The sequence below is a fragment of the Mesorhizobium sanjuanii genome (genome assembly GCF_002529485.1).
Classification (GTDB): Bacteria; Pseudomonadota; Alphaproteobacteria; order Rhizobiales; family Rhizobiaceae; genus Mesorhizobium; species Mesorhizobium sanjuanii.
Genome location: NZ_NWQG01000022.1, coordinates 1 through 57085, shown reverse-complemented (window position 1 = coordinate 57085; position 57085 = coordinate 1). Strand labels below are relative to the sequence as shown.

Annotated in this window: 48 protein-coding genes and 2 pseudogenes (1 of these 50 cut by a window edge); 20 read left to right on the top strand and 30 right to left on the bottom strand. The window is 64.1% G+C overall.

Annotated features, from left to right (window positions below):
* Positions 1 to 1614: the 3' portion of an ABC transporter ATP-binding protein gene (locus CN311_RS04770; RefSeq protein WP_097572238.1), read on the top strand. Its footprint begins 42 nt before the window's first position; the window shows 1614 of its 1656 coding nt (coding positions 43-1656); its start codon lies beyond the left edge, outside the window; it ends in the stop codon at positions 1612 to 1614.
* Here CN311_RS04770 and CN311_RS04765 read toward each other — a convergent pair.
* Positions 1615 to 2088 (bottom strand): annotated as a pseudogene (locus tag CN311_RS04765) (Lrp/AsnC family transcriptional regulator).
* 8 nt (positions 2089 to 2096) lie between these two features.
* Positions 2097 to 4190 carry an oxidoreductase gene (locus CN311_RS04760; RefSeq protein ID WP_165779584.1) on the bottom strand — a complete coding sequence of 698 codons (2094 nt, stop codon included), beginning with the start codon at positions 4188 to 4190 and terminating at the stop codon, positions 2097 to 2099.
* A 53-nt stretch (positions 4191 to 4243) separates the two neighbouring features.
* On the opposite strand from CN311_RS04760, the gene CN311_RS04755 reads away from it, so the two are divergent.
* Positions 4244 to 5185 (top strand): LysR substrate-binding domain-containing protein, encoded by a 942-nt coding sequence (locus CN311_RS04755; protein ID WP_097572237.1) that lies wholly within the window; start codon positions 4244 to 4246, stop codon positions 5183 to 5185.
* Positions 5186 to 5228: 43 nt separating this feature from the next.
* Here the strand turns inward: CN311_RS04755 and CN311_RS04750 are convergent, their stop codons facing one another.
* Entirely contained in the window at positions 5229 to 5705 is a 477-nt protein-coding gene (locus CN311_RS04750) for an Lrp/AsnC family transcriptional regulator (RefSeq protein WP_027167818.1), read from the bottom strand.
* A 221-nt stretch (positions 5706 to 5926) separates the two neighbouring features.
* On the opposite strand from CN311_RS04750, the gene CN311_RS04745 reads away from it, so the two are divergent.
* Complete coding sequence (locus CN311_RS04745; RefSeq protein WP_097572236.1) at positions 5927 to 7252, top strand: NAD(P)/FAD-dependent oxidoreductase; 1326 nt, start codon at positions 5927 to 5929, stop codon at positions 7250 to 7252.
* Between the two features lie 38 nt (positions 7253 to 7290).
* Here CN311_RS04745 and CN311_RS04740 read toward each other — a convergent pair whose 3' ends face one another.
* From CN311_RS04740 to CN311_RS04720, 5 genes are all read right to left on the bottom strand, one after another.
* On the bottom strand, positions 7291 to 8658 hold the full coding sequence (locus tag CN311_RS04740) for an NAD(P)/FAD-dependent oxidoreductase (RefSeq protein WP_097572235.1): 1368 nt from the start codon (positions 8656 to 8658) through the stop codon (positions 7291 to 7293).
* Positions 8655 to 8957, bottom strand: coding sequence for a (2Fe-2S)-binding protein (locus CN311_RS04735; protein ID WP_097572234.1), 303 nt, complete (start codon positions 8955 to 8957; stop codon positions 8655 to 8657). The genes CN311_RS04740 and CN311_RS04735 overlap by 4 nt, the downstream gene beginning before the upstream one ends.
* On the bottom strand, positions 8954 to 10939 hold the full coding sequence (locus CN311_RS04730; protein WP_097572233.1) for a hydantoinase B/oxoprolinase family protein: 1986 nt from the start codon (positions 10937 to 10939) through the stop codon (positions 8954 to 8956). Before CN311_RS04730 ends, CN311_RS04735 begins: the two co-directional genes overlap by 4 nt.
* A gap of 4 nt (positions 10940 to 10943) precedes the next feature.
* Positions 10944 to 13028 carry a hydantoinase/oxoprolinase family protein gene (locus tag CN311_RS04725; protein WP_097572232.1) on the bottom strand — a complete coding sequence of 695 codons (2085 nt, stop codon included), beginning with the start codon at positions 13026 to 13028 and terminating at the stop codon, positions 10944 to 10946.
* Positions 13029 to 13118: 90 nt separating this feature from the next.
* Positions 13119 to 14024, bottom strand: a complete 906-nt coding sequence (locus tag CN311_RS04720; RefSeq protein WP_097572231.1) for a LysR family transcriptional regulator — start codon at positions 14022 to 14024, stop codon at positions 13119 to 13121.
* 116 nt (positions 14025 to 14140) lie between these two features.
* Here CN311_RS04720 and CN311_RS04715 point away from each other — a divergent pair, with 116 nt between their 5' ends.
* Positions 14141 to 15259, top strand: coding sequence for an NAD(P)/FAD-dependent oxidoreductase (locus tag CN311_RS04715; protein ID WP_097572230.1), 1119 nt, complete (start codon positions 14141 to 14143; stop codon positions 15257 to 15259).
* A gap of 464 nt (positions 15260 to 15723) precedes the next feature.
* Here the strand turns inward: CN311_RS04715 and guaA are convergent, their stop codons facing one another.
* The 5 genes from guaA to CN311_RS04690 all read right to left on the bottom strand — a co-directional run bounded on the left by guaA (position 15724) and on the right by CN311_RS04690 (position 20386).
* Complete coding sequence (guaA, locus tag CN311_RS04710; protein WP_097572229.1) at positions 15724 to 17301, bottom strand: glutamine-hydrolyzing GMP synthase; 1578 nt, start codon at positions 17299 to 17301, stop codon at positions 15724 to 15726.
* Between the two features lie 55 nt (positions 17302 to 17356).
* The gene (locus tag CN311_RS04705; protein WP_097572228.1) at positions 17357 to 18022 is read right to left on the bottom strand and encodes a 5'-methylthioadenosine/S-adenosylhomocysteine nucleosidase; all 666 of its coding nucleotides are present in this window, start codon (positions 18020 to 18022) and stop codon (positions 17357 to 17359) included.
* A 4-nt stretch (positions 18023 to 18026) separates the two neighbouring features.
* Positions 18027 to 18485, bottom strand: a complete 459-nt coding sequence (locus CN311_RS04700; RefSeq protein WP_097572288.1) for a PaaI family thioesterase — start codon at positions 18483 to 18485, stop codon at positions 18027 to 18029.
* A gap of 86 nt (positions 18486 to 18571) precedes the next feature.
* A complete protein-coding gene (locus CN311_RS04695) occupies positions 18572 to 19024 on the bottom strand; it encodes a TspO/MBR family protein (RefSeq protein WP_097572227.1) in 453 nt (150 codons plus the stop codon).
* Between the two features lie 72 nt (positions 19025 to 19096).
* A complete protein-coding gene (locus CN311_RS04690; RefSeq protein WP_097572226.1) occupies positions 19097 to 20386 on the bottom strand; it encodes an RsmB/NOP family class I SAM-dependent RNA methyltransferase in 1290 nt (429 codons plus the stop codon).
* A 267-nt stretch (positions 20387 to 20653) separates the two neighbouring features.
* Between CN311_RS04690 and CN311_RS04685 the strand changes: the two genes are divergently transcribed.
* On the top strand, positions 20654 to 21331 hold the full coding sequence (locus tag CN311_RS04685) for an MIP family channel protein (RefSeq protein WP_097572225.1): 678 nt from the start codon (positions 20654 to 20656) through the stop codon (positions 21329 to 21331).
* A 70-nt stretch (positions 21332 to 21401) separates the two neighbouring features.
* On the opposite strand, the gene katG is transcribed toward CN311_RS04685, so the two are convergent.
* Positions 21402 to 23600: a catalase/peroxidase HPI gene (gene katG, locus CN311_RS04680; RefSeq protein WP_097572287.1), complete on the bottom strand. Its 2199-nt coding sequence runs from the start codon at positions 23598 to 23600 to the stop codon at positions 21402 to 21404.
* A gap of 129 nt (positions 23601 to 23729) precedes the next feature.
* Here katG and CN311_RS04675 point away from each other — a divergent pair, with 129 nt between their 5' ends.
* Positions 23730 to 24638 carry a hydrogen peroxide-inducible genes activator gene (locus tag CN311_RS04675; RefSeq protein ID WP_097572224.1) on the top strand — a complete coding sequence of 303 codons (909 nt, stop codon included), beginning with the start codon at positions 23730 to 23732 and terminating at the stop codon, positions 24636 to 24638.
* A gap of 27 nt (positions 24639 to 24665) precedes the next feature.
* Here the strand turns inward: CN311_RS04675 and CN311_RS04670 are convergent, their stop codons facing one another.
* Positions 24666 to 25106, bottom strand: coding sequence for a lipid-binding SYLF domain-containing protein (locus CN311_RS04670; RefSeq protein WP_097572223.1), 441 nt, complete (start codon positions 25104 to 25106; stop codon positions 24666 to 24668).
* Between the two features lie 463 nt (positions 25107 to 25569).
* Here CN311_RS04670 and CN311_RS04665 point away from each other — a divergent pair, with 463 nt between their 5' ends.
* On the top strand, positions 25570 to 26868 hold the full coding sequence (locus CN311_RS04665) for a coiled-coil domain-containing protein (protein ID WP_097572222.1): 1299 nt from the start codon (positions 25570 to 25572) through the stop codon (positions 26866 to 26868).
* A 58-nt stretch (positions 26869 to 26926) separates the two neighbouring features.
* Positions 26927 to 27739, top strand: coding sequence for a hypothetical protein (locus tag CN311_RS04660; RefSeq protein WP_097572221.1), 813 nt, complete (start codon positions 26927 to 26929; stop codon positions 27737 to 27739).
* Between the two features lie 96 nt (positions 27740 to 27835).
* On the opposite strand, the gene CN311_RS04655 is transcribed toward CN311_RS04660, so the two are convergent.
* On the bottom strand, positions 27836 to 28939 hold the full coding sequence (locus CN311_RS04655) for a calcium:cation antiporter (RefSeq protein ID WP_097572220.1): 1104 nt from the start codon (positions 28937 to 28939) through the stop codon (positions 27836 to 27838).
* Between the two features lie 159 nt (positions 28940 to 29098).
* Complete coding sequence (locus tag CN311_RS04650; RefSeq protein WP_097572219.1) at positions 29099 to 29320, bottom strand: cysteine rich repeat-containing protein; 222 nt, start codon at positions 29318 to 29320, stop codon at positions 29099 to 29101.
* Between the two features lie 79 nt (positions 29321 to 29399).
* On the opposite strand from CN311_RS04650, the gene CN311_RS04645 reads away from it, so the two are divergent.
* The 3 genes from CN311_RS04645 (at position 29400) to CN311_RS04635 (ending at position 34280) form a co-directional block, all read left to right on the top strand.
* Positions 29400 to 30566 (top strand): efflux RND transporter periplasmic adaptor subunit, encoded by a 1167-nt coding sequence (locus tag CN311_RS04645; protein ID WP_097572218.1) that lies wholly within the window; start codon positions 29400 to 29402, stop codon positions 30564 to 30566.
* Positions 30563 to 33712, top strand: a complete 3150-nt coding sequence (locus tag CN311_RS04640; RefSeq protein WP_097572217.1) for an efflux RND transporter permease subunit — start codon at positions 30563 to 30565, stop codon at positions 33710 to 33712. The genes CN311_RS04645 and CN311_RS04640 overlap by 4 nt, the downstream gene beginning before the upstream one ends.
* A gap of 85 nt (positions 33713 to 33797) precedes the next feature.
* Positions 33798 to 34280, top strand: a complete 483-nt coding sequence (locus CN311_RS04635; protein ID WP_097572216.1) for a DUF992 domain-containing protein — start codon at positions 33798 to 33800, stop codon at positions 34278 to 34280.
* A gap of 51 nt (positions 34281 to 34331) precedes the next feature.
* Here the strand turns inward: CN311_RS04635 and CN311_RS04630 are convergent, their stop codons facing one another.
* Positions 34332 to 35294: a LysR family transcriptional regulator gene (locus tag CN311_RS04630; RefSeq protein WP_097572286.1), complete on the bottom strand. Its 963-nt coding sequence runs from the start codon at positions 35292 to 35294 to the stop codon at positions 34332 to 34334.
* Between the two features lie 112 nt (positions 35295 to 35406).
* Between CN311_RS04630 and CN311_RS04625 the strand changes: the two genes are divergently transcribed.
* Both CN311_RS04625 and CN311_RS04620 read left to right on the top strand, forming a co-directional pair.
* Positions 35407 to 36318 (top strand): SDR family oxidoreductase, encoded by a 912-nt coding sequence (locus tag CN311_RS04625; RefSeq protein WP_097572215.1) that lies wholly within the window; start codon positions 35407 to 35409, stop codon positions 36316 to 36318.
* A gap of 2 nt (positions 36319 to 36320) precedes the next feature.
* Positions 36321 to 36911 (top strand): DUF924 family protein, encoded by a 591-nt coding sequence (locus CN311_RS04620; protein ID WP_165779583.1) that lies wholly within the window; start codon positions 36321 to 36323, stop codon positions 36909 to 36911.
* Positions 36912 to 36940: 29 nt separating this feature from the next.
* On the opposite strand, the gene CN311_RS04615 is transcribed toward CN311_RS04620, so the two are convergent.
* The gene (locus tag CN311_RS04615) at positions 36941 to 37591 is read right to left on the bottom strand and encodes a glutathione S-transferase family protein (RefSeq protein WP_097572213.1); all 651 of its coding nucleotides are present in this window, start codon (positions 37589 to 37591) and stop codon (positions 36941 to 36943) included.
* A 249-nt stretch (positions 37592 to 37840) separates the two neighbouring features.
* On the opposite strand from CN311_RS04615, the gene CN311_RS04610 reads away from it, so the two are divergent.
* Positions 37841 to 38131, top strand: coding sequence for an ArsR/SmtB family transcription factor (locus tag CN311_RS04610; RefSeq protein WP_165779582.1), 291 nt, complete (start codon positions 37841 to 37843; stop codon positions 38129 to 38131).
* Between the two features lie 44 nt (positions 38132 to 38175).
* Positions 38176 to 39291: an alkene reductase gene (locus CN311_RS04605; protein WP_097572211.1), complete on the top strand. Its 1116-nt coding sequence runs from the start codon at positions 38176 to 38178 to the stop codon at positions 39289 to 39291.
* A 134-nt stretch (positions 39292 to 39425) separates the two neighbouring features.
* Here the strand turns inward: CN311_RS04605 and CN311_RS04600 are convergent, their stop codons facing one another.
* The 4 genes from CN311_RS04600 to hisS all read right to left on the bottom strand — a co-directional run bounded on the left by CN311_RS04600 (position 39426) and on the right by hisS (position 45125).
* Positions 39426 to 41186, bottom strand: a complete 1761-nt coding sequence (locus tag CN311_RS04600) for an AMP-binding protein (RefSeq protein ID WP_097572210.1) — start codon at positions 41184 to 41186, stop codon at positions 39426 to 39428.
* Positions 41187 to 41427: 241 nt separating this feature from the next.
* The gene (hisG, locus tag CN311_RS04595; RefSeq protein WP_097572209.1) at positions 41428 to 42126 is read right to left on the bottom strand and encodes an ATP phosphoribosyltransferase; all 699 of its coding nucleotides are present in this window, start codon (positions 42124 to 42126) and stop codon (positions 41428 to 41430) included.
* Positions 42123 to 43244, bottom strand: a complete 1122-nt coding sequence (locus CN311_RS04590; RefSeq protein ID WP_097572208.1) for an ATP phosphoribosyltransferase regulatory subunit — start codon at positions 43242 to 43244, stop codon at positions 42123 to 42125. Before CN311_RS04590 ends, hisG begins: the two co-directional genes overlap by 4 nt.
* A 279-nt stretch (positions 43245 to 43523) precedes the next feature.
* Positions 43524 to 45125: a histidine--tRNA ligase gene (gene hisS / locus CN311_RS04580; protein WP_097572207.1), complete on the bottom strand. Its 1602-nt coding sequence runs from the start codon at positions 45123 to 45125 to the stop codon at positions 43524 to 43526.
* Positions 45126 to 45407: 282 nt separating this feature from the next.
* Here hisS and CN311_RS04575 point away from each other — a divergent pair, with 282 nt between their 5' ends.
* A complete protein-coding gene (locus tag CN311_RS04575; RefSeq protein ID WP_097572206.1) occupies positions 45408 to 45608 on the top strand; it encodes a hypothetical protein in 201 nt (66 codons plus the stop codon).
* Between the two features lie 22 nt (positions 45609 to 45630).
* Here CN311_RS04575 and CN311_RS04570 read toward each other — a convergent pair whose 3' ends face one another.
* Positions 45631 to 46269 carry a DNA-3-methyladenine glycosylase I gene (locus CN311_RS04570; protein ID WP_097572205.1) on the bottom strand — a complete coding sequence of 213 codons (639 nt, stop codon included), beginning with the start codon at positions 46267 to 46269 and terminating at the stop codon, positions 45631 to 45633.
* A gap of 207 nt (positions 46270 to 46476) precedes the next feature.
* Here CN311_RS04570 and CN311_RS04565 point away from each other — a divergent pair, with 207 nt between their 5' ends.
* Both CN311_RS04565 and CN311_RS04560 read left to right on the top strand, forming a co-directional pair.
* On the top strand, positions 46477 to 47220 hold the full coding sequence (locus CN311_RS04565; protein WP_097572204.1) for a L,D-transpeptidase: 744 nt from the start codon (positions 46477 to 46479) through the stop codon (positions 47218 to 47220).
* 269 nt (positions 47221 to 47489) lie between these two features.
* Positions 47490 to 48410, top strand: coding sequence for a bifunctional 5,10-methylenetetrahydrofolate dehydrogenase/5,10-methenyltetrahydrofolate cyclohydrolase (locus tag CN311_RS04560; RefSeq protein WP_097572285.1), 921 nt, complete (start codon positions 47490 to 47492; stop codon positions 48408 to 48410).
* Between the two features lie 22 nt (positions 48411 to 48432).
* On the opposite strand, the gene glcF is transcribed toward CN311_RS04560, so the two are convergent.
* The 5 genes from glcF to CN311_RS04530 form a co-directional block, all read right to left on the bottom strand.
* Positions 48433 to 49761, bottom strand: a complete 1329-nt coding sequence (gene glcF / locus CN311_RS04555; RefSeq protein WP_097572203.1) for a glycolate oxidase subunit GlcF — start codon at positions 49759 to 49761, stop codon at positions 48433 to 48435.
* A gap of 12 nt (positions 49762 to 49773) precedes the next feature.
* Positions 49774 to 50169, bottom strand: coding sequence for a DUF4870 family protein (locus CN311_RS04550; protein WP_097572202.1), 396 nt, complete (start codon positions 50167 to 50169; stop codon positions 49774 to 49776).
* On the bottom strand, positions 50166 to 51422 hold the full coding sequence (locus CN311_RS04545; protein ID WP_097572201.1) for an FAD-binding protein: 1257 nt from the start codon (positions 51420 to 51422) through the stop codon (positions 50166 to 50168). Before CN311_RS04545 ends, CN311_RS04550 begins: the two co-directional genes overlap by 4 nt.
* A 258-nt stretch (positions 51423 to 51680) precedes the next feature.
* Complete coding sequence (locus CN311_RS04535) at positions 51681 to 53177, bottom strand: FAD-linked oxidase C-terminal domain-containing protein (RefSeq protein ID WP_097572199.1); 1497 nt, start codon at positions 53175 to 53177, stop codon at positions 51681 to 51683.
* Between the two features lie 292 nt (positions 53178 to 53469).
* Positions 53470 to 54792: a DUF3422 family protein gene (locus tag CN311_RS04530; RefSeq protein WP_097572198.1), complete on the bottom strand. Its 1323-nt coding sequence runs from the start codon at positions 54790 to 54792 to the stop codon at positions 53470 to 53472.
* Between the two features lie 205 nt (positions 54793 to 54997).
* Here CN311_RS04530 and CN311_RS04525 point away from each other — a divergent pair, with 205 nt between their 5' ends.
* The gene (locus CN311_RS04525; RefSeq protein WP_097572197.1) at positions 54998 to 55801 is read left to right on the top strand and encodes a FadR/GntR family transcriptional regulator; all 804 of its coding nucleotides are present in this window, start codon (positions 54998 to 55000) and stop codon (positions 55799 to 55801) included.
* Positions 55802 to 55819: 18 nt separating this feature from the next.
* A complete protein-coding gene (locus CN311_RS04520) occupies positions 55820 to 56956 on the top strand; it encodes an alpha-hydroxy acid oxidase (protein ID WP_097572196.1) in 1137 nt (378 codons plus the stop codon).
* A gap of 14 nt (positions 56957 to 56970) precedes the next feature.
* Here CN311_RS04520 and CN311_RS04515 read toward each other — a convergent pair.
* Positions 56971 to 57085, bottom strand: a pseudogene (locus CN311_RS04515) (IS110 family transposase); the annotation flags it as partial.

The following is a 57085-nucleotide window of genomic DNA, read 5'->3' as shown; positions in this document are numbered from 1 at the left end:
ACGACCGACGCCGGTCGCGTCGTCGAAATCATCAAGGGCGTCAGCCTCGACATCGCCGATGGCGAGATCGTCGCCCTGATCGGCGAGAGCGGCTCCGGCAAGACGACGATCGCGCTTTCGCTTATGGGCTATGCGCGGCCTGGCTGCCGGATCACCGGCGGCGAGATCAATGTGAACGGCAAGAACATGGCGGCACTTTCCGAAAAGCAGCGCGCCAGGTTGCGCGGCACCGACATAGCCTATGTTCCGCAAAGTGCCGCCGCCTCCTTCAACCCCTCGTCCACCATCATGGAGCAGGTGATCGAGGTTACGCGCATCCATGGCCTGATGTCGCCCGAGCAGGCGCGCAAGCGAGCGATCGAGCTGTTCAGGGCCTTGTCGCTGCCGGACCCGGAAGGGATCGGCGCGCGCTATCCGCACCAGGTTTCTGGCGGGCAGTTGCAGCGGCTGTCGGCGGCGATGGCACTCATCGGCGATCCCAAGCTGATGATCTTCGACGAGCCGACCACGGCACTCGACGTGACGACGCAGATCGACGTGCTGAAGGCATTCAAGTCGGTCATGCGGGCCGGCGGGATAGCGGGTGTCTATGTCTCCCACGACCTCGCCGTCGTCGCTCAGATCGCCGACCGCATCGTGGTGCTGAAGGGCGGCGAAGTGCAGGAGACCGGCACCACGGCTCAGATCCTTTCGGCTGCTCAGCATCCCTACACGCGCGAACTGCTGGCTGCCTTCGAGCCGAAGCCGCGGCAAGCACACGCGGACGCGGATGCCGGGAGGAAAGATCTGCTGCGTATCGACAATGTGACCGCCGGCTATGGTGCGGTGCGAGCTGACGGACTGCCGCTTATCCGCGCTGTCGATTCCGTCAGCCTGGTCGTGGAGAAGGGGCGCAATCTCGGCGTCATCGGCGAATCCGGCTGCGGAAAATCAACGCTGGCGCGCGTCATCGCCGGCATCCATCCGGCAGCGGCCGGCGACATCGTCTTCGACGGCAAAGAACTGCAGCGCGCCGCAGGCAAACGCAGCCAGGACCAGCTGCGCGAGATGCAGATCGTGTTCCAGTATGCCGACACCGCGCTCAATCCGGCCAAGCCAGTGGAGGACATCATCTCCCGTCCGCTGGCCTTCTATCACGGGCTCGACAGGCAGGCGCGATCGAAGCGCGTCGACGAACTGCTCGACATGGTTCGCCTGCCGAGGACGCTGCGCTACCGTCGCCCGTCGGAGCTCTCCGGCGGCCAAAAGCAGCGCGTGAACTTCGCGCGCGCCCTGGCGGCCGACCCCAAGCTGATCATCTGCGACGAAATCACTTCGGCGCTCGACACGGTGGTGGCGGCCGCGGTGATCGAGCTGCTCAAGGAACTGCAGCGCGAGCTGGGGCTTTCCTACATTTTCATCAGCCACGACCTCTCCGTCGTCGAAGCGATCTGCGACGAGATCATGGTTATGTACAATGGCGAGCGTGTGGAGCAGATCACTCCCGAAAGGCTGCAGGCGCCCACCCACCCCTACTCCAAACTTCTGTTCTCCTCCGTGCCGAAACTTGACCCGACGTGGCTTGATGGCCTCGTCCGCGACCCCGAACTGATCAGCCAGTACGGCCACCGCTGACTACAAGGGGAACAGGCTGGGCAGCGGCATGTGCGCCTTGACGATGGGAGACTTCAGCACCACGAAGCTGAAATACTTGTCGATGCCGATATCCGTCGCTCAGCCGCTCCATGATCTCCTGGTACTCGCCGATGCCGGCGGCGACGAATTTCATCAAATAATCGTAACGGGCGGAGACGCGGTGACATTCGACGGCCGCATCGACCTTGTCGATGGCGGCAAGGAAGCATGCGAAGTCGATCTGGCGATGGTTCTTGAGCGTAATTTCGGTGAAGACGGTGAGCGTCCGCCCCAGCTTGGCGATGTCGATCTGCGCCCGAATAGCGCACGATATAGCCTTCGCATGCAGCTTCTTTACCCGCATCAGGCAGGGGCTGGGGGAGGAATTGACCCGTTCCGCCAGCTCCACATTGGTGATGCTCCGTTCTTCTGTAGCTCGTAGAGAATCTTGATATCAATCCGATCGAGTTTCACGGCCTCGCCTACAATTGCGAGCAGAGCCGGTAGGCCTCATAGATCGATGAGTAGATGTCGCGGCTGGCAATCGCGTCGCCAATGCGGTGCAGGACGAACGATCCGGCAGCTCGTGGACCATTGTCCCGCTTCGTTTCCGTTCCCGTCATCAGCGCTATGTCGGTGACGCCGTTATTGGCTGAGTGCGCACGCAATTCCTGGTAGGTGTCTTCCATGGGCGCCGTGCCGCGCTCGACAATGAGCTGGGCGGCGGTCATTTCCGTTTCCGCACCGGTGAGTTCATGCCGGAACGTGGCGGTGATGCCGTTGCCTTGGCGCGCTGCCTTGACCAGGCGCACATCGCTGACGACGCGGATGCCGCGTTCCGAGGCGCGTTTGCGGAAACTTACCCTGTCCGGATAGGGCGTCTCGATCGCCAGCGTGTCGTCCGATATGGCCAGGCTGACCACGCGCCCGTGTTGGGCGAGATGCAGGGCGCACGAAATCGCGGCCTGGCGTCCGGTCTCGTCGTAGATAAGCACATCGTCCTTCGCCTGCACCACTCCGGTCAGGACGTCCCAGACGCTGTCGCAATATTCAGCACCCTCCAGCCGTTCCATATCCGGAATGCCGCCGGTGGCGACGATGACCGCGTCCGGCTTTACCGAAAGGACGATCTCTGCATCCGCATAGGTGTTGAGACGGACTTCCACGCCAAGCCGCGCGAGTTCATCGACGCGCCAGTCGACTATGCCGATGAGATCCTTGCGATCGGACGCCGAGGCCGCGACGAGCACCTGCCCACCAAGTCGCGCCCCGGCTTCGAGCAAGCTCACTCTGTGGCCGCGCTCGGCGGCGACCCTTGCCGCTTCCATCCCGCCCGGACCACCGCCGACCACGACCACTCGTTTCGGCGTTTCAGCCCGCACGATGGTATGGCTGATGATCGTTTCATGGCCACTGGCCGGGTTGTGAATGCACTGCACCTTCTTGTACAGGCAGTAGGACGCCCCGACACACGGGCGAATGCGTTCTTCTTCTCCGCGCATCACCTTGTTGACGATATCGGGGTCGGCAATATGCGCCCGGGTCATGCCGACCAGATCGACAAGGTTTTCGCGGATGGCATGCCGCGCCGTGGCTATGTCCCGAATACCTGCGGCGTGGATCACGGGCAGACTGGTTTGCTGTTTGAACTGTCCGACCAGCGGCAAAAACGGCGCGCTGGGGCTAAATATGCCGGGCATGTTCTGCTCAGCCAACGACAGGTCGGTGTCCATGCGGCCAAAGATACAGTTAAAGAAGTCGATATGGCCTTCCCGCTCGAACAGCTGGGCGAAGGCAAGGCATTCCTCGAAATCCGACCCGTCCTCGACGGCCTCGTCGACCACGAACCGGATGCCGACGGCGAAGTCGTCGCCCACCGCGCGGCGGATTGCCTCGTGAACCATCAGGCCGAAGCGCGCGCGGTTTTCCAGTGAGCCGCCGAAGCCATCCGTACGCCTGTTGGTTCTGAGCGAGAGGAATTGGCCGATTAGATGGCCGCCGGTGACGGTTTCGACGCCATCCAGACCGCCGTCCAGGCAGCGCCTGGAGGCACTGGCATAATCCTTGATGATCCTGTCGATGTCCGCGGCGTCCATCTCCTTCGGAAAATTCCGGTTTCGCGTCTCGCGAACGCGTGATGGCGCCACCGGCGGCAGCCAGTTTCCGGCATAGGCGGTGGCGCGCCGGCCAAGGTGTGAGACCTGGCACATGACGGCAGCGCCGTGGCGGTGGATGCGCTCCGACAGCGATTGGAGATGAGGCACGATGCGGTCGGTCGAAAGGTCCAGCTGACCGCCGCCCCAACTCGAGTCGGGCGACGTCATCGCCGAGCCGCCCACCATGGTCATCGCCAGGCCGCCGCGCGCCTTCTCCTCATGGTAGCGTTGGTAGCGCTCGAGCGGCAGGCCGCCATCGTCCAGCATCGAAGCATGGCTGGTGCTGACGACACGGTTGCGCAGCGTCAGACCCCTGAGCCGAAATGGCTGCAGCAGAGGATCGCTGGATGTGCTGCCTGCTTGAGATGCCACCACCTTCACGTCCTGCTCCGCCCATTCATTGGGGTTATACTTCGCCATTTTCGGGGTCATAGAAAGCTTGTAAATTGTTGGGGCAGCTATACGCTGGGCGTATGGCTGGTTTCGCAAAACTCGTTCCTTCCGCACGTGGACTGCTTGTCTTTGAAGCTGCCGTCCGCTCGGGTAGCTTCACCGCCGCCGCGCGCGAGTTCAACGTCACGCAACCATCGATCAGCCGCAGCATTGCCCAGCTCGAGGCCGATTTTGGTGTTCCTCTTCTCACACGAGGCCCAACGGGGTTGACCCCGACCCCGGACGGACGTGCCCTCTATTCGGCTGTGCGGGAAGGATTTGACGGCATCGCGGAGGTGATCCGGAGAATAAAGCGGAACAGCGCCGCAAAGCCCGTGGTCACCCTTTCCCTTTCGAGTTCTCTGGCAACCTATTGGTTCGTGCCGCGGTTAGGGGCTTTCAACACGCGATTTCCTGATGTGGACCTGAGGTTCGAACTGATCGCGGGCGTTCTGCGGGGACCCGCCGAGAATGTCGACCTTGCCACGAGAATCCTGGGCGATGAGGACACCCACTATCACCACTGGGCATTCTCGCCTGAGATCATCGTACCGGTATGCAGCCCATCCTATCTGTCGGCCCATGGCCGGTTGATCCATGCCGGAACCGGAGAGGGTCATGCCCTGCTTCAGCTGACCGACGCCAAGGAGCAGTGGCTGGACGCCTGGGGCAGCGTGGCGGACCGCAAGACCAGCAGGGCGAAGTGGCTCGAATTCTCGGACTACGCGGTCGTGCTTCAGGCCGCGATGAACGGGGAAGGCGTCGCGCTCGGCTGGCTCAGCAACGTTTCAAGGGCGTTGCTTCAGGGAACCCTTGTCCCGGCCTCGGACAGGCAGATCAAGACGGGCCGGATCCATCAGCTGATTGCACCGCGCTCACGGCCGGTACGGCCTGTCGTCTCCGATATCCGCGCCTGGATGATTGCCGAGATGCAAGCCGAATTGAAAGCACTGCAGCCGGTCTTGCGGCCCGACATCCTGTAGGGGGCTGCGGCGACAAGTGCAGCGGCGCCGCGGTTGCCGCCGACTACCTTGGAAACAGGCTGGGCAGCGGCATGTGCGCCTTGACGATCGGGGACTTCAGCACCACGAAGGAGAAATATTTGTCGATGCCGATATCCATGTCGGTCAGCCGTTCCATGATGGTCTGGTACTCGGCGATGCCGGCGGTCACGAATTTCATCAGATAGTCGTAACCGCCCGACACGAGATGGCATTCGATGACCTGGTCGATCTTCTCCACTACGGCGAGAAAGCGGGCGAAGTCCACCTGGCGATGGTTCTTCAAGGTGATCTCGGTGAACACGGTCAGCGTCTGTCCAAGCTTGCCGATGTTGACCTGCGCGGAATAACCTTCGATGTAGCCCTCCGACTGGAGCTTCTTGACCCGCATCAGGCATGGGCTTGGCGACAAGTGCACCAGATCGGCCAGTTCCACATTGGTGATACGGCCGTTCTTCTGCAACTCGTACAGAATCTTGATATCTATCCGATCCAGTTTCATGGCGGTCTCCGCAGAACGCGCCGCAGCACAAAATGCTGCCTTGCTCATAGAGATTGACACTACCACAGCCCGTTGGCCTGTCCATCCAAGCGGATAGCGCTTTGAAACGCAGCGGCTCCCGATTTCGGCCGCCCTGCCGCAATAAAATTCTGCTTCTGCTTCAACTGCGGCAGCGGCTGCCTGCGCAACGCGTTAAATTGGCGCGTCAAGGCAGAGAGACCATGCGCGCACCACTGCAGCAAATCGAGACATCCGGCGACCTGCCACAGACCGCGGACGCTGTGGTGATCGGCGGCGGCATCGTCGGCATCTTTGCGGCCTATTACCTGGCACGGCGTGGCATGAAGGTCGCGCTTGTCGAAAAGGGGCGCGTCGGCGCCGAGCAGTCCTCGAGAAACTGGGGGTGGTGCCGCCAGCAGAACCGCGACGCCCGCGAGCTGCCGATGGCAACACGAAGCATCGACCTGTGGGGCAGTTTTGCGGCAGAGACCGGCGAAGACGCCGGCTTTCGCCGCTGCGGCCTTCTCTATCTCAGCAATGACGATGCGGAACTGGCCGGCTGGGCACGCTGGCGTGACTTCGCCAGGACGGCCGGCGTCACCACCCATATGCTCGACAGCGCCGAGGCCAGCGAGCGGGGCCGCGCCACGGGGCGGACTTGGAAGGGCGGCGTCTTCTCGCCGACCGACGGCACCGCCGATCCGTCGCGGGCAGCACCGACGGTCGCCCGCGCCATCCTCAAGCTTGGCGGCTCCGTGCACCAGAATTGCGCCGCGCGCGGTATCGAGACCGAGGGCGGACGCCTGAGCGGTGTGGTCACCGAGAGCGGAACGATCCGGACCACAATGGCGGTGCTGGCCGGCGGCGCCTGGGCCTCCTCCTTTTGCCGGCAGTTCGGTTTCCGTTTTCCGCAGGCGTCGATCCGCTCCTCCATTCTGTCCGTCTCGCCAGGCGCGGAAGGTCTGCCGGATACGCTGCACACGAAAGGGATCTCGGTCACGCGGCGCGGCGACGGCGGCTACACGCTGGCCATAAGCGGACGCGGCCGTGTGGACGTGACGCCGCAGCAGTTGCGCTTCTCCTCGCAGTTCCTGCCGATGTTCCTGAAGCGGTGGCGAAGCCTCGCACCCGGCGGCCTGCAGGGCATGCGCTCGGGCCACGAAACGCTGCGACACTGGCGGCTCGACCAGCCGACACCGATGGAACGGATGCGCATCCTCGATCCGGTCCCGGACCAGGCGACCATCCGGCTGACCCACGCGCGGGCGCTCGAACTGCTGCCGGCACTGCGCCAGACCAGGATCAGCGCGACCTGGGCCGGCTACATCGACAGCACGCCGGATGGCGTGCCCGCTATCGGCGAGATTGATACCGTTCCGGGCTTCTTCCTGGCTGCCGGGTTTTCGGGACACGGCTTCGGCATCGGACCCGGTGCCGGGCACCTCGTCGCCGACCTGATGACTGGCTCCAAACCGATCGTCGATCCGACATCGTACGATCCACGGCGCTTCGATGCTTCCGTGTGGGGGAAGGTCGCCGATTTCTAAGACGCGACAGATGCCGAGGCGCGGTTTCCGCGATCGCATCAGCCTTCCCGGAGAAAAGCGCCAATAGGCGCAGGGCGGACAGGCGCTTGCCCGCGGAACCGGCCGACAGCGCCAGGCGTGGAGCCGATCCGCGCCGCGATAAGTTCGACGGCGGCCAGCTGGCAATAGCGCCCCTGGCATCGCCCCATGCCGATGCGCGACAGCGATTTCACCCTGTTGGCTTCGCTGCCGCCGAAACCAGTGCTCTCGCGCAGGGCCGCGGCAGTCACGTTCTCGCAGCGGCAGACGACCGCGTCGTCGGGGAGCGCCCGCGCCATCGCCGCTGGCCAGGGAAAGGCGCGAGCCAGACCGCGGGCAAAGCGTTCGAGCCGCGCGAGTTTGCGCAGATCGGCACTGAGGGAAGGCGTCGGCAATCCGAGATCGGCAAGGCACGCCGCCGCGGCCAGGCGTCCCGTGATCTCCGCGCCATCTGCTCCCAGAAGACGAACTCCATCGCCCGCGAGATAGAGTCCGTTGCCGGCGCGCCCCATCCGGTCGATCTTTGGCAGCCATTGCCGGCACTGCTCGTCATAGATGAAGGCACATCCCGCGAGGTCGGCCAGATGCGTCTCCGCCCGTAAGTGCCAGCCCATGCCAATCATGTCGCATGGGGTGAGGTGCTGCCTGCCGCCGGTGTCATGCCAGCGCATCGCTGAGACACCTATCCCGTCGGTCTCGATCCGCTCGAGCGTAACGCCCGCATGGTAGCGGCGGCCGAGCCTCGCCCGCAGGGTCAGGCCGCGCAGCGCGACCAATGGCCGAGCGGCAAGGTCCCAGAGCCCCGGCATCTGCCGGTGCCAGGAAGAGGTATCGAGCACCGCCGCCACATCCGCTCCAGCCTTGACGAGCTGGGCGCCGACCAGCGTCAGCAGAGGCCCCGATCCGACCAGGACGATCCGCCGCCCCAGCGCCACGCCCTGCGCCTTGAGCGCGATCTGCGCCGCGCCAAGGCTGTAGACGCCGGCACTCTGCCAGCCCGGGACCGGAGTGACACGGTCGGATGCGCCGGTCGCAAGGATCAGGCGGTCATAGCTGACCAGTTGCACGCCGCCCTCCCCCAACACGTGCAGCCGACCTTCATGCACGGCAATGACCGAGCTTCCCGCGCAATGGGTGAGGCGCGCCTCTTTGGCCAGGCGGTCGAAGAGCGCATGCAGCGCGCGCGCCTTCGCCGCTTCCGACCCGTAGAGCTGCTCCGGTGTACGGACGAACCCGTCAGGCGGGCGACGATAGATCTGGCCGCCTGCGCGATTGCCTTCGTCGATCACAACCGGATGGAACCCGGCCTCAACCAGCGCCGCCGCCGCCCTTATGCCGGCGGGACCGGCACCGACAATCACGATCTTCGGCGATGAGGCGTCGCTCATAGCCAGCTCTCCGGCGGCGTCGTGAGCAACCGCATACCTTCGGTAATCAGGGCCGAACATGCCCGGATGCGCGGTCCCTCCTGCTGCCACACCCAGCAATCCTGGCAGGCTCCCATCAGGCAGAACCCGGCACGCGGCTCGGGTGCGAACTCGGAGCTTCGCAAGACATGCCCTGATGCCAGCATGGCGGTCAGCACGGTATCGCCCGCCAATGCACTGCACATCTGCCCGTCGAGAGTGAAATGCAGCTGCGCCCGCCCGAACTCGGCCAGCCGGACGATGCGGCCGGCGGTGATCATTCCGCGGCCTCTCGCACCGGGCCAGGGCGAGGCAGTTCGGGGAAGCGTTCGCAGACCGCATCGAAGGCCGCCTGGACGCCCTCCGATCCCGAGCGCCCCTTCATGCGGCGGAAGATCTCGGTCTTGGTGAAGAACCGCCAGTAGATCGGCAAATCCCCCAATATGGCAGTGAGCCGGTCATAGGCGGCCGGCGTCCACTGCGCCTCGTAACCGTCCCGCTCCGGACCGAAATGGAAATGGGCGGTAGACGGCTTGTGTCGTGCACGCAATTGCGCCGTCGCCTGCTCGTCGACCTCGCCCTCGCGGAGGACGACGCCATAGTCGCGCTCAGCCGCCGCCTGCGAGAGATAGCCGCGCCGAACATCCTGAGCCACCCGCCAGGGCTCGCGCTGAAACGGATCGCCGCGCCCACCGCCTCCGGCGGAACGTATCTCGAGCACGTCGCCGGGCTGCAGCACCGCCGTGTCGATGTTGCCCAGCCGCCGCTCGTGCTCGGTTCCCGGATTGACGACCATGTCCGACAGGCCGGACGCCCTGCCACCCAGCACGCCCCAGGGGCGGAAGAAGCTGCGGTCGCGGTTGCGCGCCGTGATCCTGGAATCGGGGGCGAAGACACGGAACGCCATTTCGGTCGCCAGGCCGCCGCGCCAACGCCCCGCACCGCCGCTGTCCCTGGCGAGCCCATATTTCAGGAATTCGACCGGGGTCTCGGTCTCGGTGATTTCGATCGGCGTGTTCTTGAGGTAGGCGGCATCCGCGCCCGATCCATTGGTTCCGTCGCGATGCGGCATCGCCCCACCGCCGCCGACCACGGGGTTCACCGCCGTGATGACGGTCCGGCTGGTGCGCTCGTCCGTGGTCATGACGTTGACGATGCAGTTGTTGCCGGCCGGCGCCGCGGGCAGGCGCTCCGGCACCGCCTGCGAGAAGGCGCCGAAGATGACCGACCGCAGCCGGGCGCAGGTGAGCGAGCGCATGCCGACGGCAGCGGGGTGTACCGGGTTCAGCACGGAACCCCGGGGCGTGATGCAGGTAAACGGCCGGGTCAGACCGGTGTTGAGCAGGATCTTCGGGTTGAGCGTGTAGAGCACGTAGTAGACACCCACCAGCAGCATGGTGTGTCGCGGGTCGCCGCCCGAAGGCACGTTGAGCGAGGAGCCGAGCTGCGGATCGGAGCCGGTGAAGTCGAGCACCGCCTCATCGCCCCTGATCGTCAGCGTCAGCTTCAGCCGGCACGGATTGGCCTCGACGGAATCCTCGTCGGCATAGTCGCAGAATTCCCATGTGCCGTCGGGCATGGAAAGCAGCACGTCGCGCGCCTGCGCTTCCGCCTGGTCGAGAAGCGCGGAAACGCCTTCGATGAAACCGGCCTTGCCGAACTTCCTCACCATTGCCTGGATCTTGCGCTCGCCGGTGTTGAGTGCGCCGACCAGTGCCTTGATGTCGCCGATGTTGAGGTCGGGCTTGCGCACATTGGTGCTCATGATGCGCAGGATCATCTCGTCGAAGACGCCTTCCCGCACCAGCTTCATCGGCGGAAAGCGGATGCCCTCCTGGTGGATTTCCGTCAGTGCCCGGCTGAGCGAAGCCGGCACAGCCCCGCCCATGTCGGTGTTGTGGATATGCCCGCCGGTCCAGGCGACGATCTCGTCGTCGACGAAGACCGGCTTCCACAAATGCGTGTCGGGCGCGTGCGTGGCGACATGGCCGGAATAGGGATCGTTGGTGAAGGCAACATCTCCCGGCCGGTAATCGTCGACCATGGCGATCGCGCGGTGATACGAAAGCCCCGGATACCAGGTGGCGCCGAGTTCCATCGGCACAGCGAAGGTCGCGCCTGAACGGTCCATCAGCATCACGGTAAAGTCCTGCGTCTCCTTGACGAAGGCGGAGTGCGCGGTGCGGTGCAGCGTGTGCGCCATGTTCTCGGCAGCCGCACGGGCATGGTTCGCCAGAACCTGAAGGTTTGTGCGGTCAAACATGGCGTCACTCCGCGAAGGTGAGCAGAAGGTTGAGATGGCGGTCGACCCTTGCCTGCGCGCCAGCGGGAATGGCGAAGGTGGTGTCTTCCTGAACGACCACGGCAGGCCCGTGGAGCGCACTGCCCGGCACGAGGGCTTGCCGGTCGTGGAGGTCGACGGTCTCGACGCTCACGCCCGTGTAGACGGGGAGCCGGCGCGCCGGAATGGCCGGAGCATCGACCTCGTCGATCTCCGGAAAGGAGAGTTTCGGCCCTGCGCCTATGGCCGATAGCCGGACATTCACAAGTTCGATCTCGCCCTCCGGGTCGTGGAAATCGTAGAGCCGCTCATGGGTGAGGTGGAAGGCCTGCTCGATGGCAGCCACATTGCCGTCCGCCAGCCATTCCGGCAGAAGAACGACCTCGATCTCATAACTCTGCCCGACATAGCGCATGTCGCAGGTGAGACTGAGCTCCGCCGCCGCATCGTGCCCCTGCGCCGCAAGCCAGTCGCGACCCTCACGCGCCAGCGCCTCAAAAGCCTCGCGAATTCCGGCAAGCGACGCGCCCGACAGCGGGCTGAAGATGGTGCGGATGAAGTCGCCGCGCAGGTCCGCCACCAGCCCGCCCAGCGCCGACACCACGCCGGGCCGGCGCGGCGCCATGACACGCTTCATGCCGAGTTCGCGGGCAAGGAAGGCGCCCAGCATCGGGCCGCCGCCGCCGAAAGGCATCAGCGTGAAATCGCGCAAGTCGACGCCGGCACGCGAGGCAAGCTTCTCGACCTCGACGAACATCTCCGACACCGTGATGTCGAGGATCGCCTGCGCGGTCTGCTCGATCGGGCGGACGAGCCGGGCGGCAAGCTCGCCGACCGCACGATGCGCCAGACCGGTATCGATGCTGAGCTGGCCATAGGCCATCTGGCTGTGACCGAGCCATCCGCACACCACCATGGCGTCCGTCACCGTCGGCCTCTCGCCGCCACGGCCGTAGCAGGCCGGTCCTGGCGTCGAACCGGCCGATTCCGGTCCCACCCGCAGCACACCCTGCGCATCGACACTGGCAATCGAGCCGCCGCCGACACCGATCGAGCTCACCGACACGGAAGGGATATGGAGCGGAAATTCGCCGATCAGTTCGCCGGTGCCGAACTGCGCCTCGCCGCCGATGATAAGCGCGAAGTCGGCCGAGGTGCCGCCGATATCGAGGGTAAGAACCTTGTGTTCGCCTGCCTGCCGCGCCAGCCACGACGCGCCGATGACGCCGGAGGCCGTTCCCGACAAAAGCATGTTGACGCAGGCGCGCTTGCCTTCGGCGGCGTTCATCAGCCCACCGTTCGACTTCGTCAGCATGGGGCGTGCCGGCACGCCGTGCTCCTTCAGGCGCTCTTCCAGCGCCGTCAGATAGCCTGAGACGCGCGGATGGACATAGCCATTGAGGATGGCGGTCGAGCTGCGCTCATATTCGCGGATGACCGGCCACACCTCGGCCGAGGAGAAGACGAACACGTCGGGCGCAAAACGCGTGATCGTCGCCTTCACCTTGGCTTCCTGGGCGGCATTGCGCCAGGAATGCAGAAAGGACACGATGATGCCTTGCGCCCCGTTGGCTTTCGCCGCTGCCACCGCCCTTTCCACCGCCGCCATGTCCGGCGCCCGGGATTCGCTGCCATCGGCACGCATGCGGGCCGGAATGCCGAAAACCATGTCGCGCGAGATCAGCGGGTCCGGCCGCGAGCAGAACAGCGAATACATGTCCGGCATGCGAAGCCGCGCCAGTTCGATGACGTCCTCGAAACCGGCATTGGTGAACAGCGCCAGCGGTGCGCCCTTGCGTTGGATGATGGTGTTGATGCCGACGGTCGTACCATGCACGAAGCGCGTCATACGGGCAGGATCAAAGCCTTCGCGTTCGGCCAGGAGGGCGAGGCCCGTCATCAGTTCGGCACCCGGATCTTCCGGCGTCGTCAGCACTTTCAGCGAAGCGACGCGACCGGAGCGGGCTTCAAGCGCGCAGAAATCTATGAATGTGCCGCCAATGTCGACGCCGACCTTCCAGTCGGCTTCGTTTTGAGCCTCATCCGCCGTGCAAGCGATGGCACCGTCCATGCCGCGTCCCTTCCTGTCTGCATGCGGGAAGCTGGCATGGCCGGGTGGGAGAGGTCCAAGACGTATGATGGAGGAGGATATAAGTCTTGCTTATGCCTTTGCCTTGTCACCGCCCAGCACGGCGGAACAGGCCGCGCGGATCTGGTCGCGCATCATCTCATCGGCCCGCGAAAGAGCCCGTGCGCGCGAGGTCAGCAGCGCGATCGGAAATTCCGGCCCCGCCGCGAGCAGCCTGACGGCAAGCCCGGCAAACTGGTGCCATGGCAGCAGCGCGTCGACGAGCGCGACACCCAGGCCGGCCTGGACGAAGCCGACTGCCGAGATGGAGACGTCGATCTCGAGCGATGGCGAAAGCACCACACCTTGCGCGCGGGCAGCGTGGGCCAGTTCGTCGGCGGGGCGGGTGTTTGCGCGATAGGATATCAACTCTTCGCCGGCGAGATCGGCGAGCGTCAGTTCGGTCTTCCCGGCCAATGCATGCCCGGCGGGCAGCAGGCAAGCAAAGCCGACGCTGCCGATCACCTCCGCCTCTATATCGAGAGGCAGCCGGTCGTCCAAGGCAACGCCGAGGCTGACATCGCCGGCGCGCAGCATGTCGACGATCGCGGCGATCGGCGCCATGTGGGAGCGCAGCAAAATGTCGGGATGCTGCGCCCGGAATTCGGTGAAGGCGCGCGCCAAGATGGCCATGGAAGGCGGCGGCGAGGCCGCGACCCGCACCAGACCCGTCCGGCCAAGCCGCAAGTCTGTGGTCCTGCGGCGAAGGCCCTCCAGCCCCGCTGACAACCGCTCGGCATCGGCGAAGATCTCGAGCGCCTCCGGGGTCGGCCGCAGCCGGCCCTTCACCCGCTCGAACAGCGTGAAGCCGAGTTCGTCCTCGGTGTGGATCACGAGCTGGCTCAAAGCGGGCTGGGAGATGTTCAGCATCCGCGCCGCGGCGGTCACGGTGCCCGCGCGCATGACGGCGATGAACACTTCGAGCTGACGAGCCCGCATTGCCACTCCATAGGTTAAGCTTATGGCTGTTGTCCAAACCCATCTTTGACGCAATGCCGTGGCGCCGACAAGATGGGTGCATCCAAGGATCAGCCGCTCTGCGCTAGGGAACGACTATGAATGTGATCGTGCTTGGCGGCGGGCTGATGGGGACGGCTTCGGCCTATTTCCTCGCCCGGCGCGGCGCACGCGTGACGCTGATCGATCGCAACCGGATCGGTACCGGGGCAACCGTCGCGTCCTTCGGCAACATCCGGCGCACCGGGCGCCATCTGTCGCAGCTTCCGCTGGCCCATCGCTCGCTCCGGCTGTGGGGCGAAGCTGAAAAGATGCTTGGCCGCGACGTCGAATTCCGCGCCACCGGTCATGTCAGGCTGATCTTCGATGAAGGAAGCCTTGCCGACATGCGGGCCTATGCCCAAGCCGCGCGGCCGTGGAAGCTCGAGCTGGAAGAACTCGGCACGCGTGAGATCCGTTCCCGGTTTCCCGGCCTCGGCCCTGACGCGATCGCCGCGTCATTCTCTCCGCAGGACGGCAGCGGCAATCCGCGACTGATCGCACCCGCCTTTGCCGGGGCGGCTCGCAAACTGGGGGCGCAAATCATCGAGGGAGCCGAGGTCGAAAAGATCACTTACACGGGTTCCGGTTTCCTTGTCGCCAGTTCGAAAGGTGCGTTCGCTGCCGACTGCTTACTCAACACCGCCGGAGCCTGGGGCGCGCGCATTGCTGCACAGTTCGGCGAAGAGGTACCGCTCGACGCCCGGGGTCCGCAGATGGGGGTGACCGAGCCGCTGCCGCATCGGATTCTGCCGGTGGTCGGCATCTGGACGCGCAATAAGGACCATGGCGCCTATCTGCGTCAGGTCGAGCGGGGCAACATCGTTTTCGGCGGCGCCGCCGAAAGGGTATCGGTGAACCTCGATCCAGGCCATGCGGTCGCCGACCCCATGCGTCTTCCCCTGCAATTGCGCGCCGTCGCGCGGCTGCTGCCGGCGATCGCGCGGGTCACGGTGATCCGCACGTGGTCCGGCTGCGAGGGCTATATCAGGGACATGCTGCCGGTGATGGGGCGCTCGGCAACGACGCCAGGCCTGTTCCACGCCTTCGGCTTCAGCGGACATGGCTTCCAGCTTGGTCCGGGCGTGGGCGACGCCATGGCCGAGCTCATCACGACCGACCGTTGCGAAACGCCGCTCGATGATTTCAGGATCGATCGCTTCGGCAGCGCCGCCTGAACGAGCGGAAAAGAACAGAGGCGTAGTGAGATTTGGGCGCGTCGTCGGAGCTCGGTCCCGGCCACCCGCACACTCGCTGCGAGTTCCTTCCAACGGGAGACAGGAACTATTCCGACTGAGTATCCGAACTCAAAAAAGTGCCAGTGGTCGTGACAAAGAGAGGACTGTCAGGTGCACGTGGTTCGCCATCAAGGCATCATGCCCAAATGCCGACGTCGGCAACACGGAAATGCTCTCGCCGTAGTTCGCGTCTCCCGTTCGGTCCTTTCTGACCCGCCGATTTGCAAGCCTTGGTACGCCAAAGCTCCTTGCGAAGCTGGGCGGGATTTACTTCAGAAGCGGCGACGTATCAGATCCACCAAATGGTTAGGGAGGAGCGCAGGATACACTCGAAGACATGACTCACAGTGAAAAACGGAGAGCGAAGCGGGCTGCCATTCCTGCACTGTCGTACCGATTGCCCCTCATTCCCACTCGATGGTGCCGGGCGGCTTGCTCGTCACGTCGTAGACCACGCGGTTGATGCCGCGCACTTCGTTGATGATGCGCGTAGCGGCAGCACCCAGGAACGCCATGTCATAGTGGTAGAAATCCGCGGTCATACCGTCGACTGAGGTGACGGCGCGCAGCGCGCAGACGAATTCATAGGTGCGGCCGTCACCCATGACGCCTACGGTCTGCACCGGCAGCAGCACGGCGAAGGCCTGCCAGATGGCGTCGTAGAGGCCGGCCTTGCGGATCTCATCAAGATAGATGGCGTCGGCCTCGCGCAGGATCTCCAGCTTTTCGCGCGTAATGCCGCCGGGGCAGCGGATGGCGAGACCTGGACCCGGGAACGGGTGCCTGCCGATGAAACTGTCGGGCAGGCCGAGCTCCTTGCCGAGCGCCCTGACCTCGTCCTTGAACAGTTCGCGCAACGGCTCGACCAACTTCATGTTCATGCGCTCGGGCAGGCCGCCGACATTGTGATGCGACTTGATGGTCACCGACGGGCCGCCGGTGAAGGAGACGCTTTCGATGACATCGGGATAGAGCGTGCCCTGGGCCAGAAAATCGGCGCCACCGATTTTTTTCGCCTCTTCCTCGAACACCTCGATGAACAGCCGGCCGATGGTTTTGCGTTTCTTCTCGGGGTCGGCCTCGCCCTCCAGCGCCGAGATGAACCGATCCGAGGCGTCGACCAGGGTCAGCGGCAGATTGTAGTGCTGGCGGAACATCGCCACCACGCCCGCCGCCTCGTCCTTGCGCATCAGTCCGTGGTCGACGAGGATGCAGGTGAGCTGGTCGCCGACCGCCTCGTGGATCAGCAGTGCCGCCACCGAAGAATCGACGCCGCCCGACAGCGCGCAGATCACCTTGCCCTTGCCGACCTGCTTGCGGATCGTCTCGACGGCGTGCTCGCGGTAGGCGCGCATCGTCCAGTCGCCCTCGATGCCGGCGATGTTGTGGACGAAGTTGCGCAGCAGTCTTGCTCCGTCGGGTGTGTGCACCACCTCAGGGTGGAACATGATGCCGTACATTTTGCGCTCGACATTGCCGAAGATGGCGAAGGGCGAGCCTTCCGATTTGCCGAGCACCTCGAAGCCCTTGGGCAAGGAGATGACGCGGTCGCCATGGCTCATCCACACCTGATGGCGCTGGCCGGGCGCCCACAGGCCCTCGAACAGTGGGCTGTCCTTCTCGATCTCGACGAAAGCGCGGCCGAATTCGCGATGGTCGGAGCTTTCGGCGACACCGCCCATCTGCACGCACATGGCCATCTGGCCATAGCAGATGCCGAGCACCGGCACGCCGGCGTCGAAGACGATCTGCGGCGCGCGCGGGCTGCCAATGTCCGACGTCGAGGCCGGGCCGCCCGACAGGATTACCGCTTTCGGATTGATGCGCTTGAAGGCCGCTTCGGCCGACTGGAAGGGCACGATCTCTGAAAAGACGCCGGCTTCGCGGATGCGGCGGGCGATGAGCTGCGTAAACTGGCTGCCGAAATCGACAATCAGGACGGTATTGGGCAGGACGGTGTCGGGGTGATTGGCTGTCTTCATGGCGAGCGTTTAGAGAAAGAAATGAGTCGGCGCAATGGGTTGCGAGACGTCTCTCTCAATCCGATTCCGCATCTTCACGCGATGAATCAAACTGAAGTGCGCCCGATCCGATCGCATGGTCGAGCCGCATGACGGCATCGGCCAGCTTCTCGTCGATGACGTGGAGATATTCCTTCCAGTCGCCGACATGCCTCAGGTCGGCAGCGCCGTCGGAAATGCCGCGCAGCCCGACAAGCGGCACGCCGAACAATTGACAGGCGCGCAAGCAGGCAAAGGTCTCCATGTCGACCATGTCCGCGGCGATCGCATCATAAGCGCCACCGGAAATGATCGCACCACCGGTCGACAGCGTCGCCTCCCGAATGCCTGGAATCCTGAACGGCAGCGGCACCGTCACCGGCAGGTCGAGAAACGGCGTCGCGCCCTTCTCGAAGCCCAAGGGCGAGGCATCGATATCGCGATAGGCGACCGATGCGGCCTGGTAGATTTCCGTCTGTTCGAGCGTGCGGCTGCCAGCCGAACCGAGCGATACGACGAGGTCCGGCAGCGCCTTCCCGGACTTCAGCCAGGACAGTTCGGCGCCGAGCCTGACTGCCGCCTCGACCGGTCCCACCCCTGTCATCACAGGCGTGAACAGTCGCTTGAGATGCGGACCGTATTCGGCTTCGGCGGCCATGACGAAGAGGACGTCCCTGCCCGCGATCCGGACGGCGTTGCCCATCGGCTCACCCTTCAATGCCATCACGCCCGACCACCGTCATCATCGTTCCGGTCATGGTGGCGATCAGCTTGGCCTCGCCGTCGGCGGCGAAGGCATACGCCTGGCCGTCGGCGACGATGATGGTGCGGCCGGGCTTGGTCACCGAGCCGCGAAACAGGAAACGCTCGCCGCGGCCCGGCGCCAGCAGGTTGACCTTGAACTCGATGGTCAGCACGCTGGAATTCTCCGGCATCAGCGAGAACGCCGCGTAGCCGCAGGCCGAATCCAGCGCCGTCGAAATGACGCCGGCATGGAGGAAGCCGTGCTGCTGGGTCAGCGCCGCCGAATAGGGCATCTCGATCTCGATGATGCCGGGCGTCACCAGCGTCAGTTCGGCACCGATGGTCATCATGGCCTTCTGGCGCGCGAAGGACGTCCTGACGCGGTCCTCATAGTCGGGGGCGGGTACGATCTTTGCTGCCATGGCCATTGCTTTCACACCTCAGGGAAGCTTATTGCAGAGGCGCGTACGACAGGCAATCGCTTTTGCTGCACTGCAACAAAGGCATATCAATTCGACCAAAGGATAGACGCGTTGAGCAAGGTCGCGAAAGCGACCCATGCCGCATATGGCACGAATAACCAGCCGGAAAGTGGCTCACGATCCCAGACCCGGATGATGAAGGCAATGATGCTGACCAGAAGCAGGACAATGACGACAAGAGCCGGCCCCATCAATTTGGCGCCGAAGAAGGTCGGTGACCAGAGGAAATTCAAGGCCAGTTGGGCACCCCAGATCTTCATCGCCGGGCTGGCCGGATTCCACCGCCATGCTCGCCAGCCAGCTATGGCGATCATTACATAGAGCAGCGACCAGACCGGCGCGAAAATCCAGTTGGGTGGATTGAAGGGCGGCTTCACCAGGGACGCGTACCATTCGCCCGGTAAGGTCGCGTAGCCGATTAGCAAGCCCCCGCCCAGCACCAGAACAAGGAAAAGAAAAAGCGACAGGTATTTTTGCAAGCAAGGCCCCTTAGCGGCTTCAGCGCCGCCACCTCCGAACTGGAGCACTGGCGTGGAATGTCAACCGCGGTGTCAGCTAGCCTTACGCAGCGCGCAGAGATAGAACCCGTCGGTGCCGCTGAGCAGCGGCGACAGCGAGATGCCGCCCGCGGCCCCAATGCGCGCGGCAGCCGCGTGGCCGGGAAGGCGACTGTCCCAAAGCGCGCGGTGATCGACCGGGACAAAGCTGTCATGACGCTCCAGGAAGGCCGCGACCTGGTCGCCATTCTCCTCGTCGAAGACCGAGCAGGTGATGTAGACAAGCAGGCCGCCGGGTTTGACGAAGGCCCTGGCATCGTCGAGGATCGCAGACTGCTCGGCCTTGCGGGCATCGAGCTGTCTCTGCGTTAGCCGCCATTTGGCATCGGGCCGGCGCCGCCAGGTGCCGCTGCCGGTGCAGGGCGCATCGACCAGAACGATGTCCATATGGTTCTCGAGAGGAGCGAGTTCCGCCGGCCTGCTGACGATCTGGACGTTGCGGTTTTCCGAGCGGCGAACGCGGTCGAAGATCGGCGCCAGCCGCGCCTTCTCGGCGTCATACGCAAAGACCTGGCCTGTATTGCCCATCGCCGCCGACAGCGCCAGCGTCTTGCCGCCGGCGCCGGCGCAAAAATCGAGAACCTGCATGCCAGGCTCGGCGCCGGCAAGCGCCGCCACAATCTGAGAACCCTCGTCCTGGACCTCGAACCAGCCTCTCTGGAAGGCCGGTTCGGCCTGCACGTTCGGGTGCCTGCCATCGCCGTCGATCGGCGGGATACGGATGCCGTGCGGCGCGATGTCGGCGGCTTTCGCGCCGGTTTGCGTCAGTTCCGCCAGCACCTTGGCGCGATCGGCCTGCAGCGTGTTGACCCTGATGTCCAGCGGCGGGCGGGTGGCAAGTGCGGCGCCCTCACCGACCCAGTTCGCGCCGAAGGCGCGCTCGAAAAGCGGTTCGCACCAATCAGGGATATCGGCCCGCACCACGGCCGGCGCATCGGCAAGCCGGCGCTCGGCGACTGTTTTCAATTCGCCGTCGCTGAGCAAGGGCGGCGCGAACTTGTCGCCGTCGAGCGCCCCGTTCAGCGACTGCGCCGTCTGGTCCCATTCGAGCAGCAGCGCGCCGAAGCCGATGGCGCGTGGCGTGTCCTCGCCGAGCAGCCAGCCGGCTGAGCGCTTGCGGCGCAGCGCATCATAGACGATGTTGCCGATCGCCGCGCGGTCGCCGCCGCCGGCAAAGCGGTGCGACAGCCCCCAGTCCTTCAGCGCGTCGGCCACCGGACGGTGGCGCCGGCTAATGTCCTCCAACACTTCAATGGCCGCCGCCAGACGTCCTCCCAATCGCATTTTTTATTTCCGTTGTTTGGCCTTGTCGGCAAATTGCGTTCGGCCCTGCTCTATCGCATCAGCCCAGAAATCGGAACGATTTTCGGAAAGGCACGGCGCGGGGCGTGGAGCGTTCCCTGCGCGCTCTACAGTGCACGGCTGGAGCGCACAAGCGCGCCGGCTGGCGCAACGCTCGTGCTTTCAAACTTTCCAGGTTGCGATAGTCTTCCGCTGCGTGATTCGCCAAGAACAGCAAGCGGATCGACGGGAAATTACGAGGAGAGGGCAATGAAGACTTATCTGGCGGAAGTTCTGGGTACATTTCTACTCGTGTTCATCGGCACCGCTTCGGTGGTGACGGGCGGCTTCGGCGGCGCGCTGCCGCTGGGCCAGGAAGGCATCGGTCTGGCGTTCGGCATCGGCCTTATTGCGGCGGCCTATGCGATCGGCCCGATCTCGGGCGCGCATCTCAATCCGGCGGTGACGCTCGGCGTGTTCCTTGCCGGCCGGATGCCGGCCAAGGACGTCATCCCCTACTGGATCGCGCAGATCATCGGCGCCATCATCGCGTCGCTGGCGCTGTGGATCATCGTCTCAGGCCAGGTCGGCGGACACACCGGCGGCTTCGGCGCCAATGGCTGGGATACGACGAAATGGGGCGTCAGCTCGGCGTTCCTGTGGGAGCTGATCGGGACCTTCACCTTCGTGACGGTGATCCTCGGCGTCACCAGCGCCAAGCATACGACCGCTTTCGCCGGGCTGGTCATCGGCCTGACGCTGGCCGGGATTCACTTCGCCATGATCCCGGTCACCGGCACGTCGGTCAATCCGGCCCGATCGATCGGGCCGGCGCTGTTTTCGGGAAGTGCCGCGATCAGCCAGCTCTGGCTGTTCATCGTCGCACCGCTAATCGGCGGCGCCATTGCCGGCGTCGTCGCCAAGGCCCGCATTTTCGAGAAGGACTGATTTTCGAAGCCTGAATACAAAAAGGCGCGGGCCACGGCCCGCGCCTTTTTTATTACATCAAGTGCCTGGGTCAGGCCGCGAGGTCGAAGCGGTCGGCGTTCATCACCTTGGTCCACGCCGCCACGAAATCCCTGGTGAACTTCTCCTTCGCGTCCGCCGTCGCAAAGACTTCGGCGAGAGCGCGCAGTTGCGAGTGCGAACCGAAGATGAGATCGGCGCGGGTGCCGGTCCACTTGACTTCGCCGGTCTTGCGGTCGCGGCCCTCGAACACGTCCTTGGCGTCCGACGTCGCTTTCCATTCCGTGCCCATGTCGAGCAGGTTGACGAAGAAGTCGTTGGTCAGCGTTTCCGGCCGCCTGGTGAAGACGCCGTGCTTGGATTGCCCAACATTGGCGCCGAGCACGCGCAGGCCGCCGACCAGAACCGTCATTTCCGGCGCCGTCAGCGTCAGCAATTGCGCCCGGTCGACCAGCGCCTCCTCGACAGTCAGCCGCAGCTTGCCGCTGACATAGTTGCGGAAGCCGTCTACGATCGGCTCCAGCGGCGCAAAGGAGTGGATGTCGGTCTGCTCCTGCGAAGCGTCCATGCGCCCCGGCGTGAAGGGAACCTTGACGTCGTTTCCGCCGTCCTTCGCGGCCTTCTCGATGGCGGCACTGCCACCGAGAACAATCAGGTCGGCAAGCGAAACCTTCTTGTCGCCGGACTGCGAGGCATTGAATGCCTTCCGGATCGCTTCGAGCTTGTCGAGCACCTTGGCGAGCTCTGCCGGCTGGTTGACGGCCCAATCCTTCTGCGGCGCCAATCGAACACGCGCGCCGTTGGCCCCGCCGCGCTTGTCGGAACCACGGAACGTCGAGGCCGAAGCCCAGGCTGCCGCGACCAGTTGCGGCACCGAAAGGCCGGACGCCAGAATCTCAGCCTTGAGCGCCGCAGCGTCCTGCTCGTCGATCAGGACATGGTCGACCGCCGGGATGACGTCCTGCCAGGGCAGTTCTTCCTTGGCAACGAGCGGGCCGAGATAGCGCACGCGCGGGCCCATGTCGCGATGGGTCAGCTTGTACCAGGCGCGCGCGAACGCGTCGGCGAACTGATCCGGGTTCTCGTGGAAGCGCTTCGAGATCGTCCCGTAGGAAGGATCGAAGCGCAGGGCGAGGTCGGTGGTCAGCATCGAGGGCGCGTGATGCTTGGCCTGGCTGTGGGCATCCGGAACGGTGCCGGCCCCGGCGCCGCCCTTCGGCGTCCACTGATGGGCGCCGGCCGGGCTCTTGGTCAGCTCCCATTCGAAGCCGAACAGATTGTCGAAGAAATTGTTGCTCCACTTCGTCGGCGTCGTCGTCCAGGTCACTTCCAGGCCGCTGCCGATCGCATCGCCACCCTTGCCGGTGCCGAATGTGCTTGCCCAGCCGAGACCCTGCTGCTCGATGTCGGCGCCTTCCGGCTCGACGCCGACCAGCGACGCGTCGCCGGCGCCATGGGTCTTGCCGAAAGTGTGTCCACCGGCGATGAGCGCGACTGTCTCCTCATCGTTCATGGCCATGCGCGCGAAGGTGTCCCTGATATCGCGCGCCGCGGCGAGCGGATCCGGATTGCCGTTCGGGCCTTCCGGATTGACGTAGATCAGACCCATCTGCACGGCGGCAAGCGGGTTCTCAAGATCGCGGTCGCCGCTGTAGCGCTCGTCGGCCAGCCACTTGCCTTCCGGGCCCCAGTAGATGTCCTGTTCGGGCTCCCATACGTCGGCGCGGCCGCCGGCAAAACCGAAGGTCTTGAAGCCCATCGATTCCAGCGCCACGTTACCGGTGAGGATCATCAGATCGGCCCAGGAGATCTTGCGGCCGTATTTCTGCTTGATCGGCCAAAGCAACCGGCGGGCCTTGTCGAGGTTGACATTGTCCGGCCAGCTGTTCAGCGGCGCAAAGCGCTGCTGGCCGGCTCCGGCGCCGCCGCGGCCGTCGCCGATGCGGTAGGTGCCGGCGCTGTGCCAGGCCATGCGGATGAACAGCGGCCCGTAATGGCCGAAGTCGGCCGGCCACCAGTCCTGCGAGTCCGTCATCAGCGCATGCAGGTCCTTGATCACGGCGTTCAGGTCGAGGCTCTTGAACTCCTCGGCATAGTCGAACGCCTTGCCCATCGGGTCGGACAGCGGGGACTGCTGGTGCAAAACCTGGACATTGAGCTGGTTCGGCCACCAGTCGCGGTTGGCCCTGGCGATGGTTGTGTGCACGACCGGGCATTTGCCCGTGCTGGGATCGTCGGTTTGAGCGTCCATTTTCGTCTCCGATTTCATGAGTTTTCCAGGCAGGCCCAGCGGCCGCGCCATTCTGGAATGATTCCAGACTAGGCCGCATCGCCGATAAAAACAAATTGCCTTTCCTGTTTTTTCCGATAGGTTTTTCTTATGATAGGCCTCACGGTCCGGCAGATGCGGTATTTCGAGGCGCTGGCGCAGACGCTGCATTTCGGCCGCGCCGCCAAACTTGCCGGCGTCAGCCAGCCGGCGCTGTCCTCACAGATCGCCGGGATGGAGCAGCAGCTGAACTGCCGACTGTTCGAGCGTGGCGGCAAGCTGGTGCGGATGACTGACGAAGCGCTGGCCTTGCAGCCCCGCATCGAGCGCATTCTCGCCGATATCCGTGACGTCGAGACGACGGCCCGGCGCGGCCGCCCGGCCATGGAAGGGCGCTTCCGGCTGGGCATCATCCCGACGGTCGCGCCCTATTTGTTGCCGCATGCGCTGCCGGAATTGAAACGGCATTTTCCGGCCTTGCAACTCGAACTGCGCGAAGCGGTGACCGCATCGCTCATCGAGGACAGCGCGTCGGGCAGGCTCGACGCTTTCATCGCCGCCCTGCCCCTCGATCAACCCGGACTGGTCAGCGAAGAGCTGTTCCGCGACCGGTTTTTCCTCGCCGTGCCGGCCGGCGATCCCGCATTCGCCTCGCCGCCGGTGCCGCCGGAAAGTCCGGCGCTGGAAAGGCTGATGCTCTTGGAGGAAGGCCACTGCCTGCGCGAGCAGGCGCTCGCCGTCTGCGGCAGCGTGCGTCCGGTGGCGATGGCAAGCTACGGCGCCACCAGCCTGACGACGCTCTTGCAGATGGTGGCGCACGGGCTCGGCGTCACGCTGATCCCGGAAATGGCAACAAGGCCGGCCAGCGTCATGCCGGATCTCAAGATCGTGCCGTTCCAGGAGCCGATGCCGCAACGCACGATTTGTCTCGCATGGCGACGCAACAAGGCGCGGCACGACGAGTGTGTGGAACTGGCGAAGATCATTCGCGGGCTGGATGCGGCGGTGTTGACGCCTTGAGGCGTCAACGGAGCCGCCATTCGGCTCTTACTTCAGCGAGATGCTCATACCGCTAAGATCTGCGTTGACTTGCAGGCCAACCTGTCTGCCTGTGAGTTCGAGTTGAGCGCCCTTGTCATTGGTCATGACGATCACCTGGGCCCCTTTGCCAAGCGCGCCGCCACCGCCCGCTGCACCGTACACCCCGGCCACATCCCGGGCGCGACGGATGTGGCGCACAGTGCCTCGGAAATAGGTCTTGGAGGCCCCGAAGGCGAGGCCGCCCGAGATGCCGCCGACCGAGATGGGATATCGGCGGCCATGGAAGGTCAGCGTGCCCTCGCCACCGGAGCCGCCGATGAAGAAGGCTGCCTTATAGACGGCGAAGCGGATGGTGCCGCTATCGGCATACGCAGTGCTGGCAAAGCCAACTCCCGCGGCGGCGATAACGCCAACCGCGACCGAACGAAATCTGGACGAAATCTTCATGATGAGAACTCCTTGGATTGCCGCTTTCCCCAGCCGGCCGGGCACGTCAGCGTCGTATCAAAATCATAGCTGAACAGTCTCGCCCATAATTGGTTCCAAGCACGCGGCCTGAAACCGGCTGGAGACGACCGCTACGAAACGAGGTCATGGCGAACCAGTGGTGTCGGCTGTGGCATTGAGAACGCAGCCTTTCGGAAGAACGAAATTTTCGTTCGTTCGAATGACGAAAACCAGGAGATAGAAGATAACCTTTAGGTGCGCGGCATCCAACGCCGCGGCGTGCGGTAATGGAGAATACAATAGCGGTGAGGGCCGCGGTCAGCGAGGTTCAGGAATGAGTCATGTGCAGAGTCCCAGGTCAAAGTGTCTCCGCTGTGACTTCACCTTTATTAAATCGAGTCCTTTGACCTTACTTCACGAGCTATGTAACAGGGGGCGTAACGCTCTGCCATATCTCGTTTCGTTGGTGCTCATTCTGCTGTTGGCTTCTCCGGCAAACAGCCAGTTGGCGCCGGAAGCGTCATCGGTTGCCACGGCGAACGACAGCGCGTCGGTCGCAGTTTCGGACCGCACCGATATCGAGAAAGAGCCGGGCAAGGCGCAACCTGGCACACTCGAATCCGAGGAAGCCTTGCGCCGCGAACTGGCCGCAGCACGAGGGGAGTTGGCCAAGCAGGCAGAGGCCCTGGAAGCACAGCAGCGAAGGGACGAAGCGCTCGCGCATAGTCTGGAGACGGCGCATCGTGTTATCGAAAATCTGAAGACGACAGCCAGTCTCTTGGACAGCACGAAAGGCGCCGTGCCTGAAGCGCAAACCTCAATGGAGGCCTCTCAGGCTTCCGTCAAGCAAGTGCTTGATGACGGGCGCCGGAAGGTCGAGATCCTGCAACAGGAACTCACCACGGCGCGTCAAACCATCGACGCTCTCAAGACAGGCGCAAATCAGGAAGCCGCCCAGGCTTCCGCCAAGCAGGCGCTTGATGACGAGCGACGGAAGGTCGAGGTCCTGCAACAGGAACTCACCACGGCGCGTCAAACCATCGACGCTCTCAAGACAGGCGCAAATCAGGAAACCGCTCAGGCTTCCGCCAAGCAAGCGCTTGAAGAGCGCCGGAAGGTCGAGGTCCTGCAACAGGAACTCACCACGGCGCGTCACACCATCGACGCTCTCAAGACAGGCGCAAATCAGGAAGCTGCTCAGGCTTCCGCCAGGCAAGCGCTTGAGCGCCAGGAGGTTGAGGCTCTCAAGCAGGAACTCGCCACGGCGCGTCAAACCATCGATGCTCTCCAGAAAAGCGCAAATCTGGCCGCGGGCGAGCAGGCCAACGCCGTAAAAGACCGCCAGGTAGCCGAGGCTGCTTCAAAGCAAGCTGGAGAAAGACTCGCGCTGGAGCGCGAACGGGCAGATTCAGCTGAACGCGACCTCGACATTGTTCGCCGGGACCGCGATGCCTTGAAGCAGAACTCAATGGAATTGAGTGCGGCGCTGGATCAGGAGCGTGAAAGGGCTACTGGTTTGGCCCGCAGCCTCAGTGCCGCGCGTAAATCGATCGTCAAGGACAAGCGTCGAGCCGCTGCGGAGCGCACGCTGAAAGCAGGTACCCCCGCGAGTGCAATTGCATTGTCGAATTCGGGCGCGCAGCCAGCCCATAAACCGCGCTCGCAGAAAAAACAGAAAGTGAAGTACCGGAAGTCGCCGCAACTTGAGGTGCTGGCCATCGAACTTCCCGCACCATTGCTCCCAACGCGCCCACTGAACTAGCGCGAGCTGCGCCGGTGCCGACGAAGGAGCTGAATGTATGCCGCACAGGAGTATCAAAATGAAAAAATATGTGGCTGCCGCGTTGACGATCGGGATTGCGATCGGCCCTGCCTCGGCTCTGGGCGCAGGTTTGGGCGGTAGCGGGATCGGTGGTGGGGTGAGCGTCGGTTCGCAAGGCGTGTCTGCAGGCGTGAGCGTTGGCGGTCTCGGGGTCGGTGCTGGAGTGAGCGTCGGTTCGCAAGGCACATCTGTGGGAGCGGGCGCGAGCGTCGACGGTGTGGGTGGAGCAAACGTTGGCGCTTCGGTGGGCGCAGGATCAGTCGACGCAGGCGTTAGTGGCAATGTCGGCAGCACAAGCGGAAGCGTTTCGGCCAGCAGCGGCGTGGGCTCCAATGCCAGCAACAATCCAAGCAACACCAGCGGAAGCGTTTCAGCGGGAATTGGTGTGGGCGCCGATCCGTCCGCCAATAAATCGGTTGCCGCTAGTCCACCCGCCGTCACGAAAGCCATTGTGCCCGCCAAGACCACCAGGCAATCGATCTCTCTGCCATCCGTCCTCAGGCCTTCCCGTACAGGCCGGGGTAACTCGACCCTGGGCTATCCGTTTGGATCCGTGGGACCCCTGAAGGCGATACCCGGTACGCCTGCCGCGGTCGTGCAAGCCTGCCGCGCAGCGATCATTTCCGCCGCAAAGCCGCTTGGCGCCGTTCGTGTCCGTGCGGTAAGCGCGGGTGCGTTGCGCCAAGGTCGGCGTGCACTCATGGCGCCGATCCAGGTGCGAATAGACTACGCAAGAAAAGGCGGTATCGAAGTCCGGCAGGCGAAGGTCGGTTGTCGCCTCACGGCGGGCAGGGTCACCGCAATAATATAGTTCCAAGTCTGTAAAGGGACACACGGCACTCTGCCCCAGTTCCGCTACTATCGCCACACGCATCGGGTCACCGATTGCCAACTCGCACGAAGACCTTCACGGAACAAAGATCAAAAACACATAGGTGAAAAAGACGACAAGGTGGACCAGGCCGGTCAGGAACGTCGTTCTTTCGTTGCTGAAGCTGACACTGCTTATGAAAAGCGCCAAGATCAAAAGTACGGTGTCAGCCGCGGGAATGCCCAGCGTCAGGCCCCTTCCCGTCAACAGGCTGGCGGCTGCGACAACCGGGATGGTCAAACCAATTGTGGCGCAGGCCGAACCCATCGCGACATTCAAACCGCGCTGCAGCTCGTTGTTGAGGGCGGCACGAATCGCCGAAACGGACTCCGGCATCAAGACGAGGCCGGCGATCAATGCCCCCACAATGGCGTCGGCCTGGCCCACCTGGTAGGCAACGAGCGTATCCTCAATGCTTGCGGCGACTTGCTCGGCAAGCATGACAATGCCGATCAGACCGATTGCCAGCAGCAGAACGCCTATGAGGATGCTCTCATGCGGGTCGGCTCGCGTCGAAACGCCGTGTGCCGGCCCTTCGATGAAATCGTCCCGGTGGCGGACAGTCTGCGCGAACAGAAAACCCGCATAAAGCAGCACCGAAAGTACGCTGACAAAGCCAAGCTGGGCCGCCGAAAATGTGCCGGGATCCGAAGTTTGCGTGTAGGTCGGCAGGATAAGCGTCGTGACGGTCAGCGCGATCAGAACCGCCAGATAGGCGCTGGTCCCTTGGCGCACGATTGCCTGCGTGCGATGCCGCCAACCGCCAAATGTCAGACACACACCGACAACGCCGGTGGATGTAATCATCACCGTCGAGAAGACGGATTCGCGTGCAAGCGTCGGGTTGTTCTCGCCATGCAACATCATGGACACGATGATCGACACTTCGATGGCCGTCACGGCAATGGTCAGCACCAAGGTGCCGTAGGGCTCCCCTACCCGACGCGCCACCGCCTCGGCGTGGTCGAGCACCACAAAGATGGTGGTGAACATGATCGCGCTCGAAATCGCTCCGACAAGGATCCTCAGGTTGATGGAACCCTGGTCTACCGACAGCCCGCTGGCCCTTACCGCGATGGCCACAGCGAGAGCGGCCAACGGCATCGCATAGGAAACCGCCGATCTTGTGAAACCACTCATTGCAGCCACTTGCGCTTGTGCTCTTGCGGAAAATCTATTTGGAGCACATCTGTCTCGCTGCGACCACTCCCTACCCTACGCCCGCAGGCCTCGCCGCCGGCGTCCGATAGTTTCGAAGTGATATCATCCCGGGTCCGGAAAGATCGTGCCGCAGCGATCCTATCCGGGCGTGTTCGCCTTGACGACCTTTTGGCATTCCGGCGTCAGTTCGCTCATATGACCGGACAGGCATGCGATGATGCGGCCGCCGCCTTGCTGCACGCCGCTGCAAAACTTCTTGTAGTCCGCCTCGCAGGCCTCGCGCTCGGACGCCGTCTGCGCCAGCGCCGCAGTGGCCGCCATCTGGGTTGCCAGGAAAAGCAGGCTTAACGCAATCCGCATGACAAACTCCCCTCAAATATGTAGATTAGCGCACTTTCATATAATGCGGTAAACACAGGGAAGTATATAGAGGGGAAACATGCTTTTCGTGGCGGGGAAAAGAGCGCCTGCGGCAGGCCTATTCGCTGTTACACTACTGTTGTGCGCATGCAGCGAGCAAAACGCATACGTACCGCCGCCGCCGCCGAAGGTCGACGTGGCGCTTCCGGTCAAGCAGAACGTGACCCCTTATCTCGAGGCCACCGGCAGCACTGCTGCGATAAACACCACGCCGCTGGTCGCGCGCGTCTCGGGCTTCCTTCAGGAGATCGACTACAAGGATGGCGACGAGGTCAAGGCCGGCACAAGGCTGTTCCTGATCGAGCAGGATTCCTACCAGCTGGCGCTCGAACAGGCCCAGGCCGGACAGGGTTCAGCCGATGCCGCCGCGAAGCAGTCCGGCGCCGACCTGAAACGGCAGCAGGAGCTGCTGTCCCAGAAGTTCGTCTCGCAAGCGACCCTCGATCAGTCCGCCGCCGCGGCGGACGTCGACATCGCCAAGCAGAAGCAGAGCGCGGTCGACGTCAAGCAGGCTCAGCTCAATCTGAGCTACACCGAGGTCAAGGCGCCGTTCGCGGGCACCGTCACCTCCCGCGAGGTTTCGATCGGGCAGCTGGTCGGCGCCGGCAGCGCCACCACGCTGGCGACCATCGTTCAGCTCGCGCCCATCTATGTCAATTTCAATGTCTCGGAGCAGGATGTGCTGCGCATTCGCGCCGCCATGGCGAAGCGTGGAATGACCGCGCAGGACCTCAAGAAAATACCGGTCGAGGTCGGCCTGCAGGACGAGACGGGTTATCCCCACCAGGGAATGCTGGACTATGCCGCGCCAGAGGTTACGGCCGCCACCGGCACGCTGGCGGTCCGCGCCGTGCTGCCCAATGAAGACCGGCAGCTGCTGCCGGGCTATTTCGTGCGCGTGCGCGTGCCGCTGGGCGAAGAGCCGGACATGCTGCTCGTTCCCGACCGGGCGATCGGCAGCGACCAGAAAGGGCGCTACCTGCTCGTCGCCGGAAAGGACGATGTCGTCGAGCAGCGGCCGGTTGAGATCGGTCAACTGGTCGGAACGTTGCGTGTCATCACCAAAGGTGTCGCGCCGGATGACCGTGTCCTTGTCTCCGGCCTGCTGACGGCCGTGCCTGGCCAGAAGATCGAACCGCAGGAGAAGAAACTGGAAGCGGCCGCCACGGACGGCGCGGCAAAATGATCTCCAAATTCTTCATCGAGCGGCCGGTCCTGGCCAATGCCATCGCCATCCTCATGGTCCTCATCGGCGTCATCTCGCTGTTTGCCCTGCCGGTGGCGCAGTATCCCGATGTGGTGCCGCCGACCGTTTCGGTAACGACCCGCTATCCGGGCGCCAGCGCGCGCGCGGTGATCGACACGGTGGCGCTACCGATCGAGCAGCAGGTCAACGGCGTCGAGGGCATGATCTACATGCAGTCCTATGCTGCATCGGACGGCACCTACAACCTCACCGTCACCTTCGCCATCGGCACCGATCTCGACCAGGCGCAGGTGCTTGTGCAGAACCGGGTGTCCTCGGCGCTCGCGGGGCTGCCGCAGGCGGTGCAGGTGCAGGGCGTCACCGTTCAGAAGAAGTCGACCTCGATCCTCGAAATCGTCACGCTGACCTCGCCGGACGCGCAATATGACAGCCTTTATCTCGCCAATTACGCAACCATCCGGCTGAAGGACGAGCTCTCCCGGATACCGGGAGTCGGCAATGTCAATGTGTTCGGCGCCGGCCAGTATTCCATGCGCGTCTGGCTCGATCCGGAGAAGATGCAGGCGCGCGGCCTCACTACGCAGGACGTCGTCCAGGCACTGGGGCAGCAGAGCGAGCAGGTCACCGCGGGACAGATGGGCGCGCCGCCGGCGCCGGACGGCCAGTCCTTCCAGTACACGGTCGAGGTGTCCAGCCGCCTTGACGATCCCGACCAGTTCGGCGCCGTGATCGTCAAGACCGGCGCCAATGGCGACATGACGCGCGTGCGCGATGTCGGCCGGGTCGAGCTCGGCGCCCAGACCTACGGGCAATTCTTCAATCTCGACGGCCAGCCGGCGGCGGGGATGGCCGTTTTCCTGTCGCCGGGCGCCAACGCGCTCGATGTGGCCGGCAAGGTCGAGGCCAGGATGAAGGATCTGTCGGGCGAGTTCCCGAAGGGACTGGCATACTCGATCCCCTTCAACACCACGATTTTCGTCAGCCAGGCGATCCACGAGGTCTACAAGACGCTGATCGAAGCCGCCGTCCTGGTGCTCATCGTCATCCTGCTTTTCCTGCAGGACTGGCGGGCGATGCTGGTGCCGGCAACGACCGTTCCGGTGACGATCATCGGGGCGTTCGCGGCGATGGCCGCGCTCGGCTTCTCGGTCAATCTGTCGACCCTTTTCGCCATCGTGCTTGCCATCGGCATCGTCGTCGACGACGCCATCGTCGTGGTCGAGGGAGCCGCCCACAATATGGAGCGGGGCATGTCGGGCCACGACGCGGCGATTGCCGCCATGAACGCGCTGTTCGGGCCGATCATCGGCATCACGCTGGTGCTGATGGCGGTGTTCCTGCCGGCGGCATTTCTGCCCGGCCTCACGGGGCAAATGTATGCGCAATTCGCACTGGTTATTGCGGCAACCGCCATAATCAGCGCCATCAACGCGGCAACGCTGAAGCCGACGCAGTGCGCGACCTGGCTGAGGCGGCCGGTGCCGCCGGAGCAGCGCAATTTCTTCTTTCGCGGCTTCAACGCGGTCTACCAGCGCATGGAGAACCGTTATGCCGGCCTGATCGGCTCCATGGTGCGTCACAGCACGGTGATGGGGATCGTTGCGCTGCTGATCATCGGTGCGGCGGGCTATGGCATAGCGCGGGTGGCCACCGGCTTCATCCCGATCGAGGACCAGGGCTACATGCTCGCCGCGGTTCAGCTGCCCGACGGCGCCGCGCTTGGCCGTACGCAGGAAACGCTGCAACAGGTTTCGAAGATCGCCAAGGCAACGCCAGGCGTCGATCAGGTGGTGACGATCGCCGGCATCTCGGCGCTCGACAACAACTCGACGCTGGCGAACGCGGGCGTCGCCTACATCATCCTCAAGGACTGGAGCCTGCGCGGCAAGGGCGAGGATCTTGCCTCGCTCTACGCCACGCTCAACAAAAATATGTCCGGCATGGCTGACGGCACCGTGCTGGTGCTGCCGCCACCACCGATCCAGGGCATCGGCAACGCCGCCGGCTTCACCATGCAGGTCGAACTGCGTGACGGCAGCTTCGACCTCGCCAAGCTGCAGGGCGCGGTCGAGGCGGTGGCCAGGGCTGCCCAGACGCAGTCGGGCATCCAGCGCGTATCGGCGCCGTTCCGCGCCAACGTCCCGCAATACACGGTCGAGATCGACCGCGAGAAGGTGCAAACCCTGGGGCTGACCACGGACCAGGTCTTCCAGACGCTCGCCGGCTATCTCGGCTCGACTTATGTCAGCCAGTTCAACAAGTTCGGGCGGGTGTTCCAGATCTATGTGCAGGGCGATGCGCAATTCCGCCTGACGCCCGAGAATATCGCCCGCCTGAGCGTGCGCAACCAGAGCGGCGACATGATCCCGCTCGGGACATTGCTGACGATCACGCCAAGCGTCGGACCTTCGCTGATCAGCCTCTACAACCTCTATCCCTCGGCATCGATCATCGGCGTGCAGGCGCAAGGCTTCTCGTCGGGCGACGCGATAAAGCTGATGGAAGGGGTCGCGGCCGACACATTGCCGCCCGGCACCGGCTACGACTGGACGGCGCTCTCCTACCAGGAGAAGCTCGTCGGCAACCAGATCTATCTGGTGTTCGGCCTGGCGCTGCTCCTGGTCTATCTGGTGCTCGCAGGCCAATATGAGAGCTGGCTGGCCCCGATCTCGATCCTGCTTGCCGCGCCGCTGTCGCTGGTCGGCCCGGTCCTGGTCCTCAACGGCCTCGGCATCGACAACAATCTCTATGTCCAGATCGGCCTGATCCTGCTGATCGCGCTGTCCGCCAAGAACGCGATTCTGATCGTCGAGGTGGCGCGGGAGCTACGCGCCGCCGGTAGACCGATCGTCGAAGCGGCTATCGAGGCGGCGCGTGCTCGTTTCCGCCCGATCCTGATGACATCCTTCGCCTTTATCCTCGGCGTCGCGCCGTTGGTGGTGGCGACAGGCGCCGGGGCCAGCGCACGCAAGTCGATCGGCATCACGGTCTTTTCCGGCATGATCGCCTCGACCTGCCTCGCCGTTCTGTTCGTGCCGTCCTTCTTCGTCATCCTGCAACGGTTCGAGGAATGGCGCGCCGCGCGCAAGACGAAGCGGGAGGTCCCATCCACGCTTCCCGGCTAGGCAAGGCAAAATCGCCGCGCCGGCCGGGGAGAACCATCTTTTATCGACGCATCAGTTTCGCAACCTCAATCAGGGAAAATCCGACATGCTTTTCCACTCCGTCTTCCGCATCTTCGCGCTTGCGGGCGCGTCATTTCTGTTCATCGCGACCATGCCGGCCTGGGCGGTGAACGCCCAGGTCGGCATCCTGAAATGCGACACCTCGACCGGCATCGGCGAGATCATTGAGCGCAAACAGACAATGACCTGCGTATTCACCCGGACTGACGGCACGACGGAAAACTACACCGGCTCGATCCACGAATTCGGCATTGAACTTGGCGAGGTGAAAGAAGGCCATCTCATATGGGCCGTCGTCAGCGGCTCGACGGCAAAGGACAATGGCCTGCTGACCGGAAAATATGATGGCGTCGACGCGGAAGCGGCCGTGGGTCTTGGAGTTGGCGCCGATGCCCTGCTTGGCGGAACCGAGAAAGCCTTTGCGCTTCAACCGCTCGCAGTCGAGGGCGAGACCGGTATCAACATCGCGGCGGGGGTAGAGCAGGTTGAACTGACCGCGGCAAACTAGTCCGCGGTTGACCCGACCTTCGCGCTCGCGTTCCTCGGCTGCTTGGTCGGACTATGCAGCAGCAGCGAGAGCGGTTTGTCCGGTCTGTCTGAGCAGCCCGACAAGCCAGGCCAGGCCGGCATCCATCATGGCAACCTTTGGCACGATGCTGTTGATCTTGAAGTGGCCGAGCGGAATGGGCGCCTCGATCCCCATCACGCCGAAACGACTGGCATGCATGGCGACGAAGCGGCGCGGGAAGGCAGAGAGCAGATCGGAGTCGGCGAGCACCGCCAGTCCGAACATGAAATTCGGGACGGTCAGGGCAACGCGGCGCGACAGGCCGTGCTGCGACAGTATCCGGTCGACGAAACCATTCGGATCGCTCGTAGCCGACACCACGAGGTGCTGCATAGAGCAGTAGTTCTCGACGCTCGGATTGCTGGCGAAGGGGTGGCCGGCCCGCATCGCGACAACGAAATCCTCCTCGTAAATGGTGTTCACGACGAAGCGCAAGGGGAAGTCGCCGAACGGAACGACGGCAACATCCATGTCCCGGGCTTCGAGCTCGACGATGGCGTCGCGCCAGGCGAGGCTCGGCGACGGCTCGCCCTGCCTGGGCAGCAATTGGCGGATGCCGATGTCGATGCCGGGCGCTTCACGGCGCGCCAGGGTGAGCAGCGGCGGCAGGAACACGGACGAAGCCCCATCCGGCGCGCCAACGACGAAGCGGCGCGTCGAGCGGGCCGGATCGAACGGCTCGGCGCTCGATATTACCGAGCGCACCCGGGCCAGGATCTCAGCCACCGGTGCCGCCAGTTCCGCTGCCCGGTCGGTGGGCACGACGCCGCGCGGCGTCTTCAGGAACAGCGGGTCGCCCAGCAGACTGCGAAGCCGGCCAAGGCCATGGCTGACCGCCGATGGCGACAGGTTCAGGCGATTCGCCGACCGGCCGACATGGCGCTCCTCCATAACGGTCTCGAACAGGACCAGCAAGTTGAGATCGGCGCGGGAAAGGTCAATCTGGTTCAGCATATTCATGAAATCATATCACTGGCTTCATCATAGTAAAGCTGCGAATTGGCTGGTCGCAGCAGAGGCGGTCCTGCCGGCTTCGCGATGACATCAGCCACAAGGGAGCAAAATCATGCCTGACTTTCCCCGTTCAATTCTGGTCACCTGCGCCGGCGGCGCCCAGGGATTTGCCATAGTGCAAGCCTGCCGCGCGGCAGGCGCCACTGTGCGCGTGCTTTTGCGCAAGGGCTCACCCGACCCGTTCGGCGATGGTGTCAACATCGTGCGCGGCGATCTGGCGGATGCCGAGCGCCTCCGCCTCGCCTGTCTCGCCGTCGATGCGGTGGCGCTGACGCTGCCGCTCAACGCCGGCCCGGAGCAAATCCTGCGCTACGGCCGCAACATGGTCGACGCGGCGCTTGAGGCGGAGGTCAAGCTCCTGGTGTTCAACACCAGCGGCCATGTCTCCAGACATTCCAGCACCGGATTGATGGAAGCCAAGGTCGAACTCATCGACTATATGAAGGCCTCCGGCCTGCCGTCGGTCGTCCTCAAGCCGACGCTCTATATGAGCAATGCCGCCGCACCCTGGAGCGCGCCCGCGATCATGCATCAGGGCGTGTTCGCCTATCCGCTGCCGGCCAATTTCCAGACCTCCTGGATCTCATGGGAGGATATGGCGGCCTATGTGGTCGCGGCGATGCGGCGGCCCGAGCTTGCGGGCGCCAGTTTCGACATTGGCGGACCCGAAGCGCTGACCGGACCGGAGATGGCCAATATCCTGTCTGATATCGTCGGCCGCAAGGTCAGCTACTATCCGGTGCCGCTGGCCGACTTCGCCGCCGGCCTGAGCGCGATGCTCGGCAAGGATGCGGCCGATCAGGTCGCCGCCAACTATGCCTGGGTGCACCGGCAACGCTCGACCCTGCTCGCCGTCGACAGCAGCGAGACGCTCGGCATGCTGCCGATCAAGCCGACCCCGTTCGCCGACTGGGCCAGGGCTCAGGACTGGCCGGCGCTGGCCGGCAGCGAGAGGGCGGCATAAGCATGGAAGCGATCGCGACGCTGGAACCGAACGGCTGGTCCGGATGGGCAAATGTGCCGGACGCCGCCGCGGACGTCATCGACTTCTGGTGGCTGGCGGGTCCCGCCGCATGGTTCGCCAAGGACGCGGAGTTCGACCGCGTCTTGCGCGATCGCTTCCTGGCGCTGCATGAGGCGGCGGCGCGCGGCGACTGCGACGACTGGGCGGCGACGCCCTATGGCGCCTTGGCGCTACTGGTGCTGCTTGACCAGTTTCCGCGCAATGCGTTTCGCGGCACGCCACGCATGTATGCGACGGACGAAAAGGCCCGCCGCATCGCGGCTGACGCCATCGATGCGGGGTTCCAGCACCATGTTCATCCATCCTGGCGGCTGTTCTTCACACTGCCCTTCGCGCATTCCGAAAGCCTCGTCGACCAGGACCGCTCGGTGGCGCTGGCCGGCGAGAGCGGCGGGCGCGACCTGAAGCGCGCCGAGCATCATCGCGACATCGTGCGGCGGTTCGGACGCTTCCCGCACCGCAATCCGATCCTCGGCCGCGCCATGCGGGCGGACGAACAGCGCTTTCTCGACGAAGGCGGGTTCGCCGGCTGATGGAGTCAAATAACCCAGGGCGGCCCTTGTCAGCCGGTCGATGCGGCGGTGAAAACCGCCAGCTGATCCGCGAAAGCACGCTTGAAGGCCGGCCGCGCTTCGCCGCGGGCGACATAGGCCAAGAGGTTCGGGAATTCGTCCAGCAAATTCGACCGGTTCAGCCGGCGCAACACCATCACCATCGAGAGATCGCCGGCGCTGAAGGCACCATCGAGCCAGTCGGCATCGCCAAGGCGAGCGGACAGGTCGCGCAGCCGGCCACGGATGCGATCCTCGACAATGGCCAGGCGCTGCTTGTGCCAGGGCTCGTCGCCTTCCATCAGGATGGCGGTCTCCCGCTCGACGATTGTCCACTCCATCGTGGTAACCGCGGCAAACATCCACATGACCGCGTGCGCCCGGGCATTCGCCTCGTCCGGCAGCAGGCCAGTATGGTGCTCCGCGATGTGGAGCACGATGGCGCCTGAATCGAACAGAGCGAGATCGCCGTCTTCATAGGTCGGAATTTGCCCGAAAGGCTGCAGCGCGCGATGCGGCGGTTCCTTCATCGCGGCGAATGAGACAAGTCGAACGTCGTAGGGCTGACCCACTTCTTCAAGCGCCCAACGAACACGCATGTCACGCGCCTGTCCCCTGCCGCGGTCGGGCGATCTTTCGAAGGCGGTGATGGTGGGGTTCATAAGAGGCTCCCTATCGGGTTGTCGCGCTTTGCATTCAAAGGACGAACGACCGATGCGGTTCCCGACAATTGCCTCGTTTTCTTCGACCCTGGGATTTGGGCCGAATTCGTGCGCACCCGGACATTCATTCCGGCTTCGTTGCCAGGCGATGCTACGACTTTCTCCGATCGCCATCGAGAATGGTATGGATTTCCTGCCATATCGTCTCTACCCGATCTATATATCGGGTGAGATCGATGCGAGGTGAAGATGGACCACGACATCATATTGAAGGTGCTGGCGCATCCGTTTCGAAGGGATGTTCTGGTGTGGCTGAAGGAGCCTGAACAGCACTTCGCCGAACAGGTGCATCCGCTTGAAATGGGCGTCTGCGCCAGCCAGTTCGAAGGTCGGGGCCTGGCGCAGTCCAGTGTTTCGGCGCATCTGGCGACGCTGGCGTCGGCCGACCTCGTTACCACACGACGGGTCGGCCAATGGGTCTTCTACAAGCGCAACGAAGAAACCATCGCCGCCTTTCAGGCCGCCTTGTCCGATCTCTGACCATCCTCCCCACTGCCCCCACAAATGCATGAAAGGCATTTCTCATGACTACCCTCTTTGATCCCCTGCGGCTTGGCGACCTGGCGCTTGCGAACCGCATCGTCATGGCGCCGCTGACGCGCAATCGTTCTCCGAATGCGGTGCCCGGCGACCTCGCCGTCACCTACTACAGCCAGCGTGCCACGGCCGGGCTGATCGTAACGGAAGCCACCGCCATCAGCCATCAGGGCCAGGGCTATGCCGATGTCCCCGGCCTCTATGGCGCCGACCAACTTGCCGGCTGGAAGCGTGTCACGGACGCCGTTCATGCCGCCGGCGGCAAGATCGTGGTCCAGCTTTGGCATGTCGGACGCATCTCGCACAACACGCTGCAGCCAGGCGGCGGCAAGCCGGTGGCGCCGTCCGCGATCAGGGCAAAATCCAAGACCTATCTGGTCAAGCCGGACGGCAATGGCGAGTTCGTCGAGACCTCCGAGCCCCGCGCGCTCGATGCAGCCGAACTTCCTGGGATCGTCGATGATTTTCGCCGTGCGGCCAAGGCGGCGATCGAAGAAGCGGGTTTCGACGGCGTCGAGATCCATGGCGCCAATGGATATCTCATCGACCAGTTCCTGCGCTCGGGCACCAACCATCGCAACGATAACTATGGCGGTTCCATCGAAAACCGGGCGCGCCTCCTGTTTGAGGTGGTCGACGCGGTGACGGGTGCTGTCGGGGCGGCCAAGACCGGGATCCGGCTGTCGCCGGTGACACCCGCTAACGACGCTTCGGATACCGATCCGCAGCCGCTGTTCAACCATGTGGTGGCGGGCCTGGGCAACCGCGACCTCGCCTATATCCATATCGTCGAAGGCGCCACCGGCGGCGCGCGCGACTTCAGCCAGGGCGACAGGCCGTTCGACTATGCGGAGCTCAAAGCCGCCTATCGCAACGCTGGCGGACAGGGCGGGTGGCTGGTCAACAATGGCTACGACAAGGAACTGGCCGAAAAGGCCGTCGCGGACGGCTATGCCGACCTCGTCGCGTTCGGCAAGCTGTTCATCGCCAACCCCGACCTCGTCAGCCGCCTGAAGCGGAATGCCAACCTGAACGACCCGGACAAGGCGACGTTTTATGGCGGCGACGCCAGGGGCTACACGGACTATCCGACGGCGGCCTGAGGCAATTTAAGGGAAAACTGTGAAACGGTTTTCCCGGGAAAAGCGCGTAGCGCTTTCCCTGGGGAATTGCGTCAAAACGCAGGGACAGAACAGTTCGCCGTTTCCCCCCGAAGCGGTGAACTGTTCTGTGTTCCTCACGCCGTCTTCCGCGTCACCAGTCCCAGCTCCTCGACCATCGCTTCGCGCATCAAAAACTTCTGCGGTTTGCCGGTCACCGTCATCGGCAGTTCGGTGCGGAAGCGGATGTAGCGCGGGATCTTGTAGTGGGCGATCTGGCCGGCGCAGAAGGCCTTGATCTCCTCAGCGGTGGCGATCTGGCCGGGCTTGAGCACGATCCAGGCGCAAAGCTCCTCGCCATATTTGTCGTCGGGAATGCCGAACACCTGCACCTCCTTCACCTTGGGATGGCGATAGAGGTACTCCTCGACCTCGCGCGGATAGACGTTCTCGCCACCGCGGATGACCATGTCCTTGACCCGGCCGACGATGTTGCAATAGCCTTCGGGGTCGATGGTGGCGAGGTCGCCGGTGTGCATCCAGCCATCGCCGTCGATCGCCTCATGGGTTTTCTCGGTGTCGTCCCAATAGCCCTTCATCACGGAATAACCGCGCGTGCAGAGCTCGCCCGGCGCGCCGACAGCGACGGTTGCGCCCTCGGCGTCGATGGCCTTGACCTCGACATGCGGATGGATGCGGCCGACCGTCGAGACGCGCTTTTCCAGCGGGTCGTCGACGCCGCTCTGGAACGAGACCGGGCTGGTTTCGGTCATGCCATAGGCGATGGTCACCTCAGACATATGCATCAGCGACACCACCTTCTTCATCACCTCGATCGGACAGGGTGAGCCCGCCATGATGCCGGTCCTGAGGCTGGTGAGATCGAACGATGCAAAATCCGGATGGTCGAGCATGCCGACGAACATGGTCGGCACGCCATAAAGGCCGGTGCAGCGCTCCTGCGCCACCGCCTTCAGCGTGGCGCCGGCATCGAAGCCCTCGCCCGGGAAAACCATGGTGGCGCCCTTGGTGACGCAGCCCATCGTGCCCATCGACATGCCGAAACAGTGGTAGAGCGGCACCGGGATACACAGCCTGTCGTCGGCGGTGAGCCTGATCGCCGAAGTGACGAAATTGCCGTTGTTGATAATGTTGGTATGGGTCAGCGTCGCGCCCTTGGGCGCGCCCGTCGTTCCGCTCGTGAACTGGATGTTGATGGCCTCGCCGGGCTTCAGCCCCTCGGAGATGCGGTCAAGGCTGTCATGCTCGTCGCGCCCGGCCATCGCCAGCACGTCGGCGAAATTGAACATGCCGGGCGAATTCTCCTCGCCCATGCGGATGACGATCTCCAGCGCCGGCAGTTTTTGCGCCTTGAGCTTGCCCGGAGTGGCCGTGGCGATCTCCGGCGCCAGCGTCTCGATCATGCCGAGATAGTCGGAGGTCTTGAATCTGGCTGATGTGACGAGCGCCCGGCAAGCGACCTTGTTCAGCGCGTATTCCAGTTCGGTCAGCCGGTAGGCCGGGTTGATGTTGACCAGGATCAAGCCGATGCGGGCGGTGGCGAACTGCGTCACCAGCCATTCCCAGCGGTTGGGCGACCAGATGCCGACGCGGTCGCCTTTCTCCAGGCCGAGCGCCAGGAAACCGGCGGCCAGCGCGTCCACCGTGTCCGACAGTTCGTTCCAGGTGAAACGCTTGTCCTGAGCGATGAAAACGGCGGCATCGAGCGTGCCGTATTTGCTGACCGTGTCGGAAAACAGCGCCGGAATCGTCTGGTTGAGCAGCGGCACGGTGCGCTCGCCCGAGACATGCGCCCTGCCGTCGAGCGGCGCGACGAAGCTGTCGCGCGTTTTGCGCAGGTTGGTGGCGTTCATGAGCTCGTCAAGTTTGATCGCCATCGCCGTCTCCTCCGCAGACGGCCGAACCTATCAGCCCGCCGGTGCGGTGGAAACCCGCCGATGGTAGTGGGTTGGTAGTGGGCAGGGTTTCGAACCCAGGTCGCGCCGGCAACCGCCGGAACCTGAAATAAAAAACCCGCCTCGGCGGGCGGATCCTTAGGCGCAAATCAGCACCGTGCCAAAACCTCTACCATAACTGATGGCACAAAGCAAGAACAAACATGCCGTGGTTCAGGCCAACCTATCTCTCCACCGACGCCATTTTGGCCGCGATGTCGCGCAATACAGCTTCGTCGGCGGCCACGCGCGTCTTCCTCGAAGCCACGAGACAGGCCTCGGACCGCAGGACGACGCCGTCGCCCAGCACTTTCAGATGATTGGCGCGCAGCGTCGAGCCGGTCGTGGTGATGTCGACGATGACATCGGCCAAGCCCGCCGCCGGCGCGCCCTCGGTGGCGCCCAGGCTTTCGACGATGCGGTAGACCTGGATGCCGTGCTTTTGCGAAAAGAATTGCTGGGTCAGCCGCCAGTATTTGGTGGCGATCCGCAGCCGCCTTCCGTGGCGCTGGCGGAAATCGGCTGCGACGTCATCGAGATCGGCCATCGTATCGACATCGAGCCAGATGTCGGGCACCGCCACCACCACATCGGCATTGCCGAAACCGAGGCGGGCAACGATTTCGGCACGCGTCTTCCAGTCGGCAAGGGCCTCGCGCAACAGGTCCTCGCCGGTGATGCCGAGATCGACCGTCCCTTGCCCGATTTCGCCGGCGATTTCGGAGGCCGAAAGGAACGCCACCTCGATGCTCTCGGCGCCTTCGATGCGGGCGCGGTATTTGCGCTCGTCACCGGGCAGGTTGACGGCAAGCCCGGCCTTGGCCAGCACCTCCAGCGCCTGCTCCTTCAGCCGGCCTTTCGACGGGATCGCCAGCGTGATCATGATGTCTTCTCCCGCAGCGCCTCGATGCGGTCGAGCCAGACGGAAAAGCCGACGCCGGGTATCGGCGTCTTCGCACCGAGCAGGGTCAGCAGGCGGTCGTAGCGGCCGCCGCCGGCCAGCGGCCGGTCGCCGCCTTCCGCCGCGATCTCGAAGACGAGGCCGGTGTAGTAATCAAGCGGGCGGCCGAAGGCGGCGTCGTAGCGGATTTTTTCGGCCGGCAGGCCGTGTGCTGCGATCGCGGTGGCGCGGGCGGCGAAATTCTCCAGCGCCGCGCCCAGCGAAAGGCCGGCGCCCGATGCGAAGGCTTCGAGCGCCCGGGCCGCATTGTTGAGCGGCACATCGATCGCCAGAAATGTCTTCAGCGCCGAAAACGCCTCGTTGGACAGCCGCACGCTGCGCAATTCGGCCTTCTCGATCAGGCGCCGGGCGATGTCGGTTGGCGAACGCCCGGCCGATGCCGACAGCCCGGCCTCCTCCATGCCGCCGGCGATATGTGTCGACAGGCCTTCCAGATCGCCGTCGAGCACAAGCGACGCGACCGGGCCGGAGAGCTGGCCATTGCGCGGCGGATTGGCGAGGTCGGCCAATGCCGCCTCCAGCATCGGCGCCGAGCCGAAGGCGCGGGCAAGACGCATGCGCCAGCCGCGCGGCAGGCCGAGTGCCGCCAGCACCGCCTCGAAAATGGTCTGGTCGCCCAGCGTGATCGTCAGGGTCTGGTCCGGCAGCACCAGCGACAGCAAGGCATGCGCATCGGCCAACGAGCGGGCATCGGCGGCAGCCGTGTCGCGATCGCCGAGATCCTCGATGCCGGCCTGGAAAAATTCATTGCCGCCCTCGCGGCGCTGGCGAAAGACCTCGCCGAGATAGGAATAGCGGCGCGGCGTGCCGGCTTGCGAACTGATGTGGTCGAGGCAGACGGGAATGGTGAACTCAGGCCGCAGGCACAGCGTCTTTCCGGTCTCGCTTTCGGTGAGAAAGATGCGGCGGCGCAGATCCTCGCCGGCCATGTCGAGGAACGGGTCGGCCGGCTGCAGCACTGCGACCTCGACCGCATTGGTGTCGCGCGCGGCGAAGAGGTTGGTGATGTCGGCTGATATGGCGGGATAGCGGGAGGTCATGAGGCCCCTTCCCTTCTCCCCTTGTTGTGGGAGAAGGTGGATTGGCGCGAAGCGCCAAGACGGATGAGGGGTGCTGGACGGAGTTCGAACGCAGGCGCTCTACGGCGCCCCCCTCTGTCCTGCCGGACATCTCCCCCACGAGGGGGGAGATCGGATGCCGCGATGGCTTTCGCCAATCGCCTGCGTTGCAAGAAAAGCGAGACGAACGAAGCAGCCAATCTCCCCCCTCGTGGGGGAGATGTCCGGCAGGACAGAGGGGGGCGCGAAAGAACGCGGCCTCTATTTGCCACGTGCCCTCTCCTCGGCCTGCGCAGCCAATATCTTCTTCACCTCACCGACCAGTTCGCTCTCCGCCACCGTCACCTGCGCCGGACGTGCCGCGCGCCATTCGGCATTGTCCGATATCTCGGCCGACATGCGCGCGCCTTCGATCAGGTCCTTGATCTGCACCTCGCCTCTGGCGCGCTCGTCGCCGCCCTGGATGATGGCGACGGGGCTGCCGCGGCGGTCGGCATATTTGAGCTGCGCCTTCATGCCGGCGCCGCCGAGATACATTTCGGAGCGGATGCCGGCGGCGCGAAGCTCAGCCACCATCTTCTGGTAGCGGCCGAGGCTTTCCGTGTCCTTGTCCATCACCAGCACGACGACGGGCGCGATCACATCCGACGTGTCGAGCTTGCCGAGGTTCTTCAGCGCGGTCATCAGCCGTGAGACGCCAATGGAAAAGCCGGTCGCCGGCACCCGCTCGCCGCGGAAACGCGAGACAAGCCCATCATAGCGCCCGCCGCCACCGACCGAACCGAAACGCACGATCTGGCCGTCCTCATTCGGGATCTCGGCCAGCAGCTCGGCCTCGAAGACCGGGCCGGTGTAGTATTCGAGGCCACGGACGACGGAACCATCTATTCTTATACGGTGAGGCCCGTAGCCTGCCGCATCCACGAGAGCTGCTATCTCGTTTAGCTCATTGATCCCAACGACAGACATTCCGTTCTCTTCGGCTGCAGCAATCATGTCGCGGCAAAGCTGCCTGTTGGAATAGTAGTTCGTACTACCTGGAAATGGCCCTGCTTCTAGCTCGGCAGGTGAAGCTTCATTCTTGGCAATTAGCACTCCGGCGTTTCCACTCTGAAGCATCAAGGCGCGGAGCTTATCTATCTGCTCTGCGCTTAAGCCCGCGCCTTTGGTGAAGTCGCCTTCGCCTTCCTTACCGCCATCCCAACGACCCACTCCTAGGAGCTTGTCGATCTCCTCTCGTGGAAACTTGTCAGCCTTGTCGATCGCCCGCAGCACCTGCAACCTTCGCCCGGCATTCTCATCACCCCCGAGCCCGATCGCCTCCAGCACGCCGTCGAGCACCTTGCGGTTGTTGACGCGGATGACGTAGTCGCCGCGCTTGATGCCCAGCGCCTCCATCACGTCCGCCATCATCATCGCCATCTCGGCATCCGCGGCCACGCTCGGTGCACCCACCGTGTCAGCATCGAACTGCATGAACTGGCGGAAGCGGCCGGGGCCGGGCTTTTCGTTGCGGAACACCCAGCCGGAGCGATAGCTGCGGTAGGGTTTAGGCAGGCGCTCGTAATTCTCGGCGACGAAACGCGCCGTCGGCGCGGTCAGGTCGTAGCGCAGCGACAGCCACTGGTCGTCGTCGTCCTGGAACGAGAACACGCCTTCGTTCGGCCGGTCCTGGTCGGGCAGGAACTTGCCCAGCGCGTCGGTGTATTCGATCAGCGGCTGCTCGACCGGCTCGAAGCCATAGAGTTCGTAGACGCCACGGATCGTCGCCATCATCTTCTCGACGGCACGGATGTCGTCGGCGCTGCGGTCGGCAAAGCCGCGCGGCAGCCGCGCTTTTGTCTTTTCCGATTTGTCGGCCATGGGATGAGTCTTTGCTAAGTAAAAACTGACTTGTTGCGAGCGCGCGTTTCCTAACCGATGCGGCTTGGTGCGGCAAGGGTTGGCAACTCTTCTGGTTCATCCACTGCCGGGGCGGCCAAGCAACTGGGGACATTGAAGCCAATTGCTATGGTTAGTAATTTCGAAACGCTTAAGGCATTCCGAAACAAACCACGCCGAAAAAGGAAACAATTCGGCCATCAGCGCGGCATCGTGCAGACACAATCAGGGCCGATAAGTGCGCCGAAACAAAGGGTTCGGGCAATGACCACGGCACAAGGAACAGACATCGACAGCTCTGCCCGCGCGCTGCCCCCGGGTCCGTTCGAGGCCGCAGTTGAAGAACGCCGAGGCCCGACCATGCGCGATGCGCTGATGACCGGCCTGCTGGTGATCTATCCAGCCCTTGCCACGGTGGCGGCGATCGTCGCCGGGCTCTTTCTCGCGGGCGCCGGCGGCGTTTGAGCGCCAACCTTCTGCTTCTCGCTTATTTCGGCCGCTTGAACGCCTTGCGCTCCTTCTCCACCTGCGCCCGGCAGGCGCAGCCCTCGAGATGGTCGTTGACCAGCCCCATCGCCTGCATGAAGGCGTAGACGGTGGTCGGGCCGACAAAGCTCCAGCCGCGCTTCTTCAACTCCTTCGAAATGCGCACCGAGACCGCCGTGGTCGGATTGGCGCGCAGATGGGCGAGGTCGACGATTGCGGGCCGCTCGTCGGGGCCTGGTTCGAACTTCCAGAACCAGGCGGCGAGCGAGCCAAATTCATCGACCATTTCGCGGGCGCGTTTGGCGTTGTTGATGGTCGAGACGATCTTGCCGCGGTGGCGGACGATGCCGGCATCGCCGAGCAGGCGCTCGACATCCTGGTCGGTGAAGGCGGCGATCTTGTCGAACTCGAAGTTTGCAAAGCCGGCGCGGAAATTCTCGCGCTTGCGCAATATGGTCAGCCAGGACAGGCCCGACTGAAAACCTTCGAGGCAGATCTTTTCGAACAGCCTGCGGTCATCGGTGACCGGCCGGCCCCATTCATGGTCGTGGTAGTGCAGATAATCCGGCAGATTGCCGTGCCAGAAACAGCGCTTCACACCGTCGGGACCGGCGAGCAGGCCTGTGTTTTCATTTTCCATCGCTAGAAATCCATTCGTTAATGGGCTTTACGCCGCTTTTACCCCGGCTTTACCAGATTCCTGAACCGGCCGGTAACCACACCAAAAGCTTTACTGACACTTCGGCATTTTACGCATTCCGATTCATGTTTCGGTTGCCGCTTCGCGCCAATGCTCGCGCCATCGGGGGCTTTCCCCTCGCGTGTTCGACGATCAAGGTGCGTTCCGATGAAGTCAGTGTTCCTTTCCCTGTTTGGTGCCGCGGCCATGCTTGCCGCCGGCGTCACCGCCTCCAGCGCCAATGACCGCTATGCCGACAGGCCGCCGGTGATGGTCAGCCCCGACCTTTCAGCGCCCTGGGTGCTGCAACTCGGCCGCGCCCCGGGCATCGTCCGGCAAAGCCGGCAAGAGGTACAGCAGCCGCAGCGGCGCTATCAGCGGCAGGCGCAACCAGACCAGCAGCGCACGGCGGCAGTGCGGGCGCCGGCCAGACGCATGGTCGCGCGGCCGCAGATCAACCCGGTCTACCTGCCGCAGGAAGTCGCCTATGACGGCGGGCAGAAACCGGGCACGATCGTCATCGATACGACGCAGAATTTCCTCTATCTGGTCGAGAAGAACGGCAAGGCGCGGCGCTATGGCGTCGGCACCGGCAAGCCGGGCTTCGAATGGTCGGGCACCCACAAGATCACCAACAAGCGGGTATGGCCGGACTGGCGCCCGCCGGCAGTGATGATCAAGCGCGAGGCCGCCAAGGGCCGCTATTTGCCGACCTATCTCGCCGGCGGCATGGAAAATCCGCTCGGCGCGCGGGCGCTCTATCTCGGCTCGACGGAATACCGCATCCACGGCACCAACCAGCCCTGGACGATCGGCGGCGCGGTGTCGTCGGGCTGCATCCGCATGCGCAACGAGGACGTGGTCGACCTCTATGAGCGGGTCAATGTTGGCACGACGGTTGTGGTGATGTAATCTCCGGTTGATTTTACTGGTGATTCTGTCCAGAAGGTTTCTGGAATAGGGATAACGGGGGACGGGCCGTGTGGGGATACGGTCAGTCACGAAAGGGCAGCACGGGAAACCGCGCTGCCCTTTTCGTTAGATTCCCTTGTTTATGCATGTCCAGGCAAGGCCGCGCCGGCAGGTCGCACGCGCGGCAGAGCGGTTCGCTTTTCCCGCTGCCTTTTGTCCGCTCTTTTGCTATGTCGGCGGCAACGCTTCCAGACAAAGGCCAGACATTCATGTCCCTGCCCGACGACAGCCGCTATCTCCGGGGCGGCCCGGTTGCCCAACGCATCATCGCCGCCGTGCGCGAGGACGCGGCGATCGCGACCGCCGAAGGTTTTCCGCCCAAACTTGTGTCGATCACCGTCGGCGACACTGCCGCGGTGGAAGTCTATGTCCGCAACCAGCGCGCCAAGGCGGCGCTGGCCGGCATCGAATTCGAGGAGCGGCGCTTTCCCGCCGACATCACCGCCGGCGAACTGGAGGCGGCGATCCATGGGCTGAACGCCGATCCGCGCGTCACCGGCATCATCATCCAGCGGCCGGTGCCGGCGCATATCCCGATCAAGACGTTGCAGGCGGCGGTGCATCCGCTGAAAGACGTCGAGGGCATGCATCCGGCCTCGATCGGCAACATCGTCTACAACCAGCTCGATCTTGCCCCCTGCACGGCGGCCGCTTCGGTGGAGCTGCTGAAGGAGACCGGCCTCGATCTCAAGGGGCTCGAAGTCGTCATCGTCGGCCATTCGGAGATCGTCGGCAAGCCGATCGCCTTCCTGCTGATGAGCGAGGGCGCGACCGTAACCGTCTGCCATCACATGACGCGCTCGGTGGCCGCGCATGCGCGGCGTGCCGATGCGCTGTTCGTCGCCGTCGGCCGGCCGCGATTGATCAAGGCGGACATGGTCAAGCCGGGCGCGGCCGTCATCGATATCGGCATCAATTCGGAAATCGGGCCGGACGGCGAAAGCCGCATCGTCGGCGATGTCGATACCGACAGCGTCAAGGAAGTGGCCTCCTGGATCACGCCGGTGCCGGGCGGCGTCGGCCCGCTCACGGTGGCGATCCTGCTGCGCAACACGATGGTGGCGCTCAGCCGCCAGCGCGCGCTCTATCAGGCGACCTACGGCGTGGTGGACAAGCTCGCGGCGGAATAGGCACGTTGCGAGGTGACAGACCTCACTCGGCTGCCATGGCCGCGCTGTCGTTGGCGATGCCTTCCGGCCTAGGCCCGCCATAGGCCCAGTCGAGCAGTTTTATCGTGTGCACTACCGGAAGCTTCGCGGCCGAGGCGATCTGGGTGATGCAGCCGATATTGCCGCTGGCGACGATTTCCGCGCCCGTCGCCTCGATGTTTTTCACCTTGCGGTCGCGCAGCTTTGCCGAGATCTCGGATTGCAGGATGTTGTAGGTGCCGGCCGAGCCGCAGCACAGATGCCCCTCGCGCGGCTCGCGCACGACAAAGCCGGCCTTGGCCAGCAGTTCCTTCGGCTGGCGGGTGATCTTCTGGCCGTGCTGCATCGAGCAGGCCGAGTGATAGGCGACGACGGTGCCGGGCTTGCGCACCGGTTCCGGCAGATCGAGGCTTGCCAGATACTCGGTGATGTCCTTGGCCAGCGCCGAGACGCGCGCCGCCTTGTCGGCATAGGCCGGGTCGAGGCGCAGCATGAAGCCGTAATCCTTGATGGTGGTGCCGCAGCCCGACGCGGTGATGACAATGGCGTCCAGCCCGCCCTGCTCGATGGCGCGCGTCCAGGCGTCGACATTTTGTCTCGCCGAGGCAAGGGCGGCTTCCTCCCGCCCCATGTGATGGACCAGCGCCCCGCAGCAGGCCTCGCCTTGGGGCACGACCACCTCGACGCCCAGCCGCGTCAGCAGCGCAATCGTCGTGTCGTTGATGGCCGGATCAAGCACGGATTGCGCGCAGCCGGTGAGGATCGCGACACGGCCTCTTTTTGTCCCCTGCCCGGCATGGATGCCTGGAGAAGCCATCGGCGAGGCGGCCGGAATCGAAGCCGGCGCAAGCCTGAGCATAGCGCCCAGCGGCTTCAGCGCCGGGATTTTCTCGAACAGGCCGATGAATGGCTTGCCCAGCTTGGCCAGTTTCAGCGCGGCGCGGAAGCGCGAGGGATAAGGCAGCACGAAGGCCAGCACGGCGCGCGCCAGCCGATCGGGCAGCGGGCGCTTGTAGGTCTGCTGGATATGGGCGCGGGCATGGTCAACGAGATGCATGTAGTTGACGCCCGATGGGCAGGTGGTCATGCAGGCGAGGCAGGACAGGCAGCGGTCGATATGGGTGACGATCTCCTTGTCGGCCGGCCGGCCGTTCTCCAGCATGTCCTTGATCAGGTAGATCCGTCCACGCGGCGAATCCAGTTCGTTGCCGAGCGTCACATAGGTCGGGCAAGTGGCGGTGCAGAAGCCGCAATGCACGCATTTGCGCAGGATCTTCTCCGATTCCGCGACATGCGGATCGGCGAGCTGGGCAGCTGAGAAATTGGTCTGCACTCGAAAGTCTTCCTATAATCCCAGAAACCAGCTTTCCGGATTCTTGACCGGCTCGCCGCGCTGCAATGCCTGCAAGCCGAGAATGCAGCGGGCGATGAACCACACGGCGACGGCGAACATCAGCACGATGCCGACCACCGCCATCATCAGAACTACCGAGATCAGCGCATAGAGCAGGCCGATCCAAAAGGTGCGGATCAGGAAGGTGTAGTGGCTCTCGACGAAGCCGCCTGATTTGCCGCGGTTGATATAGGCCAGCACGATGCCGACAATGCCGGTGATGCCGATGACTAGGCTGGCGAGGTAGAGGATGTAGATGACCAGCGCATTGGTCGGGCCTGGCTCCAGCCAGCGGTCGGTCTGGCGCGGTGTAGGCTTGTCGCCCTGGCCGGAATTGATGTCGCTCATGATGATCCTCCCTCGGTTAAAGGACCAAGAGTAGCAGAGCCGGCACCCGGCGCCATACGGCCGGGGTTGAGGATCGCCTTCGGGTCGAACTCCTGCTTCAGCCTTGCAGCCAGAGCCGCCAGATGCGGCGCCTGGGGTTCGAACACCGGCACGGCGGCACGATGCGAAGGAGCGGCACGCACCAGCGTCGCGTGGCCGCCGCCGTGTTTCCCGATCAGCCCGCGCAGCAGGCCAGCCTCAGGGTCGCCATGCTCCATGCGCAGCCAGACCAGCCCGCCCTGCCAGTCATAGAAGGCATCGACCGCCGCCTGCATGCGCAGCGCCAGCACCATCTGGTGGCCTTGTGACGGCGCCATGGAGACGCGCCACACCGGTTTTTCCGAACCATCGGCAAATGGGGCGCAATCCCTGACATCACGCCAGATGGAATGCGAGGCTTCGCCCGCAATCTCTTCCAGCTGGCCGGCATTGCGGAGCAGATCTTTCAGCGCGGCGACGCGGTAGGCAACCGACGGGCCAAAGCCTTCGACGCGCAGCAGCGTCGCCGCATCGCTACCGAGACGGCCGCCGGCAACCCGCGCCGCGACGCGTTCGGGAAGGTGTGCGGCGCTGGACACTTCGGCGCTGGAACCAAGCGCCAGCGCCATCGCGGCGGCTGCATGGTCGTCGAGCAAGCCGCGAATGGCGAGCGTGACTTCGGTCTCGGCCGCCGGCAGCACCTTGAAGGTGACGTCGGTGAACACGGCCAGCGTGCCCCAGCTGCTGGCCATCAGCTTGGACAGGTCGTAGCCGGTGACGTTCTTGACGACGCGGCCGCCGGATTTGAAGGCTTCGCCACGGCCGGCAACCGCCGAGATGCCGAGGATGTGGTCACGCGCGGCGCCCGCCTTCAGCCGGCGCGGACCGGAGAGGTTCGCGGCCAGCACGCCGCCGATGGTGCCTTTCCCCTTGATACCGCCGAGCAGTGGGCCATAGTCCATCGGTTCGAACGCAAGCTGCTGGCCGTTTTCGGCAAGCAGGCTTTCGATCCCGGCCAGCGGCGTGCCAGCCTTGGCCGACAGCACCAGCTCGGCCGGCTCGTAGAGCGTGACGCCGGAGAGCTTCGACAGATCAAGCGTATGCTCGCTCTGCTGCGGACGGCCGATGCCGCGCTTGGAACCATGGCCGAGGATTTCGAGCGGGGATTCTTCCGCCGCCGCCCACTGGACGGTGGAGAGGACTTCGGCTGCGGTGGATGGGGTGAAGGTTGTCATGGCGATCTCTGGTTCCTCGCCCCGGCGAAGCGGGGGAGAGCAGATCGGCCGAGTTCCTTCGCGCCCCCCTCTGTCCTGCCGGACATCTCCCCCACAAGGGGGGAGATTGGCAGCTTCGCCGCTTCGCGCCCTTCTGCCTTGATGGAGATTGGCGAAAGCCGACGTGACGTCCAATCTCCCCCCTCGTGGGGGAGATGTCCGGCAGGACAGAGGGGGGCGCGAAGGAACGCAACCGCAGTGAGGTGAGACGCCATCACCTCAAAACCTCGGAATATCCGGAAACGCCACCTGCCCCCGATGCACATGCATCCGCCCCAGTTCGGCGCATCGCCTCAACTGTGGAAACACCTTGCCGGGATTCAAAAGATGGTTGGGATCGAAGGCGCATTTGACCCGCATCTGCTGGTCGAGGTCGATCTGGTTGAACATTTCCGGCATCAGGTCGCGCTTTTCGACGCCCACGCCGTGCTCACCGGTCAAGACGCCGCCGACCTTGACGCAAAGCCGCAAGATGTCGGCGCCGAAGCTCTCGGCCTTGTCGAGCTCGCCCGGCACGTTGGCGTCGTAGAGGATCAGCGGATGCAGATTGCCGTCGCCGGCATGGAAGACATTGGCGACGCCGAGCCCGTATTCTTCCGAGAGTTCGCGCATGCCGGCGAGCACCCTCGGCAGTTCCTTGCGCGGGATGGTGCCGTCCATGCAGTAATAGTCGGGCGAGATGCGGCCGACCGCCGGGAAGGCCGCCTTGCGGCCGGCCCAGAAGCTCAGCCGCTCCTGCTCCGACTGCGAGATGCGGCAGGTGGTCGAGCCGTTCCGGTAGGCGATGGCTTCGACAAGGCCGATCAGATGATCGACCTCGACGCCCGGACCGTCGAGCTCGACGATCAGCAGCGCCTCGACATCCAGGGGATAGCCGGCATGGACGAAATCCTCCGCCGCGTGGATCGCCGGGCGGTCCATCATTTCCATGCCGCCGGGGATGATGCCGGCGCCGATGATGTCGGCGACGCATTGGCCGCCCTGTTCGCTGGTCGGGAAGCCGATCAGCAGCGCGCGCGCCGTCTCCGGCTTCTTCAGGATGCGCACGGTGACCTCAGTGACGACGCCGAGCAGGCCTTCGGAACCGGTCATCACGCCGAGCAGGTCGTAGCCCTCGCAGTCGAGATGGCTGCCGCCAAGGCGCACCACTTCGCCATTCATCAGCACCATCTCGATGCCGAGAACATTGTTGGCGGTGAGGCCGTATTTCAGGCAGTGCACGCCACCGGAATTTTCCGCGACATTGCCGCCGATCGAGCAGGCGATCTGGGAGGATGGATCGGGGGCGTAGTAGAAGCCCTCCTGCTCGACGGCGGTGGTGATGCCGAGATTGGTGACGCCGGGCTGGGCGACGATGATGCGATTGGGAAAATCGATCTCGAGGATACGATTGAACCGGCTCATGACCAGAAGCACCGCGTCCTCGAGCGGCAGCGCGCCACCGGACAAGGACGTGCCGGAACCGCGCGGCACGACACGGATATTGCGGTCATTGCAATATTTCAGCACGCGCGAGACCTGCGCCACCGTTTCCGGCAGCACCACGACCAGCGGCAATTGCCGATAGGCGGTGAGCCCGTCGCTCTCGAAGGCGCGCATTGAATTGGCGGCATCGACGACGCCCTCGCCCGGCACGATGATGCGCATGTCGGCGACGATCTCGTCGCGCCGGCGCATTGTGGCATCGTCTGGCTTCGGCATGGCAAGGCCGGACATCAGCAGCCTCCTTCGCTCGACTGGTAAAAATGTTTTACCAGCGACAAGCGTCTGTTGCAAATCCTGGTTTGGACGAAAAGCGGGAACCAGTGCAGGGACAGCTTCCGCAGCGGCAATCTGCCGCTGCCGCGGTTTCTCCCCCCCTTGAGGGGGAGATGGCCGCGAAGCGGTCAGAGGGGGTCGTCTCGCGTAGATCGCCGGCGCCATCCTCTGTCGTGAACGAGATTGGTGCCCCACGCGAGGCGACCCCCTCTGTCGCCTTCGGCGACATCTCCCCCTCAAGGGGGGAGACTCACTCGCCGGGCTGCTTGGCCGGCTCGGAGTGCATCCGACGCACGCGGCGCACGCCCCACCAGACGAGCAGGATGGCCAGCGGCACCGAGGCGGCGGTGACGACTTCCGGCGCGATGGCATGGCCGAAGATCGAGGCGCCCTTGGCGAGGTAGCTGATGAGGCCGACGACATAGTAGGAGACAGCGGCGACGGACAGGCCTTCCACCGTCTGCTGCAAACGAAGCTGCAAGCGGGCGCGGTTGTTCATCGACGCCAGCAGATCGCGGTTCTGCTTCTCGACCTCGACATCGACCCAGGTGCGCAGCAGCGTGGTGGCGCGGGTGAGCTTGCGCGACAGATTGGCCTGCCGCTCCTCGACCGAGCGACAGGTGCGCATGGCGGGCGCGACGCGCCGTTGCAGGAAGCCGCCCCAGGTGTCGTAGCCGGGCACCGCCTCTTCCTCCAGCGCTTCCAGCCGCTCGACGACGATGCCGTCATAGGCGCGGCTAGCGCCAAAGCGGTAAAGGCTGGAGGCGGCGTCGGCCTCGAGTTCCGCGGCAAGCTCGGTCAGGTCGGCAAGCAGCGTCTGGCTGTCACGGGTCTCGGCCACCTTCATTTCAAGTGTCGTCTGCGCCAGCCTGTCTTCGATACGGCGGGCGCGGCCCGACAGCGTCAGCGCCAAGGGCAGGCCGAGCATGGCCAGCGTGCGGTAGGTTTCGATGTCGATCAGCCGCTGAGAGAGCGCCCCGGTGCGCGCCGGCGTCAGGCCGCGATCGAGCACCAGCATGCGGGTCAGGCCATCGCCATCCTGACGAAAGTCGGTGACGATGGCGGCGTTGCCGCGCTCGACCAGCGAATAACACAGGCTGGTCGGATCGAAGCCGGCGATCAGCCTCTCGCTGCCTTGAGTCCATTTGCGGATTTCGAGCCTGATGCCTGAAATGACGGTTCCGGGCGGCGAAAATCCATTGCCGAAAGGAGAATCCTCCTGCGCCCTGCCGCTTTCGGAAAGCGGCCCTTCCCACAGATAGGTCGAGAATTCCGTGTGCCGCTCCCAGCGCAGCGAGCCCTGGCCCCATTTCATGGCGTGGTGGCGGGCATGACGGTCTGGGGCGGCGATGCCGAGGCGGCGCGACAGTTCGGACAGCACAGCCATGTCGACGCCGGACCCGCCTTCGGTCATGAAGGAAAGCTGGATCAGAACGCGCGGCTTCTCGACCAGCGGATGCGGCCGGGCATGGACCTCGCCAAGCGCGCCGGGCCTTCCCTCATATGCCGGGAAGCCCATGACGCTGCCCTTGGCGCGCGGCTGGAATTCGAGATTGGACGGATCGTCCGACACGGCTGGTCCCCCTCTTTTTGACCCTGCGTGCAATGGCGTCCTCTAGAGACAATCGTCCAGGGACGCAAACAACAAAGTTTAGCCGAGGGCGATGCTGCGCCATGGCGTCGAAACGACCTGATCGGGCGAATTGGATAAATAATTTGACCAGTTCTCGACACTGGCTTTATCCTGCGCGACACCGGTTCAATTCCCAGGCGCCCCTTTGAGCGACATTTTCTCCAGGATCGAGCATTCGCGCACTGCCGACGAGGTGGTGCAGCAGATCGAAAACCTGATCCTCGAAGGCGTGCTGCGCACCGGGGACAGGCTGCCCGGCGAGCGCGAGCTGGCGCGCCAGTTCGAAGTGTCGCGGCCGATCCTGCGCGACGCGCTCAAAATGCTCGAAGGCCGCGGGCTCTTGACGACACGGCCCGGCGGCGGCACCCATGTCGCCGATGTCATCGGCCAGTTGTTCACCAAGCCGGTGACGGACCTGATCTCCATGCACCGCAAGGCGGTGACCGACTATCTGGAATACCGCCGCGAGATCGAGGCCATAGCGGCCGAATACGCGGCGCGGCGCGCCACCAAGGACGATCTGGCCCTGCTCGACCGCATCATGGCGCGCATGGACGAGGCGCACCGGACCGGCGACTTCGATGACGAGGCGGAAATCGATGTCGAGTTCCATCACGCGATCTGCGAATGCGCGCACAACATCATTCTCTTGCACACGTTGCGCGCCTGCTACCGGCTGCTGTCCGAAGGCGTGTTCCAGAACCGGCTTCTGGTGTTCAGCGTGCCGGGCGCGCGCGAGGCGCTGCTGGCACAGCACCGGGCGATCCATGCCGCGGTGAAGGCCGGCGACCCGGCCGCGGCCAGGCAGGCGGCGATGGACCACATCAACTATGTCGAACGGTCCATGGCCGAAGCCGAGCGCAGCGGCGACTGGCAGCGCGTGTCGAGGCTGAGGCTCAAGCAACGCTCCGATGCCGGCGACAACGAACCGGCACGTAGACATTCCTAGGGACAAGTCGAGACCATCATGAGCACCATACTCACCATCGCCGATCTCAAGGATCTCGCACGCCGCCGGGTGCCGAAGATGTTCTTCGACTATGCCGATTCAGGCGCCTGGACAGAAAGCACCTATCGCGCCAACGAAGAGGATTTCGGCAAGATCAAATTCCGCCAGCGCGTGCTGGTCGACATGAGCAACCGCTCGCTGGAATCGACCATGATCGGCGAAAAGGTGGCGATGCCGGTGGCGCTGGCGCCGACCGGGATGACAGGCATGCAGCATGCCGATGGCGAGATGCTGGCGGCGCAGGCGGCGGAAGAATTCGGCGTGCCGTTCACGCTGTCGACGATGAGCATCTGTTCGATCGAGGACGTCGCCTCGGTGACCAGGAAGCCGTTCTGGTTCCAGCTCTATGTGCTGCGCGACAAGGATTTCGTGCTGAGCCTGATCGACCGGGCGAAGGCGGCGAAATGCTCGGCGCTGGTGCTGACGCTCGACCTGCAGATCCTCGGACAGCGCCACAAGGATGTCCGCAACGGGCTCTCGGCGCCACCCAGGATGACGCTCGCGAACGTCATCGACATGGCCATCCGGCCGCGCTGGTGCCTGGGCATGGCCGGCACGCCGCGCCGTACCTTCCGCAACATCGTCGGCCATGCCAAGGGCGTCGGCGACGTAGCCTCGCTGGCGTCGTGGACGACCGAGCAATTCGATCAGCATCTGTCATGGAAGGATGTCACCTGGATCAAGGAGCGCTGGGGCGGCAAGCTGATCCTGAAAGGCATTCTCGACAAGGAGGACGCGCTGATGGCGGCCAAGACCGGCGCCGACGCGATCATCGTTTCCAACCATGGCGGACGCCAGCTCGACGGTGCGTCGTCGTCGATCATGGCGCTGGAAGAGATCGCCGATGCGGTCGGCGACAGCATCGAAGTGCATATGGATGGCGGCATCCGCTCGGGCCAGGACGTGCTGAAGGCGCTGTGCCTTGGCGCCAAGGGCACCTATATCGGCCGTCCCTTCCTTTACGGGCTGGGCGCGCTCGGTAAGGAAGGTGTTACCAAGGCGCTGGAAATCATCCGCAAGGAGATGGACATCACACTGGCTCTGTGCGGAAAGCGCCTGGCGACGGACATGGGCAAGGACCAGCTTCGGCGCTAAAGTATCCGTTTTGATCAAGGTGTTTTTGGTGTCCATTTTCGCTGCGCCTTGAGGAGAGCGTTTGCGAGGATGATGAGCTTTCGCATCAATGCGGTTATGGCGACCTTTGGGGGTTTTCCAGTCGCCTTC

Bases quoted from the DNA above. Each gene is read 5' to 3' on its own strand.
- CN311_RS04565 (WP_097572204.1), top strand. From the start codon at position 46,477: ATGAAGTCAGTGTTCCTTTCCCTGTTTGGTGCCGCGGCCATGCTTGCC.
- CN311_RS04535 (WP_097572199.1), bottom strand. From the start codon at position 53,177: ATGTCCGGCCTTGCCATGCCGAAGCCAGACGATGCCACAATGCGCCGG.
- CN311_RS04745 (WP_097572236.1), top strand. From the start codon at position 5,927: ATGCGCGCACCACTGCAGCAAATCGAGACATCCGGCGACCTGCCACAG.
- katG (WP_097572287.1), bottom strand. From the start codon at position 23,600: ATGGACGCTCAAACCGACGATCCCAGCACGGGCAAATGCCCGGTCGTG.
- CN311_RS04560 (WP_097572285.1), top strand. From the start codon at position 47,490: ATGTCCCTGCCCGACGACAGCCGCTATCTCCGGGGCGGCCCGGTTGCC.
- hisS (WP_097572207.1), bottom strand. From the start codon at position 45,125: ATGGCCGACAAATCGGAAAAGACAAAAGCGCGGCTGCCGCGCGGCTTT.
- CN311_RS04720 (WP_097572231.1), bottom strand. From the start codon at position 14,024: ATGCGGGCTCGTCAGCTCGAAGTGTTCATCGCCGTCATGCGCGCGGGC.
- CN311_RS04575 (WP_097572206.1), top strand. From the start codon at position 45,408: ATGACCACGGCACAAGGAACAGACATCGACAGCTCTGCCCGCGCGCTG.
- CN311_RS04735 (WP_097572234.1), bottom strand. From the start codon at position 8,957: ATGATCACCGCCGGCCGCATCGTCCGGCTGGCCGAGTTCGGGCGGGCG.
- CN311_RS04660 (WP_097572221.1), top strand. From the start codon at position 26,927: ATGAAAAAATATGTGGCTGCCGCGTTGACGATCGGGATTGCGATCGGC.
- CN311_RS04610 (WP_165779582.1), top strand. From the start codon at position 37,841: ATGGACCACGACATCATATTGAAGGTGCTGGCGCATCCGTTTCGAAGG.
- CN311_RS04650 (WP_097572219.1), bottom strand. From the start codon at position 29,320: ATGCGGATTGCGTTAAGCCTGCTTTTCCTGGCAACCCAGATGGCGGCC.
- CN311_RS04730 (WP_097572233.1), bottom strand. From the start codon at position 10,939: ATGTTTGACCGCACAAACCTTCAGGTTCTGGCGAACCATGCCCGTGCG.
- CN311_RS04655 (WP_097572220.1), bottom strand. From the start codon at position 28,939: ATGAGTGGTTTCACAAGATCGGCGGTTTCCTATGCGATGCCGTTGGCC.
- CN311_RS04685 (WP_097572225.1), top strand. From the start codon at position 20,654: ATGAAGACTTATCTGGCGGAAGTTCTGGGTACATTTCTACTCGTGTTC.
- CN311_RS04605 (WP_097572211.1), top strand. From the start codon at position 38,176: ATGACTACCCTCTTTGATCCCCTGCGGCTTGGCGACCTGGCGCTTGCG.
- CN311_RS04645 (WP_097572218.1), top strand. From the start codon at position 29,400: ATGCTTTTCGTGGCGGGGAAAAGAGCGCCTGCGGCAGGCCTATTCGCT.
- CN311_RS04675 (WP_097572224.1), top strand. From the start codon at position 23,730: ATGATAGGCCTCACGGTCCGGCAGATGCGGTATTTCGAGGCGCTGGCG.
- CN311_RS04760 (WP_165779584.1), bottom strand. From the start codon at position 4,190: ATGGCGAAGTATAACCCCAATGAATGGGCGGAGCAGGACGTGAAGGTG.
- CN311_RS04550 (WP_097572202.1), bottom strand. From the start codon at position 50,169: ATGAGCGACATCAATTCCGGCCAGGGCGACAAGCCTACACCGCGCCAG.
- CN311_RS04615 (WP_097572213.1), bottom strand. From the start codon at position 37,591: ATGAACCCCACCATCACCGCCTTCGAAAGATCGCCCGACCGCGGCAGG.
- CN311_RS04755 (WP_097572237.1), top strand. From the start codon at position 4,244: ATGGCTGGTTTCGCAAAACTCGTTCCTTCCGCACGTGGACTGCTTGTC.
- CN311_RS04630 (WP_097572286.1), bottom strand. From the start codon at position 35,294: ATGCTGAACCAGATTGACCTTTCCCGCGCCGATCTCAACTTGCTGGTC.
- CN311_RS04740 (WP_097572235.1), bottom strand. From the start codon at position 8,658: ATGAGCGACGCCTCATCGCCGAAGATCGTGATTGTCGGTGCCGGTCCC.
- CN311_RS04625 (WP_097572215.1), top strand. From the start codon at position 35,407: ATGCCTGACTTTCCCCGTTCAATTCTGGTCACCTGCGCCGGCGGCGCC.
- guaA (WP_097572229.1), bottom strand. From the start codon at position 17,301: ATGAAGACAGCCAATCACCCCGACACCGTCCTGCCCAATACCGTCCTG.
- CN311_RS04640 (WP_097572217.1), top strand. From the start codon at position 30,563: ATGATCTCCAAATTCTTCATCGAGCGGCCGGTCCTGGCCAATGCCATC.
- CN311_RS04620 (WP_165779583.1), top strand. From the start codon at position 36,321: ATGGAAGCGATCGCGACGCTGGAACCGAACGGCTGGTCCGGATGGGCA.
- CN311_RS04700 (WP_097572288.1), bottom strand. From the start codon at position 18,485: ATGGCAGCAAAGATCGTACCCGCCCCCGACTATGAGGACCGCGTCAGG.
- CN311_RS04690 (WP_097572226.1), bottom strand. From the start codon at position 20,386: ATGCGATTGGGAGGACGTCTGGCGGCGGCCATTGAAGTGTTGGAGGAC.
- hisG (WP_097572209.1), bottom strand. From the start codon at position 42,126: ATGATCACGCTGGCGATCCCGTCGAAAGGCCGGCTGAAGGAGCAGGCG.
- CN311_RS04520 (WP_097572196.1), top strand. From the start codon at position 55,820: ATGAGCACCATACTCACCATCGCCGATCTCAAGGATCTCGCACGCCGC.
- CN311_RS04705 (WP_097572228.1), bottom strand. From the start codon at position 18,022: ATGGGCAACGCCGTCCGGATCGCGGGCAGGGACGTCCTCTTCGTCATG.
- CN311_RS04715 (WP_097572230.1), top strand. From the start codon at position 14,141: ATGAATGTGATCGTGCTTGGCGGCGGGCTGATGGGGACGGCTTCGGCC.
- CN311_RS04670 (WP_097572223.1), bottom strand. From the start codon at position 25,106: ATGAAGATTTCGTCCAGATTTCGTTCGGTCGCGGTTGGCGTTATCGCC.
- CN311_RS04570 (WP_097572205.1), bottom strand. From the start codon at position 46,269: ATGGAAAATGAAAACACAGGCCTGCTCGCCGGTCCCGACGGTGTGAAG.
- CN311_RS04725 (WP_097572232.1), bottom strand. From the start codon at position 13,028: ATGGACGGTGCCATCGCTTGCACGGCGGATGAGGCTCAAAACGAAGCC.
- CN311_RS04600 (WP_097572210.1), bottom strand. From the start codon at position 41,186: ATGGCGATCAAACTTGACGAGCTCATGAACGCCACCAACCTGCGCAAA.
- CN311_RS04635 (WP_097572216.1), top strand. From the start codon at position 33,798: ATGCTTTTCCACTCCGTCTTCCGCATCTTCGCGCTTGCGGGCGCGTCA.
- CN311_RS04750 (WP_027167818.1), bottom strand. From the start codon at position 5,705: ATGAAACTGGATCGGATAGATATCAAGATTCTGTACGAGTTGCAGAAG.
- CN311_RS04590 (WP_097572208.1), bottom strand. From the start codon at position 43,244: ATGACCTCCCGCTATCCCGCCATATCAGCCGACATCACCAACCTCTTC.
- CN311_RS04545 (WP_097572201.1), bottom strand. From the start codon at position 51,422: ATGACAACCTTCACCCCATCCACCGCAGCCGAAGTCCTCTCCACCGTC.